This is a genomic window from Bacillus sp. TE8-1 (assembly GCF_008368855.1).
In the GTDB taxonomy this organism is placed as follows: domain Bacteria; phylum Bacillota; class Bacilli; order Bacillales; family Bacillaceae_G; genus Bacillus_A; species Bacillus_A cereus.
The window spans coordinates 1-47,921 of sequence record NZ_QPET01000020.1 but is presented as its reverse complement, the minus strand read 5'-3'; the positions used below and the strand labels follow the sequence as shown (position 1 = coordinate 47,921).

Here is a 47,921-nt window from a genome sequence, read left to right as displayed (position 1 = left end):
CTTCTTCAGCAGGCTTTTGCTCAGCTGGTTTTTGAGTATTGTTGTTTTCAGCAGGCTTTTGAGCTTCTGGTTTTTGAACTTCTTCAGCAGGCTTTTGCTCGGCAGGTTTTTGCTCAACTGGCTTTTGAGTTTCTGGCTTAGCTGTTGGTTGCTCAGTTACAACATTTTCAGTAGGTTGTTGACCAGGAATGAAGCAGTTTGGTTGGAAGTTTCCTTGTTGCCATTGTGCTAATGATTCAACTCCCATAGATTGTAAGAATGCTTGTAATTCTTGTTGGCTCATTTGTTTCATCATTACTTTTGAATGCTGAATATTTTGAACCTTTACGTTAGATGGTTGTACTGTTGCAGCTTGTGCATCTAGAGAAGATACTCCTAAAGTAAGAGCTGTTGCAGCAGCTACAGATAATAAAACACGCTTTTTCATGATGTGTGTCCCCCTATATAAAGTTTTAATTTGTTTTCACACGATTTGTTTTTGACAGCCTGTCTGACTGACAAATTCATCGTAGCATACAATTTGCGAGAAAAAAGATGGAAAAAAATTCATAGACTTTAAAATTACCTAATTTATCCTAAGAGAAGAAGGGGGTAAAAATAAGAGAAATATAGAGTATAAAAGGAATTTATAGTGTTTTTATACTTGGTTTTAAGAGGGGATTTTTGGATAAAGTTACCTAAATAGAAAATGAAGAATCCTATTGTATCAATGGTTTGAACGATTTTTCGAGGAATATAATGGATTGATTTTTACAAAACTGTAATGTTTCTGTTGTTCTTTTTTATAATAAAGTAACATATTTTTAATGTTGTAGCAGACAAAAAAGCGGCTATCTCTTTACATAGACGAAGGAGATAGCCGTTTTCCTATTATTACGTATGTTACGAGTTGTTACGAGTTAGTTTCAATTGCTTCTAATAATAAATCCACAATGTGAATTCCTCTCATTTTATGAGAAAGCCCTTCTCGCTCAATGCCCAATTTCATTTGTAATAAACAACCTGGATTTGCAGTAACAATGGTTGCTGCTTCTGTTTCATGCACACGGTCCATTTTGTAATCTAGAAATTCCATTGATAACTCTGAATGAACAATATTGTAAATACCAGCAGAGCCACAGCAGCGGTCGGCATCTTTCATTTCTCGATATGTTGCACCTTGGATAGCCTCTAGTAACATACGAGGTTCAGAAGATGTGCGCATAACATTGCGTAAATGACAAGAGTCTTGATACGTAATAACCTGCGGCGTGAGTCGTAAGTCAGTTCGCTTATGGAAGTCTAGTTCTACTAGTATAGCAGTAATATCTTTAATTTTAGAAACAAACTGCTTAGCACGTTCAGCCCAATCCGGATCATCCTTTAAAAGATAATCATAGTCTACAAGATAAGCCCCGCAACCACCTGCATTCGTAATAATATAGTCGATGTTTAAATTTTCGAATGCTTTTATATTTCGCTTTGCTAATTCTTTTGCTCCACTCTTTTCACCAGCATGTCCATGCAATGCACCGCAGCAACTTTGTGTTTTCGGAATAACGATATCACAACCAGCTAATTGAAGAAGTTTCATCGTTGCATTATTTGTTTCTAAAAACATCGTATCCATTAAGCAGCCTGTAAAGAATGCAACTTGTTTTTTCTTTGTACTTTCTGCAGGTAAAAATGAAGGACGATCTTTCATCGCTTTCATTTTAGGGACTTTTGGTAAAACGAGATCCATCGTTGCAAGGGTTTCAGGGAATAACTTCATAATCCCTGTTTTATGTGTTAGCGTTTGTAAACCAGAACGTTGATAAAATCCGATTAGTCCAGTTAATGTTCTCATTCGATTTTGATGGGGGAATAATCCTTCAAAAACGACTTTTCGAACAGCTTTCACTGGCACTGAGAATTTTTTATTTTGATTAATAATATCACGAGCTTCTTCTAATAAATGTCCATAATTTACACCAGATGGACAAACAGGCTCACAAGCACGGCAACCAAGACAAACGTTTAATGTATTTTCAACATCTTCATCTGGTTCGATTAAACCATCAACGACTGCTTTCATTAATGCAATACGTCCGCGCGGTGAATGTGACTCTTTATATCCGGATTGAATGTAGGTAGGACAAGTAGGTAAACAAAAACCGCATCGCATACAGTTTAGTAATTCATCTTCACTTAATCGTTCTTTAAATTCTTTTTGAATATTTTCTTTATTTAATGTGGTCATCGCTCAACCACCACTCTTTTTCGAGTGTCTTTCGCGAACATTTTTCCAGGATTCATAATGTTATTTGGATCGAAAGCTTGCTTTATTCCTTGCATAGCTGCAATACCTTCTTTACCTAATTTCATTTCTAAATATGGAGCTTTCATTGCACCAACACCATGTTCACCAGTAATTGTACCACCAAGTTCAATTGCTTTCGCAAATATTTCAGCAAAAGCTTGCTCAGCTCGGTGCATCTCTTCTGCATTACGAGCGTCTGTCATACAAGTTGGATGTAAATTACCATCACCAGCATGTCCAAACGTACAAATAGGAATATTATATTTTTTTGCAATGGCATTAATAGCTTCAACCATCGGAGCGATTTGTGAACGTGGTACAGTCGCATCTTCTAATATTGTAGTAGGTTTTAATCGTGCGAGCGCTGATAGAGCACTACGGCGAGCGGTACGAAGCGCATCTGCTTCTGTTTCACCTTTTGCAACGCGAACATCAACCGCATTCATAGAGTGACAAACGTTAGCCATTTTTTCAATATCTCGATTGACTACTTCGGGCGGACCGTCTTGTTCGATTAATAAAATTGCTTTTACATCTGTAGGTAAACCGATTTGTGCAAACGCTTCTACTACTTCAATTGTCGGTTGGTCTAAAAACTCCAGTGTTGCTGGAATGATTTTATTTGCAATAATAGAAGAAACAGCACGTGCAGCTTCATTAATATCTTCATATAGTGCAAGCATTGTTTTCTTTGTTTCAGGCATAGGAACAAGTTTTAATATAGCTTCTGTTACCACGCCAAGTGTTCCTTCAGAACCGATAAATAAACGAGTTAAATCGTAACCAGCTACATCTTTTGCTAATTTACCACCAGTGCGAATAATATCGCCATTTGGTAAGACAAGTTCAAGCCCCATTACATAATCACGTGTTACGCCATATTTCAAACCGCGTAATCCACCTGAGTTTTCATTAATATTACCGCCGATTGTAGAAATTTTCATCGAGCTTGGATCTGGTGGATAAAATAAACCTTTTTCTTCTACCGCTTTAATAATATCAAGTGTAATGACACCAGCTTGTACAGTAATTGTTAAGTTTTCTTCATCAATTTCTAAAATATTGTTCATATGGCGGAAAATAAGGACGATACCGCCTTCAAGTGGACATGTTCCTGCGCAAAGATTTGTTCCAGACCCGCGCACATACACAGGGATTTTGTGAGTGTTACATACTTTTAACACTTCAGCTACTTCATTTGTATTACGAGGAGCAATGACTGCATCAGGCATTGCTTGGAAGTTTGGAGTGGCATCATAACTATAAGTTAAACGCCCCATATTGGATGTATCTACATTATCTTCGCCAACAATAGATACGAATGAATGAATAATTTGTTTGTCTAACATTGGAAATCCCCCTCAAACTGTTAACGTGTTTAGTTATAATAAACAACGTGGTAACAGTGCTTTCATTATAATGATAAAAAAGTCGAGGGATTCTTTCTATGTATAATCATCTAAAGATTAATCTGTTTTATCATTCTTTTTTGTATAATTATCTAATAGGAGAAGTGCGAAGTACAAAACGTTTAAGTCTTTGAATTGTTTTGGATCAAGTCCTGTATGTTCTTCAATCTTTTTTAGCCTGTAATGTAATGTGTTAATGTGTATATGTAATTGTTTAGCCGTCTGTTTATAAGATTGGTTATAATCGATAAATAAGCGTAAAGTTTGCATAAGCTCAGGAAATGATAATAAGTTTTCGATGGTACGCTCTAGAAATTGTTCACGCGTTTCGACAGAAATATCTTGTAAACACATTTCTAAACGTAAATCTTCATTAAATACAATTTTTTTCGTCTCCAATGATACAGAAAGGGCGCGTAATGCTTGTTCGTAACATATGCTCATATTGTTTGGGGTAACTGTTTGTCCAATCCCTATATATAAAGGAATAGAAAATAAAGTTTCGCAGTCTTGTTTTAACCGTTTTAAAAATTGATAAGTTTGTTCTTTGGAGCTCATCGCTGTAAATAAAATAAAACGATCATTTCCCCAGCGAACAAATAGATGCTCTTTTGTTAAAATATTACGTATGTGTTGCCATATTTTACGCTGGAGCATCGTGTCATTTTTGCCAATAGAAAACAAAATAAGTTGTTTTTTCTTATATAAATCAATGCCAAGTGTTTTGGCGCGATCAAGAAAACTTGGAGACCACTCTGTATTTTGAAGCCAATCAAAGACAAAAGCTTCATAAGAACGGTGCTCAAGTTCTAGTTGCTCTAAAAAGTAGTTTTCATGAATTAATAATTCGGTCATCTTACGCAATATTTCTCCGTAGCGTGAAATATTTTCAGGTTCTCCTGTAATTCCAATGACACCAATTACTTCATCATGAAATAATAAAGGAAGATTCATCCCAGCCTTTACACCTTGCAATCGCCTTTCATCTTCTTTTGTAATGATGACGGTTTTCTTTTGTTTGGCACAGCGGAGTGCACCTTCATGAAATTGACCAATTCTTTCTGTATCTGTACTTGCGATAATAACGCCTTCTATATTAATGATAATAATATTTTCTGTAATTAGTCTGCGTACTTCTCGTACAATTTTATTCGCTAAATCAGGAAATAGCATAATTGACACACCTCAAATTCTATTTGTTGTACATTATATATGTAAATTGAGTAAGAAAGGGAAATTTCACACTTTCCACACATTTATTTGTTATTTTACAATTATAACGAAATCATCCGAAGATGGAGGGAATCTTTTGAGAAAGTATGTTTTTCTTCTCTGTTTTTTATTTCTACTAGTAGGGTGTCAAGGAAGTTCATATACACCAATTGCTAAAGATAAAAATGTTATTATAACTACGAATATAAAAGAAGGCAGCATTAGTTTTATTGATAAAAAAGATAAAAAGTTAATTACGACATGGGAACTAAATGAGCCAATGGCCGGAATCACACTGCTTCCAAATGGCGATGAAATACTTGTATACGGTAAGCAATTAGAATATATGTATGTATATTCACTAGCGGAAGGAAGGCAAGTGGGAAAATATAAAACTGGAAAGGGCATTGTAAATGTGGTCGTATCAGCAGATAAAAAACAATTATTTGCTGCTGATCAAAATGTTCAAAAGGTAAGGTTCTTTACGATAAATGGGAAAGAGACAGGAAATGTTTCAACAGGAAAAGGGCCTATAACGATGGTAGAGTATCAGAATCGGTTATCTGTACTAAACTTTTATGATACGAAACTAACGACAATTGATACGAAGAAAAAAGAAGTTATTCAATCCTTTATGATTCCGCCAGCATCAACAGGAGCGACGATTAGTCCTGATGGGAAAGAAATATGGATTGGCGGACATGGTGATGGAAATCAAGTAAATGAGAAAGTGTTAGTGTATTCTTTACAGAGTGGAGAAATGGTGCGTTCTTTACACGCTCCATTTATGCCTGTGAATATAACGAGGGATAGTAAGTACGTATATGCACTCAGTCATGGGTCGAATACACTTAGAAAGTTTGATATTAGAACATATAAAGAAATAGCTTCTGTAGAAGTAGGGTCGAATCCATTTGCATTTTTTGAGAGCGGAGCAGAAGGGTATGTAGCCAGTTATGATAGTGATGAAGTGTGCGTTATAGATATGAAGAATTTGAAAATAAAACAAACAATTAAAGTCGGAAAAGGACCGTTTCAACTCATAGAGAGGGAAGGGAAGGACAATGAATAAATATAGAGTGCTAGTTGTAGATGATGAAAGTGATATGAGACAGCTTGTTGGAATGTATTTGGATAACTTTGGATATGAGTGGGGAGAAGCTGAGAATGGAAAAGAGGCTCTTAAAAAACTAGAAACGGATCATTATGATTTCGTTGTATTAGATATAATGATGCCAGAAATGGATGGACTTTCAGTTTGTAAAGAAATTAGAAAAACGTCAGATGTGCCGATTATATTTTTAACGGCAAAAGGTGAAGAGTGGAATAGGGTGAACGGCTTACGTATGGGAGCAGATGACTATATTGTAAAACCGTTTAGTCCTGGTGAATTGGTTGCCCGTATGGAAGCTGTGCTAAGAAGATATACAAAGCAAGAACAGCAAGAAGAGATTCAATTTGGACCAATTCTTATCAATGAAAAAAGTAGACGAATAGAGGCGGATGGTGAGTCGATTTCTCTTACTGTAAAAGAGTTTGATTTATTATATTTTCTTTGCCAACATACAGGACAAGTATTTAGCCGGGAGCAATTACTTGAAAAGGTATGGGGATATGATTATGCCGGAAGTACAAGAACGGTAGATACGCATGTGAAAACGATGCGCTTGAAGCTTGGAGAAAGTGGAAACTACATTCAAACTGTTTGGGGTGTAGGCTATAAATTTGAGGTGTAACGTATGTTTACGATGGTACAAAAACTTTGGCTTACAGTAGTATGTGCAGTATGTGTAACAGTGTCCTTTCTTTATTTCGTATCTTTATACTCGTATGAAAAATTATACGTTGATAATTTAAAAGCTTCGTTAGTAATGGAAGGAAAAAGTCTTGCTGCTCAATATGATAAGAGTGAAGGAATATCAACTTTTGAAGAGAAAGTAAGATCGTTTGATCAAATATCTAGTTCAGACGTTATTTTCGTGTCTAATCCGCGTGATTTAAGCGCATGTTTGCCTTTTGATGTGCATCATCATTCTCTTATAAGTGAAGGAGATAGGCAAACGCTATTAGACGGGAAAACTGTGACAAAAATAGGATATGAAGAACATTTTGACCGTAATATTATGGGGGTTGTCATCCCTGTATTGGAAAATAAAAAATTAGTCGGAATTGTCTATTCGTATATTCCTTTAAAAAGTATAAAAGATTTAATCTATGATATGGGTCTTATTTTAGCACCGTTAGCAATTGCTATGATTTTAATTACGATATGGGTTGGAAGGAAAATTATAATTGCAATTACGAAGCCACTTTCGCAAATGGAGCGGGTTGCAAATCATTTGGCTACGGGAGATTTTTCGGAGCGGATTACAGTTTCTTCAGAGGATGAAATTGGACGATTAGGAAAAGCATTTAATAAAATGGCAAATTCATTAGAAACAGAAGATGTAAAGCGTAAGGAATTTTTAGCAAATGTTTCGCATGAACTTAGAACACCACTTAGTTATATAAAAGGGTATAGCGAGGCTATTTTAGATGGTGTTGCAAAGGGACCGCAACAGGAAAAAGTAACGCAGCTAATTCATAAAGAAGCAGGTCGTATGCAGCGTCTCGTTCATGACTTGTTAGACTTAGCACAATTAGAAGGTGAGCACTTTCCGTTAAAGAAGCAACCTATCGTTTTTTCACAGCTGATTGAAGACGTATTAGATACGTATGAGATTAAGTTTATAGAAAAGGAAATTCATATTTCAACTAATTTAAATCCAGAGGTCATTGTCATGATTGATGAAGATCGTATGCAACAAGTGCTTCATAATGTGTTAGATAATGCGATACGGTATACAAATCAAAAAGGAAATATCGTTATAACTTTAGAGCAAATCGATGATTACTGTGAATTAAAAATAAAAGATACAGGAATTGGTATTGATATAGAACATTTGGAGAATCTTGGAGAACGCTTTTACCGAGTTGATAAAGCGAGAAGTCGTCAACATGGTGGAACAGGTTTAGGCCTTGCTATTGTGAAACAAATTGTTCATATACATGGTGGACAGTGGAAAATTGAAAGTGAAAAAGATAAGGGAACAACGGTTATTATTAAACTGAATGTACAGGATGAGGGGAGCATGTTCTAATTTTTAGGACATGTTCTTTATATTGAAGAAAATATTTATCCCGATATTCGCCGGGCAGTAAGACCCTCACCTCAAAATTCAACGGAAGCAAAGAAGTTAGGTGGAGGCCCTGCTGCCCGTAAAAGTCCGATTCGTGAGGGCTAATAATCAGTGGGCGATGAACAAAACCCCCACTGATTAAAGTTTCACTTTATACGTAAAAATATAAATTAATATGTAATAAATATCGAAAATTTGACTATTTTATGAACAAAACATTTGTACTTCTTATCAATTCGGTCTAAAATAGTTATGATGCAAAGTTCTTATAAATCGTTTCAATTGTTGTTTGGAAGATACTGAGGTGATTTAACTGGAGTACAAATCTATTAAACCGAAAAAAATTTACGAAGAAGTATCTGAAGCTATTTTAACAATGATTAAAAATGGTACGTTAAAACCTGGTGACAAACTACTCCCTGTGCATCAATTAGCTGAGCAGTTTCAAGTTGGCAGATCTGCTGTTCGTGAAGCGCTAAGTGCGCTAAGAGCGATGGGCTTAATTGAGATGAAACAAGGAGAAGGTACATATGTGAAGAACTTCGATTCTTCTTCATTAACGAAATCATTAAACAATAGATTATTAATGAAGAAAGAAGATATTTTGAATTTATTAGAAGTACGAAAGGTGCTTGAAGTGGGGGCAGTTCGAGTAGCGGCGGCAAAACGTACGGAAGATAATTTACAAAATATGAAACATTGGTTAGATGAAATGGCAAAGAGCATTGGAGATGAAAAGGCTGGCGAAAAAGCCGATTTTCAATTTCATATGGGAATTGCAGAGTCTTCGCATAATAACATTTTGCTTGAACTCATGAATCATGTTTCAGAGATGATTGCTGAAACAATTGGTGAATCAAGACGCATTATTTTATATGGTGAACAAACGACATCAGAACGACTTATAGAAGAGCATCAAGTTATATATGATGCGGTGTTAAAACAAGATGTAGAATTAGCGCAGCAAGCAATGCTAGATCATTTAACAAATGTAGAACATATTGTCACAGGTAAAAACGATATAAATTCGTAATTTAATCTTTTAAAAATTTAATTTTCTGATAAAATAGAGAAAGATTAAGTAAGCGTTTTCTTTAGAAGAGGGAGAGGATAGGCCATGGTTGAGCCTATTTCTTCTCTACTAAGTCATCTGATGACCATATGTTTGTTGGTGAAGTTGTAAAAAGGGGGAGTAATAGTTATGAAAGTTACTTTATTTGTTACTTGTTTAGTCGATATGTTTGAAACAAATGTCGGCAAAGCAACAGTTGAAGTGTTGGAGCGTTTAGGTTGTGAAATTGAATTTCCAGAAGCACAAGTTTGTTGTGGTCAGCCTGCTTATAATAGCGGCCATGTAGAAGCAGCAAAAGAAGCGATGAAACATATGATTGAAACTTTCGAAGATGCAGAATATATTGTTACGCCATCTGGTTCTTGTGCGACAATGTTTCATGAGTATCCGCATGTTTTCAAAGATGATCCAAAGTGGGCTAAACGTGCACAAAAAGTTGCTGATAAAACTTATGAATTTACACAGTTTATTGTAGATGTTTTAAAAGTTACAGATGTTGGTGCAAGTTTACCAGGGATAGCTACTATTCATAAATCATGTCATATGACGCGTATGCTTGGAGTAAAAGAAGCACCAGGAATTTTATTATCAAATGTAAAAGGATTAACTGTGAGAGATTTGCCAAACGTGCAAAATTGTTGCGGGTTTGGGGGAACGTTTTCAGTTAAGATGACTCCAATTTCTGAGCAAATGGTAGACGAAAAAGTAGATAGTGTCATGGAAACAGGTGCAGATTATTTAATCGGTGCAGATTGTGGGTGTTTGTTAAACATTGGCGGACGTATTGAGCGTTTAGGAAAAGAAGTAAAAGTAATGCATATTGCTGAGGTACTGAATAGTCGCTCATGAAGGGGGAACATAAGCTATGTCTATGAAAATCAGTGAGAAAAAATTTAATGATCGCGTTGGTGATGGAATTCAAGATTCGTTTATGCGCGGAGCAGTATCTTCTGCACAAACGCGTTTATATACGAATCGCTTAAAAGCTGCAGATGAATTAGGAAACTGGGAAGAGTGGCGTGAACTAGGTGAACAAATTCGTCAACATACGTTAGAAAATCTGGATTATTACTTAATGCAGTTAAGTGAAAATGTATCAAAAAGAGGCGGACACGTGTACTTTGCGAAGACGAAAGAGGAAGCTGCAAAGTATATTCAAGACGTTGCCAAAAAGAAACAAGCGAAAAAAGTAGTAAAATCAAAGTCGATGGTAACAGAAGAAATTAGTATGAACCATGCGCTTGAAGAGATTGGCTGTGAAGTGTTAGAGAGTGACTTAGGAGAGTATATCTTGCAAGTAGATAACGATCCACCTTCACATATTATTGCACCTGCACTTCATAAAAATAGAACGCAAATTCGCGATGTATTTAAAGAAAAGCTAGGCTATGAAAATTCTGATGACCCATATGAAATGACAAAGTTTGTTCGTAAACAACTTCGTGAGAAATTTATGGATGCAGAAATTGGTGTAACTGGTTGTAACTTTGCTGTTGCAAATACTGGATCTCTTTGTTTAGTAACGAATGAAGGTAATGCAGATCTTGTTATGTCAATTCCTAAAACACAAATTGCGGTAATGGGTATGGAACGTATGGTTCCGACAATGGAAGAATTAGATGTTTTAGTTGGTTTACTATGTCGTAGTGCAGTAGGTCAAAAATTAACAAGTTATGTAACAGTAGCAGGACCAATTCAAGAAGAGGAAGTTGATGGACCTGAAGAATTCCATTTAGTGGTTGTTGATAATGGTCGCTCTCAAATTCTTGGATCTGAATTCCGTTCCGTATTACAATGTATTCGTTGCGCTGCTTGTGTTAACGTATGTCCTGTATATCGTCACGTTGGTGGACATTCATATGGATCGATTTACTCAGGACCAATCGGTGCGGTATTAACACCGCTTCTAGGTGGATATGATGATTACAAAGAGCTTCCTTATGCATCTAGTTTATGCGGAGCATGTACAGAAGCTTGTCCAGTAAAAATTCCATTGCATGATTTATTATTAAAACATCGTCAAGTCATCGTTGAGCAAGAAGGTCGTGCACCACTTGCAGAAAAACTAGCGATGAAAATGTTTAGTATGGGTGCTTCTTCAGCTGCTTTATATAAAATGGGTTCAAAAATGGCACCAGCGGCAATGAGTCCATTTACATCTGGTAATCGTGTATCAAAAGGTGTTGGACCACTTAAAAACTGGACGGATATTCGTGAATTCCCAGCTCCAAGTAAAGAACGATTCCGTGATTGGTATAAAGATCATAAGAAAGGCGGGGATAAATAATGACAGGATTAATTCAAAACCGTGATGCCTTTCTAGATAACATTGCAAAAGAACTTGGGCGCGCACGTAAAACAGAAGGTGTAGAGCGTCCAGTATGGAAAAGTAATGTGAATATAGAAACGTTAAAAGATTATTCACAAGAAGAATTACTAGAAGTGTTTAAAAAGCAATGTACAAACATTCATACAACTGTAGTAGAAACGACAAATGACCGTTTAGGTGAAGACCTTCAAAAAGTAATCATGGAAAACGGCGGGGGACCTATTTTATTATCAGCAGATGATCGTTTTGATGCATATGGTTTAACATCTTTATTTAAAGAAGAACTTCCAAAGCGAGACGTTGAAGTAAACGTATGGGATCCAGAGAGAAAAGACGAAAATATGCGTTTAGCTGAAAAAGCGAATATTGGTATTGCATTTAGTGATTATACATTAGCCGAATCTGGTACAATTGTTGTACAAAGTCATAAAGGGCAGGGACGTTCTTTACACTTTTTACCGACTGTATATTTTGCTATTATTCCACGTGAAACACTTGTGCCTCGTATTACACAAGCAGTTCAGGATATGAACTCACGCGTAGAAAATGGGGAGACAGCGGCATCTTGTATTAACTTTATTACAGGGCCAAGTAACTCGGCTGACATTGAGATGAATCTTGTTGTCGGAGTACATGGACCATTAAAAGCAGTATATTTCATCGTATAAAAGAGGGGAAAGCAGGCCGGAAAATGGCCTGCTTTTTTAGTAGAATAAAGGATAATATGAAGTAGAAGTTCTCTCCTTTTTTTGCTATGTTTTTTTGGAAAGGAGAGGAAGGGATGTTCACTTATTTATATGCACTGTTAGCAGGGATGGTGTTTGGTTCTTTTTTTATGTTAGTTGCGGTGAGGGTTCCATTAGGTGCGTCTATTATTACCCCGCGTTCACATTGTTATTATTGCAAATATGTGCTAAGGCCAAAAGAACTAATCCCCATCATTTCATTTTATATACAAAGAGGCTGTTGTACGAATTGTAAGAGGAAAATTCCAATTATATATGTAGCATTTGAATGTATAACAGGAAGTATATTTCTTCTTACCGTGTATATGATTGGAATAGAACGAGAACTTATTATCATTTTATCCCTTTTTTCGCTACTTCTTATTATTTCAGTTACAGATTACTTATATATGTTAATTCCTGATTGTATTTTAATTTCGTTTGCCGTTTTACTCATTCTCGAAAGTATTTTTGTACAATTAGTTACTTGGACAGATAGTATAGTTGGTAGTGGTGTTATATTCCTTTTGTTATATTGCATGCAAAAGATATATCCAGAAGGGCTTGGCGGAGGAGATATAAAACTACTTTCGTTACTTGGTTTTATAGTAGGAGTGAAGGGAGTTTTTATCGTTTTATTTTTAGCATCTTGTTTTAGTCTTTGTTTTTTCGGGATTGGTATCGTATTAAAACGTATAGAAGTAGGAAAGCCAATTCCATTTGGTCCTTTTATTAGTCTTGGGGCAATGTGTTATGTATTGGCCGCATATTCAAATTAGAGAGGGAGTCAAAAATGAACGTATATATGGATGATCAAAGAAGTTGCCCGTTCGGGTATGTGTCCGCAACTACGGTAGAATGTGCCTTGCAAATGGTTCGGAATTATGATGTGAATATTCTTTCCCTTGATTTTAATATGGGGTGGAGAGCAAAAAATGGACTAGATTTTGTAGAAGCTTTTTGTACAGAGGGATTATATGTGAATGAAATTCACCTTCATACGAATGATGTCATCGGTATGCACAAGATGAAACAGAGAATGGATAAGGGAAAAGAAGAAGGAGAAATTAATCCTCACCTTGTTGTTAAATACGTGGGAAGCTAAAAACTCCAAAGTAAAACTTTGGAGTTTTTAATGTTTCATATGTGCTTGTAAAGGAATAATCTCTTCTTGTTGAGCTGCTGCGATTTCAGTTTCTTCCTGTTGAACTTCAGGTGTTTTCTTTGTTAAGTAGTGGTATACCATACCGACAAATACTGATCCGCCAATAATGTTACCGATTGTAACAGGAATTAAGTTATGAATAGCACCTGAAAAAGAAATTGTCTCAGGATGCGGTGAAACTAAAGATAAAGCAAAGAGTGATAAGTTTGCAATACTATGTTCGTAACCAGATAAGAAGAATGTGAAAACAAGTAGCATCATGACTATTATTTTTGCTGTGTCACCTTTAACCTGAGAAGGTAAGAAACAAGCAAGACATACGAGCCAGTTACATAAAATGGCTTTAAAGAATAACTGCATTGTAGGTGTGTTCATCTTTCCTTCAACGACTTTACTCATTAAGTGACCGTGATCAATTGCTTCAAAAATTCCAGTTGCGTAAAATAGTAAGGCAAAGAATAACGCGCCGGCTAAGTTACCTGCATAACAAGCAACCCAGTTACGTAGTGTATCAGAAATCGTTGTTTCTTTTCTTAAAGTTGCTACAGTAAAGTACATTGTGTTCCCAGTAAACAATTCAGCACCGCCATATATAATAAGTACGAGAGCAATCCCGAAAAACATAGAAGCAGCTAAATAAGTTGCTGGTGAATCTGCAATGTGAAAAAAGTTACCTAATTTAAAACATAGTACAATAATAAAACCGATATAAATACCCGCAAGTGCAGCACGAATGAAATATTGCATTGGGTTTGTATCTAGTATTTTCTTTTTGCTTTTAGCCAGTTTGACAACATAATCTAGTCCTTGTTCTAGCATGAGTAATACGCTCCTTTAGTAAATCTTCTATAAATACTCCTTATATGAATAAAGTACATGGAATTGTTCTCACTTTCAATAAGTTTGTGCAATGTTTCACAAAAAGGACATACATACATTAAGAAAACGTTTACAAAAGGTAGTATAATGGAATTTTTTCTGGACATTGGGAGGAAGAAAGAAAAAGAAAAAGCGCTGTAATTACAGCGCTTTTTCGTCTAAATTCTTTTCTACTTTTACTTCTACTTCTTTTGAGAAGAACCAACCACCAACTGCGATTCCGACTAATACAATCCAGAATGTAAGCTTCCACGGAGTGGATTCTGGGAATGAATGTGGAATTACATTTAATGCAGGGTGTGCTAATGTATAAACTGCTAGCTTCACACCAACCCAACCTACAATTAAGAATGCTGCGGTTTCAAGTCCTGGTTTACGTTTTAAGATTTGTACGAAAGCAGTTGCTGCAAATCGCATAATGATTAATCCGATAAGTCCACCTACAAAGATAACAACGAATTGCCCAGTATCAAGACTACCAATTGTACCTAATCCTGTTTTTGGTAAAGTCATTGCTAGTGCAACAGCAGCTAAAATTGAATCAACTGCGAAGGCGATATCAGCAACCTCAACTTTAAATACAGTCCACCAAAAGTTCTCTTGTTTTTTCTTTGCTTCTTTTTCTTCTGTTTCTTCATCTGTGTTCTTTTTAACATATGTTTTAAATAAGTGATTACCAGCGATAAACATAAGGTAGATGGCACCGATTGCTTGCACTTGCCATACATCGACTAAGAACGAAATCATAAATAACGATCCAAATCGGAAAACAAATGCCCCCGCTAATCCATAAAATAGTGCTTTCTTTCTTTTTTCTTCTGGTAAATGTTTTACCATAATTGCAAGAACAAGAGCGTTATCAGCCGCTAAAATCCCTTCAAGTGCAATTAGGATGAGTAATACCCAACCATACTCCAATAATAATGATACATCCATGTACATTCTCCTCTCATTTCTATAAGTTCTAAATAAGTGAAGAATTTCCCCACTATTTAGTTTCCCCATACTCCTGCCTATTAACTTTGGAAGAATCTGGAAGTGAATGCAAAAAAGACCTCTGCCGTTAATAGGCAAAGGTCTTGCTAGACATATGTAATAAAAAATGCCAACAAAGCCGGAAGAACTAAGTTCTACGTAATGACGACTTTGTTTCCAAGAAATATTCTTGGACGCTACTCCCCTTTGGAGATATGTTATTGTATTCTCATTATATGGATAATTTATACGGTTGTCAACCTGTTAAAATATCTTCATTCGGATATTTTATTTTCAGGTTCTTTTTACGAGCAAATGAAAAAGCCAATGTTAAAGGACCCATTTTCCCGAAAAACATCATAAAGATAATAATAGCTTTTCCGATTATAGTTAAGTGGGGTGTTAAATTCATACTGAGGCCAACAGTCCCAAATGCTGAAAATACTTCGAAAGCACTCATCAATAGAGGAACTCGCTCAGTAATACTCAAAATTAAAATAGCAAAAAAGATAAATGAAATTGAAATAATAGTAATGGTTAATGATTTGACAATGAGAGTATCTTTAATGGATTTTTTAAATACGACAATATCCTCTTGTTGTTGTAAAAATTTAAATACGCCAAAAAATATGATTAAAAATGTTGTTAACTTAATCCCACCACCAGTTGAAGCGCTACCAGCACCAATAAACATAAGGAGCATCATTAATAGAAGAGAAGGTTTTGACAATGTAGAAATATCAACTGTATTAAACCCGGCAGTTCGCGTTGAAATTGCTTGAAAATAAGAGGCTAATCCTTCTTCAAATGGGGTAAAACCTCTCATAGAAAGGGAGTTATGGAACTCGAATATAAAAATAAAAAGGGTAGCAATAATGTTGACGATTAGAGTAGAAGAGAGCATAAGTTTTGAATGTAGTGTAAGGTTTTTAAAGTTTTTCTTTCTTTTTATGTCTACGATTACTGTAAAACCAATTCCACCTAAAATGATGAGAGAGGAAATGACGAGATTGACAAGAATGCTATGAGAATGGGACATTAAATTATCGCTCCACACAGAAAAGCCAGCATTGTTAAAGGCTGAGATTGAATGGAAAAAACTATAATAGATCCCTTTCATAACCCCATATTTTGGTACCCATTCAAAAGAAAGAATTATAGTAGCGATACATTCGACTGTAAAAGAGAATAAAAATAATGCTTTGGCAAGACGGATGATGCCGCCGATATTCGTTTGATTTAATGCTTGTTGCAGTAAAATCCGATTTTGAAGACCGATTTTTCTTCCGAGCATAATCGCAATTAAGACAGCAAAGCTCATAATGCCAAGCCCGCCAACTTGTATAAGCGTTAAAATGACACATTGTCCAAACAAAGTAAATACTTTTCCAGTATCTACAACACCAAGCCCAGTAACAGTACAAGCGGAAACGGTTGTAAATAAGGCATCGAGCCATGAAATGGACGTTGTCGTAGCAATGGGTAGTTTTAATAAACATGTGCCGACAACTGATAATACAAGAAAAGACAAAGTAAGAACGCGGGGAGGGCTCATGCTAATATTAATCCGTTTCATTTCACATATCGCTCCTTTCGTTTTGCTTTGATTAGTATGTGAAAAAGCACCATTATGTATGTTGAAAATAGAAAGAGGCAGAGAATATCTGCCTCTAAGCCATATGTTATATTATTATCCACGTAATTGTTGTTGAGCTAAAGCAACAAGACGTTTTGTTACTTCACCGCCAACTGAACCGTTAGAACGAGATGCTGTATTAGATCCTAAACTTACACCAAATTCTTGTGCAATTTCATATTTAAATTGTTCAAGTGCTTGTTCTGCACCTGGAACTAATAATTTGTTTGTTTTTACCATGTTGATACACATCCTTATGAGTAGTCCAGTTCAGCTAAGTTCTTATCTAAACTGGTAACGTTATTTTATGTGGAAACGACGTACTCATACGCGGAAGTAATCGGTGCGATTAGAAGTTCTTGGATAGAAAAAAGAGTAGCAAATTTGCTACTCTTTTTTTAGTATTGTCGCTGTTCCTTCCACGACAATATCATCTGATTGATTATATATGTTTGTTTGCAGCGTAATGATTTTTTTATCATCACGCTTCTTAATAACCTCTGCCACAACGCGAAGTGTATCACCGATTTTGACAGGGGCACGGAATGAAACATTTTGGGATAAATAAATCGTATTTTTGCCTGGGAGTTTCGTTCCAAGGATGGTAGAAATAAAACTCGAAACGAGCATACCGTGAGCAATACGTTCTTTAAACATTGTCGTTTTTGCAAAAGAATCTAAAATGTGAATAGGATTCACATCCCCAGTCAATTTTGCAAAATTGATAACATCTTCATCTGTAATTGTTTTTGTAAGGGATGCTTGATCACCGACTTGAATCTCATCATAACGAAGCTCCGGAACAGTTTGTGCTTCTTGAAATGGATTCATTTTGTCCTCCTTCTTTTCCATATCGAAAAATGTTAGCCATCTTGATGTAGTAGGAGGAAGAAAGAGTTTTGTTTGTGCTGCGGTTAGCTCCCACATTTTTCTTACTTGATGGAAGTAAATAGATTTTTTGAGTTTTCCTCGAACTTTTTTGCGAGTTCCAACTGTTTTGACTTGAACTCTTCCAAAAAACCCTCTAACTGTTTTTGAGCCTCTTCACGTTGTAATTGTTGTTGCTCAATAAATTGTTTTGTTGTTTCTTCAAATTGGCCGCTTGTTTGGGTAAGAATTGACAATGATGTTTTTGTAGGAGAAACAGTAAGCTGATGCATATGAGCAGAAAGTTCCTTCCATTTGTCCTGCCACTCGTTAATTTGATCATTTAAGGAGTTTCCAGTTAATTGTTTCACGTAATCTGTATATTGGTTATTGAACTGAGCAGTGAGTTGTTGTAGTTCTTTTTCTAGTTCATCTACTCCTGATGTTAATTTATGCAAAGCGTCTTGTTGTTGTTTTAATGTTTCTAAAGTAAGTTGCTCTAATTGCTTCCCAGCTGAAGAGAAAAGGGAAAGTGATTGAGACCAGTTTTTCCAAAATGCATCGACTAATTCGTATGGTTTAGTTTCCATTGTTTGACCCCCAAATGTTTTTTTGCATATTGTGAACGCAGATTACTCTGCTGTACCACCAGGTGAAGATGAAGAATCCGTTTCATCCTTTTCTGGAGAAGTAGAAAATGGAAAGAATGCATTGGTGTATAACGTGAAAAACGTTCGCAACATATTTTGATAATGTTCAAAAGAAGTCGCACATGTTGTTAAATATTGCTCTCCATATTCAGTTAAAGAATAAATTCTTTTTGCCGGCCCTCCATCGCTTGTATCCCAAGTAGAAGAAATAAGGTTTTCTTTTTCTAATTTGCGTAGTGTTCTATAAACATTACCTTGGTCAACAGAAGAAAAGCCGATATCCATTAGCATTTGAATAAGTTTGTAACCATGAAGACTCCAGTCTTTTAGACAGAGAAGTAAGAAGGGAACTAAGAAGTTTTTTGGCATGGAGTTTGGTTGTTTCGCTTGGTTGCTCTCCAAACTTTCGCGTTGTTCTGGTTCATTTTGTAGCATGATTGTGCATCACCTCATGAATCAGTTAGATGGAATTTTTTGCTTATAAGTGCAATTTACACCTATCTGTTTTTAAAGTCAACACATTTGTTAGAAAATAGAAAAAAATAAAATATAGACTTGAAGTTTTATTCAGAATATTAGAAAATAGTGAATAGGTTGAATTGTTTCAAAAACGAAAAAGGGAGTGTAGGTAAAGTGATTGATCAAAAATTCGATCCACTACAAGCATGGAAAAATGCTTATGAACAAACCGAAACATTTTGGGGAAAAGCGCTCAATGAAACAATTAAAACAGAAGAATATTCTGCTTGGATGGGCAGCGTTCTAGATTTGAATTTGTTTTATCAAAAAGCATTAAATGATACGACAAAAAACTATTTAGAACAAGTAAATGTGCCGACGAAAGAGGATATCGCAAGAGTGGCTACGCTTGTTATTAACTTAGAAAATAAAGTAGATAACATTGAGGAGTTTCTAGAGGAGAAAGTAGATTCTTTAGGGCAAGCTCCTACATTAAAGCGTGATGTAACGAAAGTAAAACAAGATATTCGTACGCTTGAAACAAAAGTAGATCAAATTTTAGAATTGCTAGAAAAGCAAAATGCAGTACTAGCTAAACTACAAGTACCTGTAAAAGAAGAGGTAAAGCCTGCGAATAAACCAGAAAATAAAAAATGATAAAAGCGCTTGTTTATAACAGATAAAAGAGAGAGGGAGAGTCTCTTTTCACGTATAAACAGCGAAACATAATTATATATGGACTCTATAGTATGAGTACCAAAATGATTCATAACAATCGTTCACAAATTCATTTAAGGGGGAAAAGAAATGGTTCAATTAAATGGAAAAGTAGCAATCGTAACAGGTGGAGCAAAAGGAATTGGAAAAGCAATTACAGTAGCATTAGCACAAGAGGGAGCGAAAGTAGTTATTAACTATAATAGCAGTAAAGAAGCAGCTGAAAATTTAGTAAATGAATTAGGAAAAGACGGACATGACGTTTATGCAGTGCAAGCGGATGTTTCTAAAGTAGAAGATGCAAACCGACTTGTAGAAGAAGCTGTGAATCATTTTGGTAAAGTTGATATTCTTGTTAATAATGCTGGTATTACAAGAGACCGTACATTCAAAAAGTTAAATCGTGAAGATTGGGAGCGCGTAATTGACGTGAATTTAAGCAGCGTATTTAATACGACAAGTGCGGTTCTTCCATACATAACGGAAGCAGAAGAAGGAAGAATTATTAGCATTTCTTCTATTATTGGTCAAGCAGGTGGATTTGGCCAAACAAACTACTCAGCAGCAAAAGCGGGGATGTTAGGATTTACAAAATCATTAGCGTTAGAACTTGCAAAAACAAATGTCACTGTAAATGCTATTTGCCCAGGATTTATTGATACTGAAATGGTAGCAGAAGTACCAGAAGAAGTACGTCAAAAAATCGTTGCAAAAATCCCGAAAAAACGTTTTGGTCAAGCTGATGAAATTGCAAAAGGTGTAGTATACCTATGCCGTGACGGTGCGTATATCACAGGTCAACAATTAAACATTAACGGCGGATTATATATGTAATGAAGTAAGAAAAAAGTGCATATCCATAGCAGGAATGCACTTCTTTTTTTTAAGAAGGAAATCGACCAAAAAGGAGATAGAAAAATGACTACATTCGCAACAGAATGGGAAAAGCAATTAGAGCTATACCCAGAAGAGTACCGAAAAGCATACCGCCGAGTGAAAAGGGCGAGTGAAATTTTATTACGTGAACCAGAGCCGCAAGTCGGATTAACGCCGAAAGAGGTTATTTGGACGAAGAATAAGACGAAGCTTTATCGCTACATTCCAAAACAAGAAAAAACACAAAGAGTTCCAATTCTGTTAATATATGCTCTTATTAATAAACCATATATTATGGATTTAACTCCTGGAAATAGTTTAGTGGAATATCTAGTGGATCGTGGTTTTGATGTATATATGCTTGATTGGGGCACATTTGGTTTAGAAGATAGTCATTTGAAATTTGATGATTTTGTGTTTGATTATATTGCAAAAGCAGTAAAAAAAGTAATGCGAACTGCAAAATCGGACGAGATTTCTTTACTTGGTTATTGCATGGGTGGAACGCTAACTTCTATTTATGCAGCGCTTCATCCGCACATGCCAATTCGTAATTTAATTTTCATGACAAGTCCTTTTGATTTCTCTGAAACAGGATTGTATGGTCCTTTATTAGATGAGAAATACTTCAATTTAGATAAAGCGGTTGATACATTTGGAAATATTCCGCCAGAAATGATTGATTTCGGAAACAAAATGTTAAAGCCAATTACGAACTTTGTTGGTCCATATGTTGCTCTAGTAGATCGTTCAGAGAATGAACGCTTCGTCGAAAGCTGGAGATTGGTTCAAAAGTGGGTTGGTGATGGTATTCCGTTCCCAGGTGAATCATACAGACAGTGGATTCGTGATTTTTATCAAAATAATAAATTGGTTAAGGGTGAACTCGTTATTCGCGGACAAAAGGTAGATCTTGCAAATATTAAGGCGAATGTCTTAAATATTTCCGGGAAACGTGATCATATCGCTTTGCCATGTCAAGTAGAAGCATTACTAGACCATATTTCTAGCACAGATAAACAATATGTATGTTTACCGACAGGGCATATGTCTATCGTTTACGGTGGAACAGCTGTAAAACAAACATATCCGACGATTGGAAATTGGCTTGAAGAGCGTTCTAATTAAAAATAAAAAATCCAACTAGCCTATGTTAGTTGGATTTTTTTATGAAAAATAACAAAACATAGAAAGGAGAAATTTATATTTTAGGAGTATAATTATGAAACTTATGATGGGTAAGTTGTTTTGGAATACAGGAGTTTCTGTACCTTGTTATCCACTGTTAGAAAATGATATGATATGTGATGTGCTCGTAGTCGGAAGTGGCGAAGCCGGTGCTCATATAGCGCATTCGTTAGCGAAAATTGGCATGAGTGTTACACTTATTGAAAAAAGAGTAATTGCATGTGGTAGCACAGCTGCTAATACAGGTTTACTACAATTTCTTCATGATAAATCGTTAACCTCTCTTATCCATACATTGGGTAAAGAAAAAGGGGTACGAGCATATAAGCTTTGTTATGAAGCGCTAAGAACAATGGAAGAGGTTATACCGACTCTTGATATTAATCCCCATTTTATTCCGCGAAATAGTTTATATTATGCAAGTAAAAGTGAGGATGTCTCATTTTTACAAGAGGAATATAATACGTTACAGAATTATGGATTTCCAGTTGAATATTTTACAGAAGCTGATATTAAGAAACGTTATCCTTTCATAAAACAAGCGGCATTATATACACACGGTGATGCCGAGGTGAATCCGTATTTATTAGCGCACAGTCTTTTGCATAAAGCAAATCAAATGGGAGCTAATATATATGAACATACAGAGGAAATACATATAAAAAAACGCAAAAATGATTTAATTTGTTACACGAAAACAGGAAATCAAATTGTAGCAAAGAATATTATTATGGCGACAGGTTATGAAGCGCTTTTTGGAAAGAAAGAAAGAAAAAATACAACAGTAGACACCTCTTATGCAATTGTAACAAATGAAATAGATCAGTTTGAAGGCTGGCATGAGCGATCGTTAATTTGGGAAACGGCACGGCCCTACTTATATTTTCGAACGTATCGAAACCGCATTATTGTAGGCGGATTAGATGAAGCGCTGCAAATTCAAACAATTGGTGATACGAAATTATTGCATAAGCGTGATATCCTTATTAATATTGTAAAAGAGATGTTCCCGCAGTATAAAAATATACAGGCAGACTACTATTGGGCAGCCGCATTTGGTGGTACTCATGATGGTCTCCCCATTTTAAAAGAAGACGAAAAGATACATAATTTGTTTTACGCATTGCCGTATGGAGGTAATGGAACTGTATATGGAATGGTCTTTGCTAAATTATTTGAGCAGTTATTTACAAATAAAGAAAGTAAAGATTTTTCTTTATTTAATCGATAGAAAAAAGGTAGCGAAGTGATGGAATGAGAGATATAAAAAAGTTTTTACAAAAATTACGTCCTGTACAACTCATCGTCTTGTTTTATTTATTAGCGGTAGTTGTATCGGTGATATTGCTTAGTTTACCGTTTGTTACGAAGCCTGGTGTGAAATGGACATTTATAGATGCGCTTTTTACATCGGTTAGTGCGGTAAGCGTTACGGGACTGTCTGTTATTACGATCTCAGATACGTTTACTACAGCAGGAATTATTGTTTTAGCCCTTATTCTACAATTAGGCGGCTTAGGAATTATGGCGCTTGGTACATTTGTTTGGATCATTACGGGGAAAAAGATTGGTTTGCAAAGAAGAAGATTAATTATGGCAGACCATAATCAAGGGAATTTATCGGGTCTTGTAGAATTGATGCGTTCTATTTTGATTGTAATTATTTCAATAGAACTTATTGGAGCAATCCTATTAGGTACAAGATTTTTACTTTACTTTCCGACTTGGCAAGAAGCTTATTTTCACGGTTTCTTTGCAGCTGTTAGTGCGACTACGAACGGCGGATTTGATTTAACAGGACAATCATTAATTCCGTATAAAAAAGATTATATTGTTCAAATGATTCATATGTTACTAATTATTTTGGGAGCGATTGGTTTCCCTGTGCTAATGGAAGTGAAACAATTCCTTAGTAAAAGGAGACAACAATTATTCCGTTTTTCATTATTTACAAAATTGACGACAACAACATTTTTTGCACTCGTTGTTGTTGGTACAATTATGATTTTTTTACTGGAGAGAAATCATTTTTTAGTAGGAAAGTCATGGCATGAAACTGTCTTTTATACATTATTCCAATCTGTGACGACGCGAAGTGGTGGACTTGCTACGATGGATATACGTGAATTGTCACAACCGACGCTTTTATTTATGAGTATATTAATGTTTATAGGGGCATCTCCAAGTTCGGTTGGGGGCGGAATACGTACAACAACATTTGCTGTTAGTATATTGTCACTATACACCTTTGCAAGGGGCGGTAGAACAGTTAGAGTCTTCAAACGTCAGCTACATGAAGAGGATGTACTGAAAGCATCTGTCGTTATGACGATGGGGATTTTGTTATGTGCTACTGCGCTATTCATTTTATCTATTACGGAAAATGTACCGCTTATGAGCTTAATTGTTGAAGTTTGTTCTGCTTTCGGAACGACGGGACTATCAACAGGTGTTACGCCTGATTTAACAACTGTTGGGAAACTTGTACTTATTGTGCTTATGTTTATCGGACGCGTTGGCATTTTAACATTTATTTTAGCTAGTGGTGGAAGGGAACAACCACCTCGCTATAAATACCCGAAAGAGCGGATTATTATTGGATAGTATGAAACCATTCTACCTACGTTAGGTAGAATGGTTTTTTAGTCGTTAATGCCAAATTGTGGATGCATAAAAGCTTCATTTTTATTATCCGCTTCGTTTTTTAGCAATTCTTGATTTTCTTCTGAAATCCAGCCAATATCATTTGTAGGATGGATCCACTCATCGCCAGCCATAATGGCAGGATCTACTTCATCACTCCAATTGTTAAGCGGACTGTTCTCGGAATTATATTTACTGTCTCCAATTACAACATCATATTGATTCACAAAAGGTTGATGCATCGTTTTTCCTGTTCCTTTAAAAGATGGAAAATTCATTTGATGCGGGAGCGTTTCGTCTAAAATCGGTGATTGAATCTTTTCTTTTTTCTTCAAAATCATCGCTCCTTTTTATAATGGTTTCTTCATATGTAGTATTTCCATCGAACGCCTCTTATGTACTTGTTAACACTTGCCAGTAATAATTATTTTAAGTTGTTTCAAAATAGAGTAGAAAGTGATTTCTTGAGAGCAGGTGAATGTATTGGTAAAAAGAAAAGTGAAACAAAATGCGGCAATCAATAATAATAAAACTCCGAAAGAAAGCTTACCAGATGCAGAATTTGCATTAGAGTATGAAGGAGAAAATAGCGCAAAGTATGCTAATCGTAATTCAAAAAAAGGGAAACAAAAATGAGGCGTTTTTTACAAACGCCTCATTTTTTTGTGGGATTATAAAGGTTTTTTTAATTATTTGTAAATTTAGTGTTTTCTATTAGCAGAAAAATGCGAAAAAACATAGAAGTAGCAACGTATTACACAAAAACAAACAACAAACAAAAGATTAATGTTGGTTTAATACTGCTTTTACACTAGTTGTTTATATTTGAGTTGTACATAAGATTTGTAAAAGGAGAGAGAAACAGTGAAAAAAACAATCTTTAAAGCTGTAGCGACTGGAATGGTATTTTCGTTATTAATGGGGTGTGGTGCAAAGAAAGAAGAAAGTGCTGGAGCGAAAGTGAAAGATGACAAATTATCTGGATCATTAACTGTTTACACAGCCATTGAAGAAGAGCTTGTACCAATTTATCTTGATTCCTTTAAAAAGAAATATCCTGATGTGAAATTGAACATTGTACGTGATTCAACAGGAGTTATTACTGCGAAATTACTAGCTGAAGGGAAAAATACACAAGCAGATGTTGTATGGGGAACTGCGGCATCAAGTCTATTAGCTTTAGATAAAAAAGATATGTTAAAAGGATACTCTCCAAAAGGAGCAGATCGTGTTCTTCCACAATTTAAAGATGATAAGCAACCTGAAAAATGGGTAGGAAATACTGCATTTATGACGGGGATTGCTGTAAATAAAGAAGAGTTAAAGAAGAAAAATTTACCGATGCCAGAATCATATGAAGATTTAACGAAACCAGAGTATAAAGGAACACTTGTTATGCCACATCCAGCATCATCTGGAACAGGATTTTTAACAGTTTCTGCATGGCTACAAATTATGGGTGAAGATAAAGGCTGGGATTACATGAAGAAACTTCATGATAATATGGCAAGTTATACGCATTCAGGTTCAAAACCAGCAAAATTAGCAGGAGCAGGTGAATATCCAGTCGGTGTATCAATGGTTTATAGTGCTTTAAAAGAGAAACAAAAAGGTGCACCAGTTGAAGTTGTACTGCCGAAAGAAGGATTAGGATGGGAAGTAGAAGCGAACGCACTTATTAAGAAAGATAATGCGAAAAATGATAAATTAGCGCAAGCATTTTTAGATTGGGCAATTACTGATGATGTAATGAAGTTATACTTTGAGAAAAATGGATTTGCGACAATTAAAAATGACTATAAACTTCCAGAGGGATTCCCGAAAGATGTTACGGAAAAATTATATAAAAAGAATGACTTTAAATGGGCAGCAGAAAATCGTGACAAAATTTTAGAAAAATGGGAAAAAGAGTTTGGCCAAAAAGCAGAACCGAAAAAGTAAGTGAGTGGGAGAGAGAAAAATGAGCGAATATTTATCAATTCAACACATTCAAAAACAGTTTGATGCATTTACAGCGTTAAAAGATATTTCTTTTACTGTGAAAAAAAATGAGTTTGTTTGTTTATTAGGCCCAAGTGGCTGTGGGAAAACGACGTTGCTTCGCATTTTAGCGGGACTAGAGGAACCAACGACTGGCAGTATAGCTGTGAATGGAAAAGATATTACAGCATTGCCTCCTGGAAAGAGAAACTTCGGAATGGTTTTCCAATCGTATGCTTTATTTCCGAATTTAACAGCACTTGAAAATATTGAATACGGCTTAAAGACAAAAAAATATGGGAAAGCAGAAGTGAAAGAGAAAGCGCTAGATGCGTTAAAACTTGTAGATTTGCTGAATGTAAAAGATAAATATCCTGCTCAAATGTCTGGTGGACAACAGCAGCGAGTAGCACTTGCACGTGCGCTCGCTCTGTCTCCAGATATTTTGTTACTCGATGAGCCGTTATCAGCTTTAGATGCAAAAGTGCGTGAAAAATTACGTAGGGAAATGCGTGATTTGCAAGAGAAAATAGGAGTAACGACGATTATGGTAACGCATGATCAAGAAGAGGCATTAACGATGGCTGATAAAATTGTTGTAATGAATCATGCGGAAATTATGCAGATTGGAACACCAGAGGAGATTTATCAAAGACCAGCCAATCCGTTTGTGGCAGATTTTATTGGTTCTATTAATTTCTTTTCGAAAAATAACGAAGAACATGCAATTCGTCCTGAACATGTAACAATTGTACAAAAGGACGGTATTAAATCAGTTGTGGAAAGTATGGAATTTCGCGGATCTGTATATCGGACGGAAGTGCGAGTCTTAGAAGAAAACACACACCTTTATAATGAGAAAATTGTAGTGGATATATTAGCATCAGAAGTAGAAGCAACGGCTATTAGAAAAGGAAAGCCGATTCAAATCTCTTTCTCAGAAAATCATATGTTGTCATATGGAAAGAAGGTCATTGTATAGATGGAGATGTTAGAAAACTATAAGGTAGAAAGTACGAAAAAAAAGATTAAGAGAAGTATAGGGAAAGAGGAATGGATCCAAAGGCTCGTAATTATCGGTATGATTTTTTCTTTCCTTATCATACTTGTATTACCGCTATTACAACTATTTACACAAGCTTTTTATAATAAAGATGGAGTTTTCGTTGGTTTATCGAATTTCAGTAAATATTTCACAACACCAACTTTAGTTCAGTCTTTACAAAATACAGTATGGATTTCGGGCGCAACAACAATTATTTCAGTTGCAATCGCATTCGTTTACGCATATGCAATTGCCCGTACGAATGTTTTTGGAAAGCGCGTATTTCAGTATGTAGCGTTATTACCATTGTTTGCACCAACGATGATGCACGGTATAGCACTTACATATTTATTTGGTAATCAAGGGCTAGTAACGAAAGGAATGTTTGGTTTATTTGAAGGTATACAAATCCCTTTATATGGACCAGTAGGAATTGTAATAGCTGAAGTTATGTATACATTTCCGCAAGCCTTTCTCATATTGCTAATTGCCTTTCAAGGATCTGATTATCGTTTATATGAAGCTTCTAATATGTTAGGAGCCAGTAAAACAAAGCAATTTTTCACGGTTACTTTACCTAGTGTAAAGTACGGATTAATTAGTGCAATGTTTGTTGTGTTTACACTTAGTTTTACTGATTTTGGGGCACCAAAAATTGTTGGTGGGCAATATAATGTGCTTGCTACTGACGTATACAAACAAGTAATTGGACAGCAAAATATGCCGATGGGTGCAACTGTCGGAATGATTTTATTAATCCCAGCTATATTCGCATTTGTAGTTGATCGTATTACGCAAAGAAAGCAGGCGAATTTCTTATCTTCAAAAGCAGTACCGTACAGAAAAATAGCTAATAAGAAAAGAGATGTAATTTCATTCATATATTGTAGTGTGATTACCCTTATGATCATTCTATTATTTGTTGCAGTTGGTATTGCTGCAAGTGTGAAAGTATGGCCATATAATATGAGTTTTACATTTGAGCATTTTAATTTTTCAAGTTTAACAGGAGATGGACTTGAAGCATTTAAAAATAGCGTAATTGTTTCAGCAGTTACAGCAGTTATTGGGGCGATTTTAACATTTGCATTCGCATATGCAATTGAGAAAATAGACCAGCTACAATTTTTCAGAAAAACAGGTTACTTTTTCTCTATAGTGCCGTTAGCGATACCAGGTTTAGTACTCGGATTAGGATATGTCTTTTTCTTTAGTCAACCAACGATTCAAATTCTTGGACTATCAGTAACGAATCCGTTTCATTCTTTATACGGAACAATCGCTGTATTAGTACTAGTAAATATCATTCATTTTTATTCTGTAACATTTGTCACGGCAACGACTGCCTTAAAGAAATTAGACCGAGAGTTTGAGCTTGTTTCGCAGTCGATGGGTATTCCGTTTTATAAAACATTCTTCCGAGTAACAGTACCAATGTGTTTACCAGCAATTTTAGAAATGGTAATGTACTACTTCGTAAATTCAATGGTAACTGTATCGGCAGTTGTATTCCTATATGCAGCTGATTTTAAACTAGCTGCCGTATCAATCGTAAATATGGATGATGCAGGAAATGTAGCGCCAGCAGCTGCAATGAGTGTACTTATTGTTGTTACAAATATTGTAGTGAGAGTTGTATATGAATGGGGAACGAAAGCACTTCGTAACCGAACTTCACAATGGCAAAAAAGATAAGTAAGAAGGGTGATGGACAGAATGAAAATTGAAGCAGTTATTTTTGATTGGGCAGGTACGACGGTTGATTACGGATGTTTTGCACCGCTAGAAGTATTCATGAAGATTTTTCAAAAACGCGGCGTTGAAATTACAGCAGAAGAAGCACGTAAGCCAATGGGATTATTAAAAATAGATCATGTAAGGGCACTAACAGAAATGCCTCGTATTGCGGATGAGTGGAAGCGTGTCTTCGGTCAATTACCAACAGAAGCAGACATTCATGAGATGTATGAAGAGTTTGAAGAAATTCTCTTTTCTATTTTACCAAGTTATGCTACGCCGATTGATGGGGTAAAAGAAGTAATCGCTTCTTTACGTGAGAGAGGCATTAAAATCGGTTCAACAACGGGCTATACGAGAGAAATGATGGAAATTGTAGCAAAGGAAGCAGCGTTACAAGGATATAAACCTGATTTTCTTGTTACGCCAGATGATGTTCCAGCAGGCCGTCCATATCCATGGATGTGCTATAAAAATGCAATGGAACTTGGTGTGTATCCGATGAACCATATGATAAAAGTAGGGGACACAGTATCAGATATGAAAGAAGGTAGAAATGCTGGAATGTGGACAGTTGGTGTAATTCTTGGAAGTAGTGAGCTTGGTTTAACGGAAGAGGAAGTGGAGAGTATGGATTCGGTAGAGCTTCGTGAAAAAATAGAAATAGTTCGTAATCGGTTTGTTGAAAATGGGGCTCATTTTACGATTGAAACGATGCAGGAGCTCGAAAACGTAATGGAACATATCGAGAAACAAGAACTTATTATTTCATAAAAGGGGCACGGGATCATGAATGAAAATCACTACTTATTATTAACACCAGGACCATTAACGACAACAAAATCAGTAAAAGAAGTTATGCTATACGATTGGTGTACGTGGGATGATGAATATAATACGATGGTGCAAGAAGTAAGAGCTAAACTTGTATCGTTAGCGACGAAGGAAGAAGAGAAATATACAACAGTGTTAATGCAAGGAAGCGGTACGTTTTCAGTTGAAGCAGTAATTGGTTCTGTTATTCCGGCAAATGGGAAGCTTCTAGTTTGTACAAATGGTGCGTACGGTAAGCGAATTGTGCAAATGGCAGAGATGTTACAGATTGATGTAGTGATCAGTCAAACAGAAGAGTGGGAACCTACTAATATTGTAGAAGTAGAAAAGTTATTGCAAGAAGATAAAGAGATTACGCATATTGCAGTTGTTCATTGTGAAACAACGACAGGAATTATAAATCCAATTGTAGATGTATGTAAATTAGGACAACAGTATGGAAAGGTTACAATTGTTGATGCGATGAGTAGTTTCGGCGGGATTGAAATAGACATTGCTGATTTACAAATTGATTTTTTAATTAGTAGTGCAAATAAGTGTATTCAAGGGGTTCCTGGATTCGGATTTGTAATCGCAAAACGTGATGAATTATTGAAGTGTAAAGGGCAAGGACTCTCTTTATCTCTTGATTTATATGATCAGTGGGAAACGATGGAAAAACAAAATGGGAAATGGCGTTTTACTTCACCTACACATGTTGTACATGCTTTTTATCAAGCGCTACTTGAGCTAGAAAAAGAAGGTGGAGTAAGAGCGCGTTACAATCGATATTACAACAATCAAAAACTACTAGTGAATAGAATGGGAGAAATCGGATTTAAGCCACTAGTAGATAAGAAATATCAATCTCCTATTATTACATCTTTCATTTATCCAAAAGAGGGGTTTGAGTTTCAACAGTTATATAATGAATTAAAGCGTTATGGATTTGTTATTTACCCTGGGAAAATTTCGAAAGTAGATACGTTCCGCATTGGAAATATCGGTGATGTACATGAAGAAGATATTAATCGCTTAGTTGATTGTATTGCTAAAGGAGCTGTTATTGGGTGAAAGTATTTTGCTTAGGTGGAGCAGGTAAAATTTGTCGTGAAGCTATTTTGGATTTAGTTCAATTTTCATCTTTTGAGACGATTACTGTAGCCGATTTTAACGAGGAAGAGGGCCGTAAAGTAGTAGAATGGCTCAACGATCCTCGTGTTGATTTTGTAAAAGTAGATGTAACGAATCACGAGGATACGGTTGCAAAAATGAAAGGTTATGACATTGTAATGGACGGTACGACGATAAAGCTAAACGGATTGTCGACTCGCTGTATTGCAGAAGCAGGCTGTCACGGTGTGAACTTAAATGGATTTGGTGAAGAAAATGAATCGCATGCTATATTTGTTCAAAATGAAAAAACATGTTTACCTGGATTTGGCATGACGCCAGGTGTAACGCAAATGATGGCAATGCATGCAGCAAATCAACTGGATACTGTAGAGTCCGTCCGTGTAAGTCACGGTTCGTATCGTCCGATTGCTTTTTCTGCTTCAATTACAGAGACAACGACATATGAATATGATCCACATTTATCATCGCGTATAGTGTATGAAGATGGTGAATTTAAGCAAGTACTTCCGTTTGCGCGTCCGAGAGAAATAGAATTGCCAGCGCCTTATGGTAAGGCAACACAGTATATCATTCCGCATTCTGAAACGATTACGTTAGCAAAGGCACTAGAAAATAAAGGTGTCAAACTGATAGAGACGAGAGGAACTTGGCCAAAGCAAAATATGCAACTTGTACGTGCTTTATATGATTACGGCATATTGCGTAATGATCAGATTGAAATAAACGGGAAAGAAATAGGAATTATGGATTGTATTTCGCAGTATTTATTGCAATCGAAAGAAGGTCAAGAAACAGAGCTTTATGGTTATGCACTTCATGTAGAAGTAATAGGTATGAAAAATAATGAGAAGCAAAGACATGTGTTATATCATACACATCCGTTATCTGATGGTTCTGTTGTAGGATGGGAAAAATTAAGAGCGTATACGAGAAACGTCGGTATTCCATTTGGGGTTGCTACAGAGTTAATTGCAAATGGAAATGTAAATAGGGTGGGTGTTGTTACGCCTGAAGAAGCCTTTGAAAATCCACAATTGATTTTTGATGAGCTAGCAAAGCGCGGTATTCATATTCATGAAGAAGTTTCTACTTATAAAGAAAATTATAACTTTGTATAAGTAAGGAAGTTTATAAGGGAGATATAAATGAGGTGAAGCTATGTCTGTAGTAGGAGAAGAAAGAAAGCGAACCATTCTTGAAAAGGTAGAATTTAAAGGGAAAGTAAAGGTCTCAGAATTAGCGAGAGAATTTGCTGTATCAACAGAAACGATTCGTCGATATTTAGAAGAATTAGATCGTGAAAAGAAGCTGAAAAAAGTGTATGGTGGAGCTGTTCAACTTCCAGGCGCTGGAGTAGAGGCACCAATGTTAGAAAGAGAAATGCTACATATAGAAGAGAAGAAAAGAATTGGTTATAAAGCAGCGACATTTGTAGAAGATGGTGATGTCATTGCAATTGATGATGGAAGTACACCGCTTCAGATGGTTCCATACCTTGTTCATCGTAAGAACTTAACAATTGTAACAAGTTCATTTCCAGTCGCAACACAATTAATTTCTTCTATTAATAAAAAGATGTTTCATGGTGAAGTTTTATTTATAGGTGGAAAAGTATCTCCAAAGCATTCGCGTGTATCAGGGTCTATTTCTCAGCAAGTCATACAGCAATTCCATTTTCATAAAGCGTTTGTTTCGATTGATGGGTTATTACCTAGTTTTGGAGTTTCCAGCTTTGAATTAGAGAAAGCGAAATTGTCAGAGGCGATGATGAAATTAGCTGAGAAAACATATATTTTATGTGATCATACGAAGGTAGGCGTGAAAGGGAATTATCGTATAGCAGCAATTTCGCGTATTCAACACGTAATTTGTGATAAAAAAATGCCATATAGCTTTGAAGAAGAACTTATGAAGCATAATATTCAGTGGACAGTTTGTTAAATACAGTGAAAGCACATAAACTCCCACCTAATTTTTAGGAGGGAGTTTTATTATCTGTAAATCGTAAAATAAAAGATTTGCAGTTATGCAAAAAGTGGACACATTTTCTCACCTCTTTCATATAATTTACCAATACAAAAAAAGTTGGTCGAAGGAAAGAAGGGAGAACATGTCAGAACGAATATATAATAAACTTGTATTGTACGCGAATATTTTGCAAAAAATAGGTGTCATCAATGAGAAGGAAAAAAGTGAAATTCTTCATACGATAGGTAAAAAAGCCCTTTGAATAAAGGGCTTTTTTATTTTGTACCTTTAAAAATATAAATTTAATGTAATATTCTCATTGACAATGATAATGATATTCATTATCATTTATTTGTGATTAATTGATAAATGTTATCAATTGTGAAAATTATATATGATAGGGGATATTATTTTGAAAAAAAATTATATGAAGGCGCTAGTAGTAGCGACAACATTAGCGATTCCATTTGCTACGTACTCTACTCCAGCATTAGCGGCATTAAAAGTTGAAGCAAATCAATCGGTAGCAGCAGCGAGTGATCGCACGTATGATACTGAGATTAAAATATATAAGGACCAAAAAGATGAGCCATCTATGGTTTCTCAATATATAAAAGATCCTAAAGTAACGATTGCAGCTGGCAAAAAAATTGTCACTGTAACAATGCAAGATAGCGATTATTTTCAATATCTTAGAATAGAAGATAAAAACCAGCCTGGTGTATTTCATGATGTGAAGGTTTTGTCAGAAGATAAGAGGAAGAATGGAACGAAGGTAGTTCAATTTGAAATTGGCGAGTTTGAGAAGAAGCACAATATGCAAATGCATATACTTATTCCAGCTATTGGATATGATCACAAATATCAAGTTCAATTTGAAATTAAAGATCCAACTGTAGGTAACAAAGAAACAGAGAAACCAGATGATAACTCTAATTCAGGAAATACGGAAACGGATAATCCAGTTGATAATCAAAATATGATAACAGATAACAAATTAAGAGAGCTTGTTAATAAAAAAGTATTTAATAGAAAAGATTTAAATACACCAATTACGAAAGAAGATTTATTACAAGTAAAGGATTTGTTTTTAAATACAAATGAGATACTTGATTATAGTGCATTAAAATATATGCCAAATTTAAAATCTTTAACAGTTGCGAATGCGAAGATAAAGGATCCGTCGTTCTTTGCGAACTTAAAGCAATTAAATCATTTAGCTTTGCGTGGTAATGAATTTGCAGATGTAACGCCACTTGTTAAGATGGATAATTTAGAATCCCTTGATTTAAGTAATAATAAAATTACAAACGTTGCACCACTAACTGAAATGAAAAATGTAAAAAGTTTATTTCTATCAGGCAACCAAATAGAAGATGTAACAGCATTAGCGAAAATGGAACAACTAGATTACTTGAATTTAGCAAATAATAAAATTACGAACGTTGCTCCATTAAGCAATTTGAAAAATGTAACATACTTAACTTTAGCAGGTAATCAAATTGAAGATATTAAACCGCTTTATACGTTACCGTTAAAAGATTTAGTATTAACACGTAATAAAGTGAAAGATTTATCAGGCATTGATCAATTGAATCAATTACAAGAGCTATGGATAGGGAAAAATGAAATAACAGATGTTACTCCTCTAAGTAAGATGACACAGTTGAAAATTTTAAACTTACCCAACAACGAGTTAAAAGATATTACTCCATTATCAAGTTTAGTAAACTTACAAAAGCTTGATTTAGAAGCGAATTATATTTCAGACTTATCACCAGTTAGTAATTTAAAAAAATTAGTATTTCTAAGTTTTGTTGCAAATGAAATCCGTGATGTCCGACCAGTTATAGAACTAAGTAAGACGGCTTATATTAATGTCCAAAATCAAAAAGTATTTTTAGAGGAAACAGAAGTAAATAAAGAAGTAAAAGTACCTATATATGAAAAAGATGGTGAGATTTCTACGAAAATCCGTCTGAAGAGCGATAATGGTACGTATAGTAATGGTGTAGTGAAATGGAGTACACCAGGTGAGAAAGTATATGAATTTGGTGTGAAAGATCCATTCGCGGATACAGGAATCTTCTTTACAGGATCTGTTATTCAAAATGTAGTAGAAAGTAAAGACGGTAATACATCTAAAGAAGATGAGAAAACAGAAGTGGTAGAATTTAAAGATGTACCAAAGGGACATTGGTCAGAAGAAGCAATTAATTACTTAGCGAAAGAAAAATTATTTATAGGCTATGGAAATGGTGAATTTGGATTTGGTGATAACATTACTCGTGGACAAGTAGCACTTCTAATACAAAGATATTTAAAATTAGAAAATAATCTAGAACAAAAAACGGCATTTACAGATACGAAAGGAAATATGTATGAAACGGCTATTGATGCAGTGGTTCAAGCTGGAATTATGACAGGCTATGGAAATGGTATGTTCCGTCCGGATGGAGTATTAACTCGATATGAAATGTCAGTAGTACTACAAAGAGTATTTCAGTTAAAAGAAAATGAAAATAGTGCAGAGAATTTTAAAGATGTACCAAATGGCCATTGGGCGAAAGGATATGTGAAAGCTTTAGTGGATAATAAAATATCAAAAGGCGACGGGGAAGGGAATTTTTTAGGAGATAATTTCGTAACACGTGAACAATACGCACAGTTTTTGTATAATGCAATAAAGAAATAAAGTGAAACTTTATTCAGTGGGGGTTTTGTTCATTCCCACTGATTAGTAGCCCTCACCAATCGGGCTGCCCGTTAATGCGGAATAAAAAATGAGGAAAATACGCTATTCTTTAATTAAAGAATAGCGTATTTTTTATGTGCAAAATGAAATAGGAAATAGATAGGAGTATAGACATATGAATAGCCTATTTTAAAGAAGAACCACGAAACTATATTGACAAAAAAGCGTTCTCATGTGATAATTCAATTAAATTTTTAGAATAATCAAAAAATATTCCTTTTACATAGAAAGGATTCGAACCTTATATGAATATTATGCCGGGGGTGACGAAATGTTATTTTTTCTGAAGAAATGGAATGAATTAAAAGATGTGAAATCTGAATTGGCACTTCGTGATTGGTTTTATGGTACCAAAATTAGCTTATCGCTATGTACGTCAAAAGAGCCGTTAACATTTTTAGTAAATGTTGAGGGAAGAGATAAAGGGCTATTTTCGGAAGAAGATTTTATTGTCGTAAATTGCATGTGCGAGTCAGTATTTGAAAATGAAGAAAAACCAGCTGCAGAGTCATTTATGCATGCGGATATTTATAAAAAAAGTAGTGCAGGATGTATTTTACAAGTGCAGACTGTAGATAGTCATTTAATATCAGAGTTATATGGGGAAGAAGGAGAAGTAACGTTCGATAAACGCAGTGTGGAGCGTGTTTTCGGAAAAGAAGGTATAACAGAAATGACAATTCCAATTGTAGAAGATGAAAAAAAATTCGCTGATTTATTAGAAAGCAATGTTCCGAATTTCATTGAAGGTGGAGGAGTAGTTCTTGTTCATAATTACGGCATGATTGTGTGGGGAAAAACGCCAGAAGAAGCGAAAAAATGGCTAGAGGGTATAGAATATTTAATGAACTATCATGTAAAGTTATTAATGATTAAGGGTGCAAGGAGCTCTGTTATATAAAAATGGATGTGATATGGATACAAGTTAATAAATAAATGAAAGCGTTTTAAAAATAATTTCACTCATAAAATATAGGTCTCCTTATTATATATAGATTACATGTTGACATGTAAGGAGGAACATATTTTGCGAGTTAAATATCATTTTCTGCCAAAGCAGCAAGTAACATTTTGCAAGATAAATGATTCTGGTGAAGAGGCACTACAAATGATGAACGAAACGGGATTTCGAGCCATCCCGGTATTAGCAGAAGATGAGAAGAAATTCACGGGGATTATTTATAAAGTAGATTTATTAGAAAAAAAATGCAATAGCGGATTAGAGCATGTAAGTGCAGGGGATATGCTTGATGATTCCAATGCATTTATTTTTGAAAAGGATTCATTCTTCAGAGCTTTTTATGTAATTCGTCGGCTTCCGTTTTTAGCCGTGCTAAATGATTATAATGAATTTGTCGGGATGTTAACGCATTCGAATATATTTGATGTTATTGAAGATTCATTTGGTATGCGAACAGGTGGTTATATATTAACAATTGCAACACAAGATTGTAAGGGAACGATTAAAGAGCTTGGGACATTGTTAAAAGCATATAATATCGGTGGCCTATTTACGTTAGATAACGGTGATCAATATATCCGCCGCGTTATTGTAAATATATCAGATGAGTTAGATGAAACAAGATTAAAGCAATTAATCGGAAAAATAGAGAAAAAAGGATTCAGAGTGAGTCATGTAGATTATATTTAAGTTAAAAAAAGTACCTATCTGTTATATATAGATAGGTACTTTTTTGTCCCGCCATTTGTGGGCAGTAAAATCCGAGCCTCAAAATTCAGCGCAAGTAAAGAAGTTAAGTGGGGGGACGGATTGCCCATAAAAGCCCAATTGGTTAGGGCTGATTATATGTGAGTAATGAACTTTATTTTGAAACAGGAGGCGGGGATAATGCTAGATCAGATAAGAAAATAAAGTCTGCATGCTCACGAATTTTAGGGATAGAAGTTTCAATAACGCGTGATGTAATTTCACCTGGAGGGCCCACATGCCCGATAGCTACCATAATAGGTTTTTCTTGAATTTTTTTGATGAGTAATTGGGCTTGTTTTGAAATATGTCCTGCTGTATACACATCATCAAAAAATAGTTGGTTTTCAATAATAGGAACTCCTAATTCTTTTCCGATTTTTGGGACGACACTATTAGGATTCGTTTTACTATCTAAGTAAAATAAACCGTGTTTTTTACAAGCAGCAAGTATAAGGCGAACAATTCTTTCATCCGCTGTTACTTTTGACCCCATATGATTGTTCATTCCAATTGCATGCGGTACTTCTTGAATCGCTTGTTCAAGTCGGTTGTTTATTTCTTCATCGCTTAAATCAGTTGTAATTGCTTTCGGCCCAAGCCATTCTTTTTTACCTTTTATAGGTTCCATTGGCATATGTATAATAACTTCATGGCCTTTCTTATGGGCAGCTATTGCATCTTCTTTTGTGGAAGGAAGAAAAGGCATAACAGCAACAGTGAGTGGAATGGGAAGTGATAACATTTGATTAGTCCCCTTCATATTATTTCTGAAATCATCAATGACAATAGCAACTTTATTCGTATGAGCATTTGCTTGAATAGGAAATAAGAAGGACGGTAAAAACAAAACAATGATGAATAATGCAATCGTATATTTTCGCATATAAATATTTCCTTTCTATTGTTATCCCGCTATTTGTGGGGAGTAAGACTCCCACCTCAACATTGGGCTGGATAGGTGGGAGACCCACTGCCTATAAACGCCCGATTGGTGAATGCTAATAATCAGTGGGGGCTGAACAAAAAACACTGATTAAAGTTTCACTTTATCAATCATCATTATGTTTTGCTTTTTTATATAAATTAAACAAAAAATGTCGAAGAAAAGTAGATGGAAAATTAAGAATCCCCGGTTTACGTAGAATTTATAAAAAAACAAGATGAAAAAAATGTCTATTATTGCGAATGTATTTACAAAGATAGAATAATTTGTAATAATTCTCAAAGTGAGGGTAAAGATTTGTAAATTACAGGGAGAAAATGTTAAATTTTCTGATTCTTCAAATTTGCATATGATTAAGTAGTTAAAAAAGTCAATGGAGAAGTGAAGTTAAGAGCATGGAAGTATAATAAGGGGGATATGGATGTTTACTGTAAAAAGGAAGTACACATTAGAAAAGCTTTCACGTGATATTCATATGAAACGTGAAGAAATGATTCAACTAGGATTAACAAGTGGGCTAAATAGTAGGGAGACAATTCAAGTTAGTCAAGAATTGGACAAGCTTATTTTACAATATCAATGTTATAAAGAAAAACAAACACCGAAATGGTTTTCAATTATAAAAATACCTATTTTCCAAATCGGGTATGAAGGAAAATCAAATAATTTTTGGCGAATGCTTGTGGCTGGTTTTATGAAATAAGTATAATTACCCTTATAGGATAAGGATAATTATACCATGTGTAACGGAATTTCGATATGAACTGTTGTTCCTTCGTTTTCTGTACTGTCAATAAAAATATGCCCATTATACATCTCTACAATTCGTTTACATATGACAAGTCCAAGACCTGTTCCAGTATCTTTATTAGTAAAGAACGGATGAAAGAGGTGTTTTTGAATATGTTGCGGAATCCCTTTTCCAGTATCTATAATCTGCAATTGTGCGTGTGTTTCATTGTTTTTTACTACAATGGTTAGTGTATCACTAGAAGTCATGGCCTCAATTGCATTTTTTGTAATGTTTAAAACCACTTGTTTCATATGGTCTTTCGAACAACGGATATGAACAGGATGGTCTGGCAAATGTAAATGGAATACAATGTTATGTAAATTCGCCTCAGATTGAATAATTAATGCTACCTCATTTAGAATTGTTCTTACATCATACGTTTGTTCGATGATGGCGGTTGGCTTTCCGAGAATAAGAAATTCACTTACAATTTCATTGATTCGCTCTATTTCTTGTTCAATTACGGAAAAGTAGAACTGATCTTGCTCATCTTTATATTTCTCTTTTAATAGAGCGACGAGCCCTTTAATTCCAGTAAGAGGATTACGGATTTCGTGTGCTGTACTCGCTGCAAAAGTTCCAACTAATTCAATTTTCTGTAGTTCATTTTGTTGTCTTTCAAGTTTTGTTTGCCGTTTTAACAAAATATATTGAGCAAGTAAAAATAAAATAGACATTAAAAATAAAGTAGCTATACACTCTATTGTAACCCACTGGTATAAGGTTTTTTGATGAATAGGTAATGGAGAAACAGAGACCTTCCAATTTAATCTTTGGAGTGGGGTAGTAAGCATATTAGAATGCGTATCACTTGTGTCGTTATTATCATCGGTTAGAAAAACTACATCATGTTTATCAGTTACCTCAAAATGGTATTGTGGTTTAATGGCATTTAAAGAAGATGAAATGTAATCAAAGCGTAAACTAGCTAATAATAATCCTGAGAGCTCCTTCTGTTTATTAAATATGGGGGCAGCAATTATAATAGCTTTATGTCCAAGAACGCGATCAGTAATGACTGATGATACAGTGGTTTTTTTAGTTTGGAGCGCGTCTTGAATATATTTACGGTCTGAAACATCTATAGGCTTTGATTCATCTTCAGATGCGATTGTAATGACTCCTTCTGGTGTAGCGTAATATAGACCAGAAAAGCGTGCATCGTTTCCATCTGTATCATGTACAATTTGTTTAATGCCATTTATATTACCAGTCTCGGTGCCTACAACTTTTGCAAGCATGTCTAAAGCAGAAATTGCTTCACCAAGATGATGATCCAAATAATCTCTATATAAAAAGAGAACTGTATGAGCAGATAATTTGTTTTCCTGTTTCATTTTATATGTATGATACGAATAAAATGTAGCACCAATCCCTATTGTCGGTAGGATAACAAGCAATATATATACAATTATGCTTTGGAATTTGACTTTCAAATGTGGTACTCCTTCTTTTTTTATTATCATTATATATAAACTATGTTAAAATTGTCATGTTTTTATTCAAGAATGATTCTTAATATATTAGGGGAGAGGAAATGGATGAGTGAATGCTCATTCGGAATTCACATGAAGTATGAAGTGGCATTTTCTTTTTATTGCTGAGAATTTAAGTGAAGGGTTGAAAGTTGTATGACATCAAATAATGAACGAGAAGATATTTCTCAATCTTTAAAAGTATTTATTGCATTATCTCGTGTACATCGTTCTGTTATGGATACTACAAATAAATCTATACAAAGTAACGGATTAAATCCAACTGAATTTGCTGTATTAGAACTGCTATATCATAAAGGCGGTCAACCACTTCAGCAAATTGGTGAGCGTATTTTAATAGCTAGTGGCAGCATTACATATGTTGTAGATAAGCTGGAGAAAAAGGGATTAGTAAAGAGAATTCCATGTCCGAATGACAGACGTGTTATTTACGCGCAATTAACTGAGTCTGGCGAGAACTTTATTGCTTCTATTTTTCCGGGGCATGAGAAAGTTATACATCAGTCTTTTGAAATGTTAACGAAAGATGAAAAAGATGAATTACTTGATTTATTAAAAAAAATTGGGAAGTATGAAAAATAATATGTTCCAAAGGAGCTTTGGATAAATAAATCCAAGGCTTTTTTATTTGTAATGAACTCAGGGCAGTCACTGCCGAAATTTGTTGAAAATTAAGAGGGAATTCAAGAATACGTATTGAATTATAATAAAGGTATGTAATGGAGAGGAGGCTCGTTCATGTCATTTAAAGACTATGAATATAAACGCCCAAATATTGAAGAGTTAAAAGAGAAATTTACTGTTGCTTTAGAGAAGTTTGATAACGCAAAAACTGTAGAAGAACAAAAACAAGTCATTCATTCAATTAATGAGATTCGCAACGATTTTGGTACAATGGGAAACCTTTGTTACATTCGCCATTCTGTTGATACGACGGATACTTTTTATAAGGAGGAGCAGAATTTCTTTGATGAATTCTCTCCAGTTGTACAAGGATATGGTACAAAATATTATAAGGCACTCATTAATTCTCCATTTCGTGAAGAATTAGAGGCGTATTATGGAAAACAATTATTTGCTCTAGCAGAATGTGATTTAAAAACATATTCAGATGAAGTCGTGAAAGATTTACAATTAGAAAATAAATTATCATCGCAATATACACAGTTATTAGCATCTGCAAAAATTGACTTTGCTGGAGAAGAAAGAACGTTATCGCAACTGATTCCGTTTATGCAAGGAAAAGAAAGAAGCGAACGTAAAGCAGCAAGTGAAGCATACTACGGATTTTTAGCTGGAAATGAGGAAGAACTAGATCGTATTTATGATGAGCTTGTTAAAGTGAGAACGAAAATCGCAAAATCTTTAGGTTTCAAAAACTTTGTTGAACTTGGATATGCAAGAATGTACCGTACAGATTATAATGCGGAGATGGTGGCTAATTACCGTCAGCAAGTGCTAGATTATATCGTTCCCGTTACAACGGAATTAAGAAAGCGACAACAAGCACGTATCGGTGTAGAGAAGTTAGCTTATTACGACGAAAACTTTGAGTTTGCTACAGGTAACCCAACTCCAAAAGGAGATGCGGATTGGATTGTTGATCATGGAAAGACAATGTATAAAGAGTTATCGGCTGAAACAGATGAATTTTTCAATTTCATGCTAGATAATGATTTATTAGATTTAGTTGCGAAAAAAGGAAAAGCTGGTGGCGGATATTGTACATATATTGAGAATTATAAAGCGCCATTTATTTTCTCAAACTTCAATGGAACATCTGGTGACATTGATGTATTAACACATGAAGCAGGTCATGCCTTCCAAGTATATGAAAGTCGTAAATTTGAAATTCCAGAATATAATTGGCCAACATATGAGGCGTGTGAAATCCACTCTATGAGTATGGAATTCTTTACATGGCCATGGATGAAGCTATTCTTTGAAGAAGATGCAGATAAATATTACTTCTCTCACTTAAGTTCAGCACTTCTGTTTTTACCTTATGGTGTATCTGTTGATGAATATCAACATTATGTATATGAAAATCCTGAAGCATCACCTGAAGAGCGTAAGACAGCATGGCGTAACATAGAGAAGAAATATTTACCACATCGTGATTATGAGGAGAATGATTATTTAGAGCGCGGTGGTTTTTGGCAACGTCAAGGGCATATTTATAGCTCACCGTTCTATTATATTGATTACACGCTTGCTCAAATTTGTGCGCTACAATTTTGGAAACGTGCAAGAGATAATAGACAAGAGGCGTGGGAAGATTATGTGAATCTGTGCCAACAAGGTGGAAGTAAATCGTTCTTAGAATTAGTAGAGGTTGCAAATTTAACATCACCATTTGCTGAAGGCTGTGTGAAAAGTGTTATTACAGAAATTGAAGCATGGTTACATGCGATTGACGACACAAAATTGTAAAAAACATGCGCTTTTTTCACATGTTTAACATCGACATAATGGGAAAATGATGAGATAATAAAAGAAAATTCAGAATACTGAAGGGGTGTTTCTAATAAGGAGCACCTCTTTTCACCAACAAAAGGGGGGAACAAGTATGCTTCAATCTAATATGGATGTAAGTTTAGAAAGTTTAGTAAACTCATTACAGGCTACTCGAAGCACGCTATTATCAGAAATTGAAATGTTAAATGACACAGAAGTGAATGTAAAGCCACGCCGTGATAAATGGAGTATTATTCAAATTTTACACCACTTGCATTTAGTTGAACAATCTGTCACGTCTGCCCTTGTATATGCTTTACAAAAAAATGAAAGAAACATGACTCCATTTAAAGACCTCCAACTTACGCTTGATCGCACACATAAACGAGAAGCTCCTCAGCAAATGCAACCAACAGAAACTTTAATGAAAAAACAGCAAGGAATTCAATTACTAGAACATTCACGCCAAGAACTATTACACGCGCTTCATAGTGTTATAGATGAAAAAGATTTATTTGAAAATGGATTAAAGCATCCTGTTTTTAATGATCTGAATTTGTATCAATGGGTTCAATTTCTTGATTTGCATGAACAAAGACATCTTACGCAGTTAAAAGAGGCGAAACATGCAATTTTGCAACGCTAAAGTGGAAGAAGTGGGAAACCACTTCTTTTTTGATACGTGCATAGTTTTCTTTCTTATTTTGGAATACTACATGGAGAAAGAAAAGAAGGAGTTGAAAAAACATGTCTAAGAAGAAGCGAGAAGAAGAGCGCGCCTGGAAAGCACGTAAAGAAAATCAACAACCGCACGGAAAAGTGAAAGCTTTTGCTGAATTAGTTGAAGGAACAGAAAAAACGTGATGAGTATTTCATCACGTTTTTTGTATGAGTGGAAAAGTTAATAAAAAGGTTGTACCGATTCCTTTTTCACTTATAATATCAATTTTTCCATTCATAGCTTGAACAACACTGAATACGACCATCATTCCAAGTCCAGTACCTTTTTCTTTCGTTGAATAAAAGGGCGAACCAAGACGTTTTACTTGTTCTGAATCCATACCGACTCCTGTATCTTTTATATATAACTGAATATGCTTATGATCAGGAACTAATGTGAAATAAAGGTCACCGCCTTTTGGCATAGCCTCAATGCAATTTTTTAAAATATTTAATAAACATTGATTTAGTTTTTGCTTTTCTCCAGCGATAAAAAAAGAAGTGCTTTGCTTTATATAATGAGTACGTACATTTGTTAAATTAGCAAGCGGTGTAATTAACGACAATGCATGTAGTAATTCTTCTTCTAACTGTAATGTTTGTTCTTTTTCAATGCTTGGTTTAGCAAAGGTTAAATAATCTGTAAGAACATGATTTGCTTGTTCGATGCCATTAATGGCAATGTCGATATATAATTTTCGTTCCTGCTCAGTGCATGTATCTGATTGTAACAGTTGTAAAAAACCTTTCGTTGAAGTTAATGGATTGCGAATTTCATGAGAGATAGACGCTGCCATTTCACCAATTAAATGAAACTTTTCAGCATTTATAAGTTCGTTTTGGAGACGAACTTGAGTTTGTAATATGTGTAGTAAATATAAAATTAGAATCGTACCAAGCATTGAACATAATTCATACACAATAATATGCGGTATATAATCAGTCTTATTTGTAACCTTTGAAAGGAAGAAGGGTATCCAACTAAATCCGTATGTGAGACTGTAGATAATAGCAAGTGTTATTTTTATACGATTAGAAGTTCGATTGAAAAATTTATATGTTAATAATAGAACAATAAATAGAAGAACAGAACCGATAAGAGATGGGAAAACACCTATCCCACCTAATAATAAGCGATATATGTTTAATACAACTAAGATAGAACCACCTGCAATAGGCCCTCCCGTTAATGTACCGACAATTAATACAATATGGCGCATATCAAATTGAAAACCATTATTTGTTTTTGCTGCAAATGTAATACAGAGTACGGTAGCAAGGCAACAGAGTACAATGAATATAGCTGAATTTAATTTAGGAGAGCGTTTCCCTTTTTGATTCCAAAATAAATGATATACGAGCATTGTAATCAGGATGAATAATATATTTAAAAAGAGATAAATAATAAAGGGTTTCAGTGGGATGCCTCCTCTCTTCTTATATTAAATTAATCATACTATAAAATGAAAGAAATGAAATAATAAATAGCTGAAAAATCAGAAATTTTTACGCTAGTATACAATATGTTACAATAAGCTGTGTCAATGAAAGAAGAAATTCCGTGCACCGCGCGGGAGAGGTTCGCGAACTCCCTCTATAAAAAACTATGGAAACAACAATATCCTTAGGTATTGTTTTGTTTTTTTATTGTGACAGTTCAAGAACGTTCTTTCTTCTTATTTATAGTAGAGAAGGAGAATGAGTGAAATGAAAAAAGAAAAAGCAGTTGTTGTTTTTAGTGGAGGACAAGATAGTACGACATGTTTATTTTGGGCAATAGAGCAGTTTGCAGAGGTAGAAGCTGTAACGTTTAATTACAATCAACGTCATAAGCTAGAAATTGATTGTGCAGCGGAAATTGCAAAAGAACTAGGAATAAAGCATACGGTACTAGATATGAGTCTATTAAATCAACTTGCTCCAAATGCTTTAACGAGAACGGATATGGAGATTACACATGAAGAAGGTGAATTGCCATCGACATTTGTAGATGGACGAAATTTACTCTTCTTATCATTTGCTGCTGTATTAGCAAAACAAGTTGGAGCACGTCATATTGTAACGGGTGTATGTGAAACTGATTTCAGTGGTTATCCAGACTGCCGTGACGTGTTTGTGAAATCGTTAAATGTTACTTTAAATTTATCTATGGATTACCCGTTTGTCATTCACACGCCACTTATGTGGATTGATAAGGCTGAAACATGGAAATTATCAGATGAACTTGGAGCATTTGAGTTTGTTCGAGAAAAAACATTAACATGTTATAACGGAATCATTGGTGATGGTTGCGGTGAATGTCCAGCATGTCAACTTCGTAAAGCAGGATTAGATACGTACCTACAAGAACGCGAAGGAGCGAACAACTAATGGATAACTTTTTTGGATTTCGCATCGTAGAGAATTTGCAAAAAATGGACAAGGATATTCAGCGTAAACAACTCAAATACCATAATAAAAGAGTAATGGTCAGCAAGGAATTTACATTTGATGCAGCACACCATTTACACTGTTATGAAGGGAAATGTAAAAACTTACATGGTCACACATATAAAGTTGTATTTGGAATTAGTGGATATGTAAATGAAATAGGTCTTGCAATTGACTTTGGAGATATAAAAGAAATTTGGAAGAATGAAATAGAAATTTATCTAGATCATCGTTATTTAAACGAAACGTTACCTGCAATGAATACGACTGCTGAAAATATGGTCGTTTGGATTTATGAAAAGATGGAAGAAGCACTAACAAAAGAGAATCGAGTGAACGAATATAAAGGAGCTCGCGTTGAATTTGTTCGTCTATTTGAGACGCCGACTAGTTATGCGGAAGTAAGACGGGAGTGGATGCTTGATGAGTAAAATCCCTGTCTTAGAAATATTCGGTCCGACTATTCAAGGTGAAGGAATGGTTGTAGGGCAAAAGACAATGTTTATCCGTACAGCTGGTTGTGATTATAGCTGTGCTTGGTGTGATTCTGCTTTTACGTGGGATGGATCAGCTAAAGATCAAATTAGACAGATGACACCAGAAGATATTTGGGATGAGCTTGTTGCAATTGGAGGAGAAAATTTTTCTCATGTTACGATTTCAGGTGGAAATCCGGCATTACTGAAAAATATTGAGTTTCTTCTTTCTATATTAAAAGAAAATGGAATGCGAACGGCAATTGAAACGCAAGGGAGTAAATGGCAAGATTGGTTACTTCAAATTGATGAGATAACAATTTCTCCAAAACCACCAAGTTCAACGATGAAAACAGATTTTCAGAGGTTAGATGCTATTATTCAGAAACTAGCAGGAAAAGATATTAGTTTAAAAGTAGTAGTATTCGATGATCATGATTTTGAATATGCAGTTAAGATGCACGAACGTTATCCAAAGGTACCATTTTTCTTACAAGTAGGAAACGATGATACAAAAACAGTGGATGATGCGATGCTTATAAAAAAATTATTAGATAAGTATGAATGGCTGATTGATAAAGCTGTAAATTGTAAAGAGATGAATGATGCAAAAGTATTGCCTCAGCTTCATGCGTTAGTATGGGGAAATAAGCGCGGCGTATAACGAGAAGGGATGTTTAAAATGACAGGAAGATTAGATGAAGATTTAAAAGATGTAACATTACTAGGGAATCAAAATACAAAATATTTATTTGAATATAGCCCAGAAATATTAGAGGTATTTGATAATAATCATCCAAACCGTGATTATTTTGTAAAATTCAATTGTCCTGAATTTACAAGTTTATGCCCGAAAACAGGACAACCAGATTTTGCAACAATTTATATTAGCTATATTCCAGAGCAAAAAATGGTAGAGAGTAAATCTTTAAAGTTGTATTTATTTAGTTTCCGCAATCACGGTGATTTCCATGAAGATTGCATGAACGTTATTATGAACGATTTAATTAAATTAATGGATCCACGTTATATTGAGGTATGGGGGAAATTCACACCACGTGGTGGTATTTCAATTGATCCATACTGCAACTACGGGCGCCCAGGGACGAAGTATGAACAAATGGCTGATTACCGCATGATGAACCACGATCTATATCCGGAAACAATTGATAATCGTTAATAGAAAGAAAGGGCCTGT

General features: G+C 35.1%; 48 protein-coding genes, 1 pseudogene and 2 riboswitches. Of the genes and pseudogenes, 34 read left to right on the top strand and 15 right to left on the bottom strand.

The genetic code is table 11. The annotated features are described in order from the left end of the window. The 4 genes and pseudogenes from DN404_RS18945 to DN404_RS18930 form a co-directional block, all read right to left on the bottom strand. Positions 1-427: pseudogene (locus tag DN404_RS18945) on the bottom strand (CAP domain-containing protein); the annotation flags it as partial. A gap of 465 nt (positions 428-892) precedes the next feature. Then, positions 893-2,221, bottom strand: a complete 1,329-nt coding sequence (locus tag DN404_RS18940) for a (Fe-S)-binding protein (protein WP_006917711.1) — start codon at positions 2,219-2,221, stop codon at positions 893-895. Next, the gene (gene glcD, locus DN404_RS18935) at positions 2,218-3,630 is read right to left on the bottom strand and encodes a glycolate oxidase subunit GlcD (RefSeq protein ID WP_061113680.1); all 1,413 of its coding nucleotides are present in this window, start codon (positions 3,628-3,630) and stop codon (positions 2,218-2,220) included. The genes DN404_RS18940 and glcD overlap by 4 nt, the downstream gene beginning before the upstream one ends. Positions 3,631-3,747: 117 nt before the next feature. Continuing rightward, on the bottom strand, positions 3,748-4,872 hold the full coding sequence (locus DN404_RS18930; RefSeq protein WP_116344942.1) for a CdaR family transcriptional regulator: 1,125 nt from the start codon (positions 4,870-4,872) through the stop codon (positions 3,748-3,750). Between the two features lie 127 nt (positions 4,873-4,999). Here DN404_RS18930 and DN404_RS18925 point away from each other — a divergent pair, with 127 nt between their 5' ends. The 9 genes from DN404_RS18925 (at position 5,000) to DN404_RS18885 (ending at position 13,312) form a co-directional block, all read left to right on the top strand. Further along, complete coding sequence (locus DN404_RS18925; protein WP_001234152.1) at positions 5,000-5,974, top strand: YncE family protein; 975 nt, start codon at positions 5,000-5,002, stop codon at positions 5,972-5,974. Beyond that, a complete protein-coding gene (locus DN404_RS18920; RefSeq protein ID WP_001046397.1) occupies positions 5,967-6,638 on the top strand; it encodes a response regulator transcription factor in 672 nt (223 codons plus the stop codon). The genes DN404_RS18925 and DN404_RS18920 overlap by 8 nt, the downstream gene beginning before the upstream one ends. 3 nt (positions 6,639-6,641) lie before the next feature. Then, positions 6,642-8,042: a sensor histidine kinase gene (locus DN404_RS18915; RefSeq protein ID WP_044306956.1), complete on the top strand. Its 1,401-nt coding sequence runs from the start codon at positions 6,642-6,644 to the stop codon at positions 8,040-8,042. 382 nt (positions 8,043-8,424) lie between these two features. Then, complete coding sequence (locus DN404_RS18910) at positions 8,425-9,114, top strand: FadR/GntR family transcriptional regulator (protein WP_254904515.1); 690 nt, start codon at positions 8,425-8,427, stop codon at positions 9,112-9,114. Positions 9,115-9,282: 168 nt separating this feature from the next. Beyond that, a complete protein-coding gene (locus DN404_RS18905; protein WP_000869148.1) occupies positions 9,283-10,002 on the top strand; it encodes a (Fe-S)-binding protein in 720 nt (239 codons plus the stop codon). A 16-nt stretch (positions 10,003-10,018) separates the two neighbouring features. Next, on the top strand, positions 10,019-11,440 hold the full coding sequence (locus DN404_RS18900) for a LutB/LldF family L-lactate oxidation iron-sulfur protein (RefSeq protein WP_000061930.1): 1,422 nt from the start codon (positions 10,019-10,021) through the stop codon (positions 11,438-11,440). Next, complete coding sequence (locus DN404_RS18895) at positions 11,440-12,150, top strand: LutC/YkgG family protein (protein ID WP_000147187.1); 711 nt, start codon at positions 11,440-11,442, stop codon at positions 12,148-12,150. The genes DN404_RS18900 and DN404_RS18895 overlap by 1 nt, the downstream gene beginning before the upstream one ends. A gap of 113 nt (positions 12,151-12,263) precedes the next feature. Next, positions 12,264-12,986, top strand: a complete 723-nt coding sequence (locus DN404_RS18890) for a prepilin peptidase (RefSeq protein WP_000495725.1) — start codon at positions 12,264-12,266, stop codon at positions 12,984-12,986. A gap of 14 nt (positions 12,987-13,000) precedes the next feature. Beyond that, positions 13,001-13,312: a cyclic-phosphate processing receiver domain-containing protein gene (locus tag DN404_RS18885; protein WP_001103771.1), complete on the top strand. Its 312-nt coding sequence runs from the start codon at positions 13,001-13,003 to the stop codon at positions 13,310-13,312. Between the two features lie 27 nt (positions 13,313-13,339). Here DN404_RS18885 and DN404_RS18880 read toward each other — a convergent pair whose 3' ends face one another. From DN404_RS18880 to phaQ, 7 genes are all read right to left on the bottom strand, one after another. Then, positions 13,340-14,191: a formate/nitrite transporter family protein gene (locus DN404_RS18880; RefSeq protein WP_000893026.1), complete on the bottom strand. Its 852-nt coding sequence runs from the start codon at positions 14,189-14,191 to the stop codon at positions 13,340-13,342. 201 nt (positions 14,192-14,392) lie between these two features. Then, positions 14,393-15,187, bottom strand: coding sequence for a TerC family protein (locus DN404_RS18875; RefSeq protein WP_000383326.1), 795 nt, complete (start codon positions 15,185-15,187; stop codon positions 14,393-14,395). A 90-nt stretch (positions 15,188-15,277) separates the two neighbouring features. Continuing rightward, positions 15,278-15,444: riboswitch (yybP-ykoY riboswitch) on the bottom strand. A 38-nt stretch (positions 15,445-15,482) separates the two neighbouring features. Continuing rightward, positions 15,483-16,802 (bottom strand): TrkH family potassium uptake protein, encoded by a 1,320-nt coding sequence (locus DN404_RS18870; RefSeq protein WP_000822361.1) that lies wholly within the window; start codon positions 16,800-16,802, stop codon positions 15,483-15,485. A gap of 114 nt (positions 16,803-16,916) precedes the next feature. Beyond that, entirely contained in the window at positions 16,917-17,102 is a 186-nt protein-coding gene (locus DN404_RS18865; RefSeq protein ID WP_000241212.1) for an alpha/beta-type small acid-soluble spore protein, read from the bottom strand. A 147-nt stretch (positions 17,103-17,249) separates the two neighbouring features. Continuing rightward, positions 17,250-17,693: a MaoC family dehydratase gene (locus DN404_RS18860; protein WP_001067916.1), complete on the bottom strand. Its 444-nt coding sequence runs from the start codon at positions 17,691-17,693 to the stop codon at positions 17,250-17,252. Between the two features lie 101 nt (positions 17,694-17,794). After that, complete coding sequence (phaP, locus tag DN404_RS18855; RefSeq protein ID WP_000448594.1) at positions 17,795-18,319, bottom strand: polyhydroxyalkanoic acid inclusion protein PhaP; 525 nt, start codon at positions 18,317-18,319, stop codon at positions 17,795-17,797. A gap of 42 nt (positions 18,320-18,361) precedes the next feature. Further along, entirely contained in the window at positions 18,362-18,814 is a 453-nt protein-coding gene (phaQ, locus tag DN404_RS18850; RefSeq protein ID WP_000939956.1) for a poly-beta-hydroxybutyrate-responsive repressor, read from the bottom strand. A 198-nt stretch (positions 18,815-19,012) separates the two neighbouring features. Between phaQ and phaR the strand changes: the two genes are divergently transcribed. The 5 genes from phaR (at position 19,013) to DN404_RS18825 (ending at position 24,223) form a co-directional block, all read left to right on the top strand. Then, positions 19,013-19,495 (top strand): polyhydroxyalkanoic acid synthase subunit PhaR, encoded by a 483-nt coding sequence (phaR, locus tag DN404_RS18845; protein WP_000566942.1) that lies wholly within the window; start codon positions 19,013-19,015, stop codon positions 19,493-19,495. Between the two features lie 150 nt (positions 19,496-19,645). After that, entirely contained in the window at positions 19,646-20,389 is a 744-nt protein-coding gene (locus DN404_RS18840; protein ID WP_000250407.1) for an acetoacetyl-CoA reductase, read from the top strand. 84 nt (positions 20,390-20,473) lie between these two features. Continuing rightward, a complete protein-coding gene (phaC, locus tag DN404_RS18835) occupies positions 20,474-21,559 on the top strand; it encodes a class III poly(R)-hydroxyalkanoic acid synthase subunit PhaC (protein ID WP_000206336.1) in 1,086 nt (361 codons plus the stop codon). A 94-nt stretch (positions 21,560-21,653) separates the two neighbouring features. Next, positions 21,654-22,850, top strand: coding sequence for an NAD(P)/FAD-dependent oxidoreductase (locus DN404_RS18830; RefSeq protein ID WP_006917741.1), 1,197 nt, complete (start codon positions 21,654-21,656; stop codon positions 22,848-22,850). Between the two features lie 23 nt (positions 22,851-22,873). Continuing rightward, a complete protein-coding gene (locus DN404_RS18825) occupies positions 22,874-24,223 on the top strand; it encodes a TrkH family potassium uptake protein (protein WP_001204707.1) in 1,350 nt (449 codons plus the stop codon). A 38-nt stretch (positions 24,224-24,261) separates the two neighbouring features. On the opposite strand, the gene DN404_RS18820 is transcribed toward DN404_RS18825, so the two are convergent. Next, positions 24,262-24,597, bottom strand: coding sequence for a DUF3905 domain-containing protein (locus DN404_RS18820; protein ID WP_149215332.1), 336 nt, complete (start codon positions 24,595-24,597; stop codon positions 24,262-24,264). 148 nt (positions 24,598-24,745) lie between these two features. Between DN404_RS18820 and DN404_RS30600 the strand changes: the two genes are divergently transcribed. The 11 genes from DN404_RS30600 (at position 24,746) to cbpA (ending at position 37,348) form a co-directional block, all read left to right on the top strand. After that, positions 24,746-24,898: a hypothetical protein gene (locus DN404_RS30600; RefSeq protein ID WP_000240799.1), complete on the top strand. Its 153-nt coding sequence runs from the start codon at positions 24,746-24,748 to the stop codon at positions 24,896-24,898. Between the two features lie 228 nt (positions 24,899-25,126). After that, positions 25,127-26,203, top strand: coding sequence for a putative 2-aminoethylphosphonate ABC transporter substrate-binding protein (locus DN404_RS18810; RefSeq protein WP_000750893.1), 1,077 nt, complete (start codon positions 25,127-25,129; stop codon positions 26,201-26,203). A 19-nt stretch (positions 26,204-26,222) separates the two neighbouring features. Then, positions 26,223-27,224, top strand: a complete 1,002-nt coding sequence (locus tag DN404_RS18805) for a putative 2-aminoethylphosphonate ABC transporter ATP-binding protein (protein WP_000006189.1) — start codon at positions 26,223-26,225, stop codon at positions 27,222-27,224. After that, a complete protein-coding gene (locus DN404_RS18800) occupies positions 27,225-28,982 on the top strand; it encodes a putative 2-aminoethylphosphonate ABC transporter permease subunit (protein WP_149215331.1) in 1,758 nt (585 codons plus the stop codon). It begins immediately after the preceding gene. 21 nt (positions 28,983-29,003) lie between these two features. Then, a complete protein-coding gene (gene phnX, locus DN404_RS18795) occupies positions 29,004-29,798 on the top strand; it encodes a phosphonoacetaldehyde hydrolase (protein ID WP_000687400.1) in 795 nt (264 codons plus the stop codon). A gap of 15 nt (positions 29,799-29,813) precedes the next feature. Continuing rightward, positions 29,814-30,911, top strand: coding sequence for a 2-aminoethylphosphonate--pyruvate transaminase (phnW, locus tag DN404_RS18790; protein WP_149215330.1), 1,098 nt, complete (start codon positions 29,814-29,816; stop codon positions 30,909-30,911). Next, the gene (locus DN404_RS18785) at positions 30,908-32,092 is read left to right on the top strand and encodes a saccharopine dehydrogenase family protein (protein ID WP_000862165.1); all 1,185 of its coding nucleotides are present in this window, start codon (positions 30,908-30,910) and stop codon (positions 32,090-32,092) included. Before phnW ends, DN404_RS18785 begins: the two co-directional genes overlap by 4 nt. Before the next feature lie 40 nt (positions 32,093-32,132). Beyond that, entirely contained in the window at positions 32,133-32,915 is a 783-nt protein-coding gene (locus tag DN404_RS18780) for a DeoR/GlpR family DNA-binding transcription regulator (protein ID WP_000117668.1), read from the top strand. A 421-nt stretch (positions 32,916-33,336) separates the two neighbouring features. Next, positions 33,337-35,637 carry an NEAT domain-containing leucine-rich repeat protein gene (locus DN404_RS18775; protein WP_002195301.1) on the top strand — a complete coding sequence of 767 codons (2,301 nt, stop codon included), beginning with the start codon at positions 33,337-33,339 and terminating at the stop codon, positions 35,635-35,637. 331 nt (positions 35,638-35,968) lie between these two features. Beyond that, entirely contained in the window at positions 35,969-36,598 is a 630-nt protein-coding gene (locus DN404_RS18770; protein WP_000896006.1) for a class II aldolase/adducin family protein, read from the top strand. 126 nt (positions 36,599-36,724) lie between these two features. Next, positions 36,725-37,348: a cyclic di-AMP binding protein CbpA gene (cbpA, locus tag DN404_RS18765; protein ID WP_001264208.1), complete on the top strand. Its 624-nt coding sequence runs from the start codon at positions 36,725-36,727 to the stop codon at positions 37,346-37,348. Between the two features lie 172 nt (positions 37,349-37,520). Here cbpA and DN404_RS18760 read toward each other — a convergent pair whose 3' ends face one another. After that, on the bottom strand, positions 37,521-38,291 hold the full coding sequence (locus DN404_RS18760; RefSeq protein ID WP_149215329.1) for a divergent polysaccharide deacetylase family protein: 771 nt from the start codon (positions 38,289-38,291) through the stop codon (positions 37,521-37,523). A 481-nt stretch (positions 38,292-38,772) separates the two neighbouring features. Between DN404_RS18760 and DN404_RS18755 the strand changes: the two genes are divergently transcribed. Next, positions 38,773-39,054 (top strand): aspartyl-phosphate phosphatase Spo0E family protein, encoded by a 282-nt coding sequence (locus DN404_RS18755; RefSeq protein WP_000495536.1) that lies wholly within the window; start codon positions 38,773-38,775, stop codon positions 39,052-39,054. A gap of 29 nt (positions 39,055-39,083) precedes the next feature. Here DN404_RS18755 and DN404_RS18750 read toward each other — a convergent pair whose 3' ends face one another. After that, positions 39,084-40,580 (bottom strand): DUF3149 domain-containing protein, encoded by a 1,497-nt coding sequence (locus DN404_RS18750; RefSeq protein ID WP_149215328.1) that lies wholly within the window; start codon positions 40,578-40,580, stop codon positions 39,084-39,086. Positions 40,581-40,775: 195 nt separating this feature from the next. Between DN404_RS18750 and DN404_RS18745 the strand changes: the two genes are divergently transcribed. The 4 genes from DN404_RS18745 (at position 40,776) to DN404_RS31005 (ending at position 43,961) form a co-directional block, all read left to right on the top strand. Further along, positions 40,776-41,222 (top strand): MarR family winged helix-turn-helix transcriptional regulator, encoded by a 447-nt coding sequence (locus tag DN404_RS18745; RefSeq protein ID WP_000203336.1) that lies wholly within the window; start codon positions 40,776-40,778, stop codon positions 41,220-41,222. 156 nt (positions 41,223-41,378) lie between these two features. Continuing rightward, positions 41,379-43,073 carry a M3 family oligoendopeptidase gene (locus DN404_RS18740; protein WP_149215327.1) on the top strand — a complete coding sequence of 565 codons (1,695 nt, stop codon included), beginning with the start codon at positions 41,379-41,381 and terminating at the stop codon, positions 43,071-43,073. A gap of 136 nt (positions 43,074-43,209) precedes the next feature. Beyond that, positions 43,210-43,743 carry a DinB family protein gene (locus tag DN404_RS18735; RefSeq protein WP_000941961.1) on the top strand — a complete coding sequence of 178 codons (534 nt, stop codon included), beginning with the start codon at positions 43,210-43,212 and terminating at the stop codon, positions 43,741-43,743. Positions 43,744-43,844: 101 nt separating this feature from the next. Continuing rightward, positions 43,845-43,961 carry a DUF6254 family protein gene (locus DN404_RS31005; RefSeq protein ID WP_000038355.1) on the top strand — a complete coding sequence of 39 codons (117 nt, stop codon included), beginning with the start codon at positions 43,845-43,847 and terminating at the stop codon, positions 43,959-43,961. An 11-nt stretch (positions 43,962-43,972) separates the two neighbouring features. Here DN404_RS31005 and kinB read toward each other — a convergent pair whose 3' ends face one another. Then, complete coding sequence (gene kinB / locus DN404_RS18730; protein ID WP_000964151.1) at positions 43,973-45,181, bottom strand: sporulation sensor histidine kinase KinB; 1,209 nt, start codon at positions 45,179-45,181, stop codon at positions 43,973-43,975. Positions 45,182-45,387: 206 nt separating this feature from the next. After that, a riboswitch (PreQ1 riboswitch) is annotated at positions 45,388-45,431 on the top strand. A gap of 93 nt (positions 45,432-45,524) precedes the next feature. Between kinB and queC the strand changes: the two genes are divergently transcribed. The 4 genes from queC to queF are packed head-to-tail and all read left to right on the top strand — an operon-like array spanning position 45,525 to position 47,903. Next, positions 45,525-46,187, top strand: coding sequence for a 7-cyano-7-deazaguanine synthase QueC (queC, locus tag DN404_RS18725; RefSeq protein WP_000711595.1), 663 nt, complete (start codon positions 45,525-45,527; stop codon positions 46,185-46,187). Then, on the top strand, positions 46,187-46,678 hold the full coding sequence (gene queD, locus DN404_RS18720; RefSeq protein WP_149215326.1) for a 6-carboxytetrahydropterin synthase QueD: 492 nt from the start codon (positions 46,187-46,189) through the stop codon (positions 46,676-46,678). Before queC ends, queD begins: the two co-directional genes overlap by 1 nt. Further along, positions 46,671-47,387 carry a 7-carboxy-7-deazaguanine synthase QueE gene (gene queE / locus DN404_RS18715; protein WP_000036294.1) on the top strand — a complete coding sequence of 239 codons (717 nt, stop codon included), beginning with the start codon at positions 46,671-46,673 and terminating at the stop codon, positions 47,385-47,387. The genes queD and queE overlap by 8 nt, the downstream gene beginning before the upstream one ends. Positions 47,388-47,405: 18 nt before the next feature. Further along, entirely contained in the window at positions 47,406-47,903 is a 498-nt protein-coding gene (gene queF, locus DN404_RS18710; RefSeq protein WP_001986050.1) for a preQ(1) synthase, read from the top strand. The last annotated feature ends 18 nt before the right edge of the window (positions 47,904-47,921 follow it).

What these genes read in the sequence shown, in the direction of transcription:
- kinB (WP_000964151.1), bottom strand. Translation starts at nt 45,181, where the DNA reads ATGCTCGTATATCATTTATTTTGGAATCAAAAAGGGAAACGCTCTCCT.
- DN404_RS18735 (WP_000941961.1), top strand. Translation starts at nt 43,210, where the DNA reads ATGCTTCAATCTAATATGGATGTAAGTTTAGAAAGTTTAGTAAACTCA.
- phaP (WP_000448594.1), bottom strand. Translation starts at nt 18,319, where the DNA reads ATGGAAACTAAACCATACGAATTAGTCGATGCATTTTGGAAAAACTGG.
- DN404_RS18880 (WP_000893026.1), bottom strand. Translation starts at nt 14,191, where the DNA reads ATGCTAGAACAAGGACTAGATTATGTTGTCAAACTGGCTAAAAGCAAA.
- DN404_RS18745 (WP_000203336.1), top strand. Translation starts at nt 40,776, where the DNA reads ATGACATCAAATAATGAACGAGAAGATATTTCTCAATCTTTAAAAGTA.
- DN404_RS18860 (WP_001067916.1), bottom strand. Translation starts at nt 17,693, where the DNA reads ATGAATCCATTTCAAGAAGCACAAACTGTTCCGGAGCTTCGTTATGAT.
- DN404_RS18920 (WP_001046397.1), top strand. Translation starts at nt 5,967, where the DNA reads ATGAATAAATATAGAGTGCTAGTTGTAGATGATGAAAGTGATATGAGA.
- DN404_RS18770 (WP_000896006.1), top strand. Translation starts at nt 35,969, where the DNA reads ATGTTATTTTTTCTGAAGAAATGGAATGAATTAAAAGATGTGAAATCT.
- DN404_RS18805 (WP_000006189.1), top strand. Translation starts at nt 26,223, where the DNA reads ATGAGCGAATATTTATCAATTCAACACATTCAAAAACAGTTTGATGCA.
- DN404_RS18865 (WP_000241212.1), bottom strand. Translation starts at nt 17,102, where the DNA reads ATGGTAAAAACAAACAAATTATTAGTTCCAGGTGCAGAACAAGCACTT.
- DN404_RS18900 (WP_000061930.1), top strand. Translation starts at nt 10,019, where the DNA reads ATGTCTATGAAAATCAGTGAGAAAAAATTTAATGATCGCGTTGGTGAT.
- DN404_RS18825 (WP_001204707.1), top strand. Translation starts at nt 22,874, where the DNA reads ATGAGAGATATAAAAAAGTTTTTACAAAAATTACGTCCTGTACAACTC.
- DN404_RS18780 (WP_000117668.1), top strand. Translation starts at nt 32,133, where the DNA reads ATGTCTGTAGTAGGAGAAGAAAGAAAGCGAACCATTCTTGAAAAGGTA.
- DN404_RS18940 (WP_006917711.1), bottom strand. Translation starts at nt 2,221, where the DNA reads ATGACCACATTAAATAAAGAAAATATTCAAAAAGAATTTAAAGAACGA.
- queD (WP_149215326.1), top strand. Translation starts at nt 46,187, where the DNA reads ATGGATAACTTTTTTGGATTTCGCATCGTAGAGAATTTGCAAAAAATG.
- phaQ (WP_000939956.1), bottom strand. Translation starts at nt 18,814, where the DNA reads ATGCTACAAAATGAACCAGAACAACGCGAAAGTTTGGAGAGCAACCAA.
- DN404_RS18760 (WP_149215329.1), bottom strand. Translation starts at nt 38,291, where the DNA reads ATGCGAAAATATACGATTGCATTATTCATCATTGTTTTGTTTTTACCG.
- DN404_RS18875 (WP_000383326.1), bottom strand. Translation starts at nt 15,187, where the DNA reads ATGGATGTATCATTATTATTGGAGTATGGTTGGGTATTACTCATCCTA.
- phaC (WP_000206336.1), top strand. Translation starts at nt 20,474, where the DNA reads ATGACTACATTCGCAACAGAATGGGAAAAGCAATTAGAGCTATACCCA.
- queF (WP_001986050.1), top strand. Translation starts at nt 47,406, where the DNA reads ATGACAGGAAGATTAGATGAAGATTTAAAAGATGTAACATTACTAGGG.
- DN404_RS18895 (WP_000147187.1), top strand. Translation starts at nt 11,440, where the DNA reads ATGACAGGATTAATTCAAAACCGTGATGCCTTTCTAGATAACATTGCA.
- DN404_RS18890 (WP_000495725.1), top strand. Translation starts at nt 12,264, where the DNA reads ATGTTCACTTATTTATATGCACTGTTAGCAGGGATGGTGTTTGGTTCT.
- DN404_RS31005 (WP_000038355.1), top strand. Translation starts at nt 43,845, where the DNA reads ATGTCTAAGAAGAAGCGAGAAGAAGAGCGCGCCTGGAAAGCACGTAAA.
- DN404_RS18775 (WP_002195301.1), top strand. Translation starts at nt 33,337, where the DNA reads ATGATAGGGGATATTATTTTGAAAAAAAATTATATGAAGGCGCTAGTA.
- phnW (WP_149215330.1), top strand. Translation starts at nt 29,814, where the DNA reads ATGAATGAAAATCACTACTTATTATTAACACCAGGACCATTAACGACA.
- glcD (WP_061113680.1), bottom strand. Translation starts at nt 3,630, where the DNA reads ATGTTAGACAAACAAATTATTCATTCATTCGTATCTATTGTTGGCGAA.
- DN404_RS18915 (WP_044306956.1), top strand. Translation starts at nt 6,642, where the DNA reads ATGTTTACGATGGTACAAAAACTTTGGCTTACAGTAGTATGTGCAGTA.
- DN404_RS18885 (WP_001103771.1), top strand. Translation starts at nt 13,001, where the DNA reads ATGAACGTATATATGGATGATCAAAGAAGTTGCCCGTTCGGGTATGTG.
- phnX (WP_000687400.1), top strand. Translation starts at nt 29,004, where the DNA reads ATGAAAATTGAAGCAGTTATTTTTGATTGGGCAGGTACGACGGTTGAT.
- queE (WP_000036294.1), top strand. Translation starts at nt 46,671, where the DNA reads ATGAGTAAAATCCCTGTCTTAGAAATATTCGGTCCGACTATTCAAGGT.
- DN404_RS18840 (WP_000250407.1), top strand. Translation starts at nt 19,646, where the DNA reads ATGGTTCAATTAAATGGAAAAGTAGCAATCGTAACAGGTGGAGCAAAA.
- DN404_RS18870 (WP_000822361.1), bottom strand. Translation starts at nt 16,802, where the DNA reads ATGAAACGGATTAATATTAGCATGAGCCCTCCCCGCGTTCTTACTTTG.
- DN404_RS18905 (WP_000869148.1), top strand. Translation starts at nt 9,283, where the DNA reads ATGAAAGTTACTTTATTTGTTACTTGTTTAGTCGATATGTTTGAAACA.
- DN404_RS18800 (WP_149215331.1), top strand. Translation starts at nt 27,225, where the DNA reads ATGGAGATGTTAGAAAACTATAAGGTAGAAAGTACGAAAAAAAAGATT.
- DN404_RS18755 (WP_000495536.1), top strand. Translation starts at nt 38,773, where the DNA reads ATGTTTACTGTAAAAAGGAAGTACACATTAGAAAAGCTTTCACGTGAT.
- DN404_RS18830 (WP_006917741.1), top strand. Translation starts at nt 21,654, where the DNA reads ATGAAACTTATGATGGGTAAGTTGTTTTGGAATACAGGAGTTTCTGTA.
- DN404_RS18740 (WP_149215327.1), top strand. Translation starts at nt 41,379, where the DNA reads ATGTCATTTAAAGACTATGAATATAAACGCCCAAATATTGAAGAGTTA.
- queC (WP_000711595.1), top strand. Translation starts at nt 45,525, where the DNA reads ATGAAAAAAGAAAAAGCAGTTGTTGTTTTTAGTGGAGGACAAGATAGT.